The organism is Nocardioides piscis, assembly GCF_011300215.1.
In the GTDB taxonomy this organism is placed as follows: domain Bacteria; phylum Actinomycetota; class Actinomycetes; order Propionibacteriales; family Nocardioidaceae; genus Nocardioides; species Nocardioides piscis.
In genome coordinates this window covers 3477210-3533148 of the sequence record NZ_CP049866.1, presented here as the reverse complement: position 1 = coordinate 3533148, position 55939 = coordinate 3477210, and the positions used below count along the sequence as shown (strand labels likewise).

59 protein-coding genes and 2 pseudogenes (2 of these 61 only partly in view) are annotated in these 55939 nt (G+C 69.7%); 35 read left to right on the top strand and 26 right to left on the bottom strand.

Going from position 1 to position 55939, the window contains the following annotated elements:
• Positions 1–555: pseudogene (locus G7071_RS17370) on the top strand (proline--tRNA ligase); it begins 1241 nt to the left of the window's first position.
• A gap of 234 nt (positions 556–789) precedes the next feature.
• Here the strand turns inward: G7071_RS17370 and G7071_RS17365 are convergent.
• Both G7071_RS17365 and G7071_RS17360 read right to left on the bottom strand, forming a co-directional pair.
• Positions 790–1221 carry a ferritin-like domain-containing protein gene (locus G7071_RS17365; RefSeq protein ID WP_166320629.1) on the bottom strand — a complete coding sequence of 144 codons (432 nt, stop codon included), beginning with the start codon at positions 1219–1221 and terminating at the stop codon, positions 790–792.
• Positions 1218–1694 (bottom strand): hypothetical protein, encoded by a 477-nt coding sequence (locus G7071_RS17360; RefSeq protein WP_166320628.1) that lies wholly within the window; start codon positions 1692–1694, stop codon positions 1218–1220. Before G7071_RS17360 ends, G7071_RS17365 begins: the two co-directional genes overlap by 4 nt.
• Positions 1695–1779: 85 nt before the next feature.
• Here G7071_RS17360 and rimP point away from each other — a divergent pair, with 85 nt between their 5' ends.
• From rimP to G7071_RS17315, 9 genes are all read left to right on the top strand, one after another.
• Positions 1780–2274, top strand: a complete 495-nt coding sequence (rimP, locus tag G7071_RS17355) for a ribosome maturation factor RimP (protein ID WP_166320627.1) — start codon at positions 1780–1782, stop codon at positions 2272–2274.
• A complete protein-coding gene (nusA, locus tag G7071_RS17350; protein ID WP_166320626.1) occupies positions 2274–3251 on the top strand; it encodes a transcription termination factor NusA in 978 nt (325 codons plus the stop codon). The genes rimP and nusA overlap by 1 nt, the downstream gene beginning before the upstream one ends.
• 56 nt (positions 3252–3307) lie before the next feature.
• Positions 3308–3604 (top strand): YlxR family protein, encoded by a 297-nt coding sequence (locus tag G7071_RS17345; RefSeq protein WP_215727629.1) that lies wholly within the window; start codon positions 3308–3310, stop codon positions 3602–3604.
• Between the two features lie 165 nt (positions 3605–3769).
• On the top strand, positions 3770–6580 hold the full coding sequence (infB, locus tag G7071_RS17340; protein ID WP_166320625.1) for a translation initiation factor IF-2: 2811 nt from the start codon (positions 3770–3772) through the stop codon (positions 6578–6580).
• Between the two features lie 130 nt (positions 6581–6710).
• Entirely contained in the window at positions 6711–7190 is a 480-nt protein-coding gene (gene rbfA, locus G7071_RS17335) for a 30S ribosome-binding factor RbfA (RefSeq protein ID WP_166320624.1), read from the top strand.
• Complete coding sequence (gene truB, locus G7071_RS17330) at positions 7183–8058, top strand: tRNA pseudouridine(55) synthase TruB (protein ID WP_166320623.1); 876 nt, start codon at positions 7183–7185, stop codon at positions 8056–8058. The genes rbfA and truB overlap by 8 nt, the downstream gene beginning before the upstream one ends.
• 149 nt (positions 8059–8207) lie before the next feature.
• Positions 8208–9062, top strand: a complete 855-nt coding sequence (locus G7071_RS17325) for a hypothetical protein (protein WP_166320622.1) — start codon at positions 8208–8210, stop codon at positions 9060–9062.
• 85 nt (positions 9063–9147) lie between these two features.
• On the top strand, positions 9148–10083 hold the full coding sequence (locus tag G7071_RS17320) for a bifunctional riboflavin kinase/FAD synthetase (RefSeq protein ID WP_166320621.1): 936 nt from the start codon (positions 9148–9150) through the stop codon (positions 10081–10083).
• A complete protein-coding gene (locus tag G7071_RS17315) occupies positions 10080–11015 on the top strand; it encodes a hypothetical protein (protein ID WP_166320620.1) in 936 nt (311 codons plus the stop codon). The genes G7071_RS17320 and G7071_RS17315 overlap by 4 nt, the downstream gene beginning before the upstream one ends.
• A 9-nt stretch (positions 11016–11024) precedes the next feature.
• On the opposite strand, the gene G7071_RS17310 is transcribed toward G7071_RS17315, so the two are convergent.
• The 4 genes from G7071_RS17310 to G7071_RS17295 are packed head-to-tail and all read right to left on the bottom strand — an operon-like array spanning position 11025 to position 15086.
• Positions 11025–11267, bottom strand: coding sequence for an HPr family phosphocarrier protein (locus G7071_RS17310; RefSeq protein ID WP_166320619.1), 243 nt, complete (start codon positions 11265–11267; stop codon positions 11025–11027).
• 32 nt (positions 11268–11299) lie between these two features.
• Entirely contained in the window at positions 11300–13372 is a 2073-nt protein-coding gene (locus G7071_RS17305) for a PTS fructose transporter subunit IIABC (RefSeq protein ID WP_166320618.1), read from the bottom strand.
• Positions 13369–14322 (bottom strand): 1-phosphofructokinase family hexose kinase, encoded by a 954-nt coding sequence (locus tag G7071_RS17300; RefSeq protein ID WP_166320617.1) that lies wholly within the window; start codon positions 14320–14322, stop codon positions 13369–13371. The genes G7071_RS17305 and G7071_RS17300 overlap by 4 nt, the downstream gene beginning before the upstream one ends.
• Complete coding sequence (locus G7071_RS17295; RefSeq protein ID WP_166320616.1) at positions 14319–15086, bottom strand: DeoR/GlpR family DNA-binding transcription regulator; 768 nt, start codon at positions 15084–15086, stop codon at positions 14319–14321. The genes G7071_RS17300 and G7071_RS17295 overlap by 4 nt, the downstream gene beginning before the upstream one ends.
• Before the next feature lie 105 nt (positions 15087–15191).
• Here G7071_RS17295 and ptsP point away from each other — a divergent pair, with 105 nt between their 5' ends.
• Positions 15192–16889 carry a phosphoenolpyruvate--protein phosphotransferase gene (gene ptsP, locus G7071_RS17290; RefSeq protein WP_166320615.1) on the top strand — a complete coding sequence of 566 codons (1698 nt, stop codon included), beginning with the start codon at positions 15192–15194 and terminating at the stop codon, positions 16887–16889.
• A 9-nt stretch (positions 16890–16898) separates the two neighbouring features.
• Here ptsP and G7071_RS17285 read toward each other — a convergent pair whose 3' ends face one another.
• The gene (locus G7071_RS17285; protein ID WP_166320614.1) at positions 16899–19007 is read right to left on the bottom strand and encodes a molybdopterin-dependent oxidoreductase; all 2109 of its coding nucleotides are present in this window, start codon (positions 19005–19007) and stop codon (positions 16899–16901) included.
• Between the two features lie 81 nt (positions 19008–19088).
• Here G7071_RS17285 and G7071_RS17280 point away from each other — a divergent pair, with 81 nt between their 5' ends.
• From G7071_RS17280 to G7071_RS17250, 7 genes are all read left to right on the top strand, one after another.
• Positions 19089–19415 (top strand): PadR family transcriptional regulator, encoded by a 327-nt coding sequence (locus tag G7071_RS17280; RefSeq protein ID WP_166320613.1) that lies wholly within the window; start codon positions 19089–19091, stop codon positions 19413–19415.
• A complete protein-coding gene (locus tag G7071_RS17275; RefSeq protein ID WP_166320612.1) occupies positions 19412–20215 on the top strand; it encodes a hypothetical protein in 804 nt (267 codons plus the stop codon). The genes G7071_RS17280 and G7071_RS17275 overlap by 4 nt, the downstream gene beginning before the upstream one ends.
• Before the next feature lie 187 nt (positions 20216–20402).
• Entirely contained in the window at positions 20403–20666 is a 264-nt protein-coding gene (locus tag G7071_RS17270) for a DUF6458 family protein (RefSeq protein WP_166320611.1), read from the top strand.
• A gap of 193 nt (positions 20667–20859) precedes the next feature.
• On the top strand, positions 20860–21135 hold the full coding sequence (gene rpsO, locus G7071_RS17265; RefSeq protein WP_166320610.1) for a 30S ribosomal protein S15: 276 nt from the start codon (positions 20860–20862) through the stop codon (positions 21133–21135).
• A gap of 233 nt (positions 21136–21368) precedes the next feature.
• Positions 21369–23606: a polyribonucleotide nucleotidyltransferase gene (locus tag G7071_RS17260; RefSeq protein ID WP_166320609.1), complete on the top strand. Its 2238-nt coding sequence runs from the start codon at positions 21369–21371 to the stop codon at positions 23604–23606.
• Positions 23603–24988, top strand: coding sequence for a M16 family metallopeptidase (locus tag G7071_RS17255; RefSeq protein ID WP_166320608.1), 1386 nt, complete (start codon positions 23603–23605; stop codon positions 24986–24988). The genes G7071_RS17260 and G7071_RS17255 overlap by 4 nt, the downstream gene beginning before the upstream one ends.
• A gap of 415 nt (positions 24989–25403) precedes the next feature.
• Positions 25404–26246 (top strand): hypothetical protein, encoded by an 843-nt coding sequence (locus G7071_RS17250; protein WP_166320607.1) that lies wholly within the window; start codon positions 25404–25406, stop codon positions 26244–26246.
• A 92-nt stretch (positions 26247–26338) separates the two neighbouring features.
• Here G7071_RS17250 and G7071_RS17245 read toward each other — a convergent pair whose 3' ends face one another.
• Positions 26339–26854, bottom strand: a complete 516-nt coding sequence (locus G7071_RS17245) for a class I SAM-dependent methyltransferase (RefSeq protein ID WP_166320606.1) — start codon at positions 26852–26854, stop codon at positions 26339–26341.
• 90 nt (positions 26855–26944) lie between these two features.
• Here G7071_RS17245 and dapB point away from each other — a divergent pair.
• Positions 26945–27693, top strand: a pseudogene (dapB, locus tag G7071_RS17240) (4-hydroxy-tetrahydrodipicolinate reductase).
• Between the two features lie 100 nt (positions 27694–27793).
• Here the strand turns inward: dapB and G7071_RS17235 are convergent.
• From G7071_RS17235 to G7071_RS17220, 4 genes are read right to left on the bottom strand one after another with little or no spacing between them, the layout of a single operon-like run.
• On the bottom strand, positions 27794–28090 hold the full coding sequence (locus G7071_RS17235; protein ID WP_166320605.1) for an AzlD domain-containing protein: 297 nt from the start codon (positions 28088–28090) through the stop codon (positions 27794–27796).
• Positions 28090–28782, bottom strand: coding sequence for an AzlC family ABC transporter permease (locus G7071_RS17230; protein ID WP_166320604.1), 693 nt, complete (start codon positions 28780–28782; stop codon positions 28090–28092). Before G7071_RS17230 ends, G7071_RS17235 begins: the two co-directional genes overlap by 1 nt.
• Positions 28779–29330 (bottom strand): GNAT family N-acetyltransferase, encoded by a 552-nt coding sequence (locus G7071_RS17225; protein ID WP_166320603.1) that lies wholly within the window; start codon positions 29328–29330, stop codon positions 28779–28781. The genes G7071_RS17230 and G7071_RS17225 overlap by 4 nt, the downstream gene beginning before the upstream one ends.
• 7 nt (positions 29331–29337) lie before the next feature.
• A complete protein-coding gene (locus tag G7071_RS17220; protein ID WP_166320602.1) occupies positions 29338–29922 on the bottom strand; it encodes a DUF3043 domain-containing protein in 585 nt (194 codons plus the stop codon).
• Between the two features lie 126 nt (positions 29923–30048).
• Between G7071_RS17220 and G7071_RS17215 the strand changes: the two genes are divergently transcribed.
• The 4 genes from G7071_RS17215 to pspAB are packed head-to-tail and all read left to right on the top strand — an operon-like array spanning position 30049 to position 32611.
• A complete protein-coding gene (locus tag G7071_RS17215; RefSeq protein ID WP_166320601.1) occupies positions 30049–30834 on the top strand; it encodes a PspA/IM30 family protein in 786 nt (261 codons plus the stop codon).
• A complete protein-coding gene (gene pspAA, locus G7071_RS17210) occupies positions 30831–31118 on the top strand; it encodes a PspA-associated protein PspAA (RefSeq protein ID WP_166320600.1) in 288 nt (95 codons plus the stop codon). The genes G7071_RS17215 and pspAA overlap by 4 nt, the downstream gene beginning before the upstream one ends.
• Positions 31118–32026 carry a zinc metalloprotease HtpX gene (htpX, locus tag G7071_RS17205; RefSeq protein ID WP_166320599.1) on the top strand — a complete coding sequence of 303 codons (909 nt, stop codon included), beginning with the start codon at positions 31118–31120 and terminating at the stop codon, positions 32024–32026. Before pspAA ends, htpX begins: the two co-directional genes overlap by 1 nt.
• A 15-nt stretch (positions 32027–32041) precedes the next feature.
• Positions 32042–32611, top strand: a complete 570-nt coding sequence (gene pspAB, locus G7071_RS17200) for a PspA-associated protein PspAB (protein ID WP_166320598.1) — start codon at positions 32042–32044, stop codon at positions 32609–32611.
• Positions 32612–32626: 15 nt separating this feature from the next.
• On the opposite strand, the gene nadA is transcribed toward pspAB, so the two are convergent.
• On the bottom strand, positions 32627–33811 hold the full coding sequence (gene nadA / locus G7071_RS17195; protein ID WP_166320597.1) for a quinolinate synthase NadA: 1185 nt from the start codon (positions 33809–33811) through the stop codon (positions 32627–32629).
• Between the two features lie 103 nt (positions 33812–33914).
• On the opposite strand from nadA, the gene G7071_RS17190 reads away from it, so the two are divergent.
• Positions 33915–35141 carry a glucose-1-phosphate adenylyltransferase family protein gene (locus G7071_RS17190; RefSeq protein WP_166320596.1) on the top strand — a complete coding sequence of 409 codons (1227 nt, stop codon included), beginning with the start codon at positions 33915–33917 and terminating at the stop codon, positions 35139–35141.
• On the opposite strand, the gene G7071_RS17185 is transcribed toward G7071_RS17190, so the two are convergent.
• Entirely contained in the window at positions 35138–36022 is an 885-nt protein-coding gene (locus G7071_RS17185; RefSeq protein ID WP_166320595.1) for a GNAT family N-acetyltransferase, read from the bottom strand. The genes G7071_RS17190 and G7071_RS17185 overlap by 4 nt on opposite strands.
• 41 nt (positions 36023–36063) lie before the next feature.
• Here G7071_RS17185 and G7071_RS17180 point away from each other — a divergent pair, with 41 nt between their 5' ends.
• Positions 36064–37146, top strand: a complete 1083-nt coding sequence (locus G7071_RS17180; RefSeq protein WP_166320594.1) for a glycerate kinase family protein — start codon at positions 36064–36066, stop codon at positions 37144–37146.
• Positions 37147–37230: 84 nt separating this feature from the next.
• Positions 37231–37593, top strand: coding sequence for an iron-sulfur cluster insertion protein ErpA (erpA, locus tag G7071_RS17175; protein WP_166320593.1), 363 nt, complete (start codon positions 37231–37233; stop codon positions 37591–37593).
• Positions 37594–37723: 130 nt separating this feature from the next.
• On the opposite strand, the gene G7071_RS17170 is transcribed toward erpA, so the two are convergent.
• Positions 37724–37966, bottom strand: coding sequence for a hypothetical protein (locus G7071_RS17170; protein WP_166320592.1), 243 nt, complete (start codon positions 37964–37966; stop codon positions 37724–37726).
• A gap of 62 nt (positions 37967–38028) precedes the next feature.
• On the opposite strand from G7071_RS17170, the gene G7071_RS17165 reads away from it, so the two are divergent.
• Positions 38029–39015, top strand: a complete 987-nt coding sequence (locus G7071_RS17165) for a carbohydrate kinase family protein (RefSeq protein WP_246210130.1) — start codon at positions 38029–38031, stop codon at positions 39013–39015.
• 9 nt (positions 39016–39024) lie between these two features.
• Here G7071_RS17165 and G7071_RS17160 read toward each other — a convergent pair whose 3' ends face one another.
• Positions 39025–39261, bottom strand: coding sequence for a sulfurtransferase TusA family protein (locus G7071_RS17160; RefSeq protein ID WP_166320591.1), 237 nt, complete (start codon positions 39259–39261; stop codon positions 39025–39027).
• Entirely contained in the window at positions 39258–40400 is a 1143-nt protein-coding gene (locus G7071_RS17155; RefSeq protein ID WP_246210127.1) for a cysteine desulfurase family protein, read from the bottom strand. The genes G7071_RS17160 and G7071_RS17155 overlap by 4 nt, the downstream gene beginning before the upstream one ends.
• 151 nt (positions 40401–40551) lie before the next feature.
• Between G7071_RS17155 and ctaC the strand changes: the two genes are divergently transcribed.
• From ctaC to G7071_RS17135, 4 genes are read left to right on the top strand one after another with little or no spacing between them, the layout of a single operon-like run.
• On the top strand, positions 40552–41475 hold the full coding sequence (gene ctaC, locus G7071_RS17150) for an aa3-type cytochrome oxidase subunit II (RefSeq protein ID WP_246210121.1): 924 nt from the start codon (positions 40552–40554) through the stop codon (positions 41473–41475).
• On the top strand, positions 41472–43298 hold the full coding sequence (gene ctaD / locus G7071_RS17145) for an aa3-type cytochrome oxidase subunit I (RefSeq protein WP_425489401.1): 1827 nt from the start codon (positions 41472–41474) through the stop codon (positions 43296–43298). Before ctaC ends, ctaD begins: the two co-directional genes overlap by 4 nt.
• The gene (locus G7071_RS17140) at positions 43295–43693 is read left to right on the top strand and encodes a cytochrome c oxidase subunit 4 (RefSeq protein WP_166320590.1); all 399 of its coding nucleotides are present in this window, start codon (positions 43295–43297) and stop codon (positions 43691–43693) included. Before ctaD ends, G7071_RS17140 begins: the two co-directional genes overlap by 4 nt.
• A gap of 32 nt (positions 43694–43725) precedes the next feature.
• Positions 43726–44886: a L,D-transpeptidase gene (locus G7071_RS17135; protein ID WP_246210119.1), complete on the top strand. Its 1161-nt coding sequence runs from the start codon at positions 43726–43728 to the stop codon at positions 44884–44886.
• A 71-nt stretch (positions 44887–44957) separates the two neighbouring features.
• On the opposite strand, the gene G7071_RS17130 is transcribed toward G7071_RS17135, so the two are convergent.
• From G7071_RS17130 to ctaE, 5 genes are all read right to left on the bottom strand, one after another.
• On the bottom strand, positions 44958–45656 hold the full coding sequence (locus G7071_RS17130; RefSeq protein ID WP_166320589.1) for a hypothetical protein: 699 nt from the start codon (positions 45654–45656) through the stop codon (positions 44958–44960).
• Positions 45657–46016: 360 nt separating this feature from the next.
• A complete protein-coding gene (gene qcrB, locus G7071_RS17125) occupies positions 46017–47768 on the bottom strand; it encodes a cytochrome bc1 complex cytochrome b subunit (protein WP_166320588.1) in 1752 nt (583 codons plus the stop codon).
• Positions 47765–48859: a cytochrome bc1 complex Rieske iron-sulfur subunit gene (qcrA, locus tag G7071_RS17120; protein WP_166320587.1), complete on the bottom strand. Its 1095-nt coding sequence runs from the start codon at positions 48857–48859 to the stop codon at positions 47765–47767. The genes qcrB and qcrA overlap by 4 nt, the downstream gene beginning before the upstream one ends.
• Complete coding sequence (gene qcrC / locus G7071_RS17115; RefSeq protein WP_246210118.1) at positions 48856–49743, bottom strand: cytochrome bc1 complex diheme cytochrome c subunit; 888 nt, start codon at positions 49741–49743, stop codon at positions 48856–48858. The genes qcrA and qcrC overlap by 4 nt, the downstream gene beginning before the upstream one ends.
• A gap of 30 nt (positions 49744–49773) precedes the next feature.
• Positions 49774–50352: an aa3-type cytochrome oxidase subunit III gene (gene ctaE / locus G7071_RS17110; protein ID WP_484549354.1), complete on the bottom strand. Its 579-nt coding sequence runs from the start codon at positions 50350–50352 to the stop codon at positions 49774–49776.
• 136 nt (positions 50353–50488) lie between these two features.
• On the opposite strand from ctaE, the gene G7071_RS17105 reads away from it, so the two are divergent.
• From G7071_RS17105 to trpD, 3 genes are read left to right on the top strand one after another with little or no spacing between them, the layout of a single operon-like run.
• Complete coding sequence (locus G7071_RS17105) at positions 50489–51415, top strand: cytochrome c oxidase assembly protein (RefSeq protein WP_166320585.1); 927 nt, start codon at positions 50489–50491, stop codon at positions 51413–51415.
• 21 nt (positions 51416–51436) lie between these two features.
• Complete coding sequence (locus G7071_RS17100) at positions 51437–51853, top strand: Rv3143 family two-component system response regulator (protein WP_166321265.1); 417 nt, start codon at positions 51437–51439, stop codon at positions 51851–51853.
• A 59-nt stretch (positions 51854–51912) separates the two neighbouring features.
• Positions 51913–52938: an anthranilate phosphoribosyltransferase gene (gene trpD / locus G7071_RS17095; RefSeq protein ID WP_166320584.1), complete on the top strand. Its 1026-nt coding sequence runs from the start codon at positions 51913–51915 to the stop codon at positions 52936–52938.
• A 7-nt stretch (positions 52939–52945) separates the two neighbouring features.
• Here the strand turns inward: trpD and G7071_RS17090 are convergent, their stop codons facing one another.
• Genes G7071_RS17090 through G7071_RS17085 form a run of 3 tightly spaced genes read right to left on the bottom strand, consistent with a single transcriptional unit; the run spans position 52946 to position 54959 of the window.
• A complete protein-coding gene (locus tag G7071_RS17090; RefSeq protein WP_166320583.1) occupies positions 52946–54331 on the bottom strand; it encodes a hypothetical protein in 1386 nt (461 codons plus the stop codon).
• Positions 54328–54555, bottom strand: a complete 228-nt coding sequence (locus G7071_RS19475) for a hypothetical protein (protein WP_246210115.1) — start codon at positions 54553–54555, stop codon at positions 54328–54330. Before G7071_RS19475 ends, G7071_RS17090 begins: the two co-directional genes overlap by 4 nt.
• Positions 54501–54959 carry a hypothetical protein gene (locus G7071_RS17085; RefSeq protein ID WP_246210114.1) on the bottom strand — a complete coding sequence of 153 codons (459 nt, stop codon included), beginning with the start codon at positions 54957–54959 and terminating at the stop codon, positions 54501–54503. The genes G7071_RS19475 and G7071_RS17085 overlap by 55 nt, the downstream gene beginning before the upstream one ends.
• A gap of 150 nt (positions 54960–55109) precedes the next feature.
• Between G7071_RS17085 and G7071_RS17080 the strand changes: the two genes are divergently transcribed.
• Entirely contained in the window at positions 55110–55388 is a 279-nt protein-coding gene (locus tag G7071_RS17080; protein ID WP_166320582.1) for an Lrp/AsnC family transcriptional regulator, read from the top strand.
• A 19-nt stretch (positions 55389–55407) separates the two neighbouring features.
• Here G7071_RS17080 and G7071_RS17075 read toward each other — a convergent pair whose 3' ends face one another.
• Positions 55408–55939: the 3' end of a DEDD exonuclease domain-containing protein gene (locus G7071_RS17075; protein ID WP_166320581.1), read on the bottom strand. Its footprint extends 1247 nt past the window's final position; only the last 532 of its 1779 coding nucleotides appear in the window; its start codon lies beyond the right edge, outside the window; the stop codon is at positions 55408–55410.

The following is a 55939-nucleotide window of genomic DNA, read 5'->3' as shown; positions in this document are numbered from 1 at the left end:
GAGGTCTGGGCCGGCGACGCGTGCCCCAGCTGTGACGACGGTGTCCTCGAGACGGCGCGTGGCATCGAGATGGGCCACATCTTCCAGCTCGGTCGCAAGTATGCGGAGGCGCTCGACCTCAAGGTGCTCGACGAGAACGGCAAGCTCGTCACCGTCACGATGGGCTCCTACGGCATCGGACCCTCGCGTGCGGTGGCAGCCATCGCGGAGGGCACCCTCGACGACCTGGGCCTCGCCTGGCCCCGCGAGGTGGCGCCTGTCGACGTCCACATCGTCGCTGCCGGCAAGGACCCGGCGATCTTCGAGGCAGCGTCTGCGTTGGCCGAGGAGCTGTCCGGGCAAGGCATCGACGTGCTCTACGACGACCGGGCCGGAAAGGTCTCGCCCGGGGTGAAGTTCAAGGACGCGGAGCTCATCGGCGTGCCGACGATCGTGACCGTGGGTCGGGGACTCGCCGAGGGGACGGTCGAGGTGCGAGACCGCGCCAGCGACGAGCGGGTCGAGGTCCCCGTGGCCGAGGCCGCAGGCCACGTCGTGCGGACCCTACGCGGCTGAGCACTTTTGCAGGTTTTCGCAGCGCACAAACACGCAGCAGCCATGCCCTAGAGCCGGGCCGGTCTCGTACTGCACAATCATGCACGTGCCCACCACCCCACACTTGGTGGCCACTCGGGTGATGCTGACCAGCCCCGCCGAACGGTCCGCACCATCATCACAGGGGGAGATCTCGGGCCTTCCTCATGTGGTGTTGATGCGGACCGTTCTCCATTTCCTCATCGGTGCGCCGGGCTAGCGACCTAGTTCAGGTGCCCCCGGGAAGAGCTCGGGCCTGCCGCCCAGCAGCACGCGCGCCTGGGCGGCCTCGGTGAGCGCCACGATGGCCCAGCCCCGCTCGCTGCCCGCGGTGTTGGCCACCAGGGCGGCATAGGTCTGGGCACACATCTGCTCGGTGCGCAGCGCCTGACGGCGCACGGCATCCGCCCCGGCCAGCGGATCGGGCAGGTCATAGAACGCCTCGGCCGCGACCGGGGTCGCACCGCGGTCCGAGATGAGCAGGCGCAGCTGGTCGCGCCTGGCGCGGTGGGTCCGATAGAGCAGGGAGATCGTGGCGAACAGCTCGGGTTGGGCTGACTGCGACGTGTGGGCGCCTGCGTCGCCATACGCGAAGATCGCGGCGTGCTCGCCGGCGAGCGTGGCCTGCAGGGAAGCCAGCGTGGTCATGCCACCACCCGCTGGTGCACGGCAGCCGACATGCTCGCGAGCGCACGGGCGAGGTCTCCGCTGCTGGCTCTGCCGGCCGCGTCGCCCAGGTCGGCGGCCAGGCGACGCTCAGCGGCCAGCACGCGCCGGCGCGCGGCGGCTGCCTTGGCCGGGGGGACAGGCGCCACGACACCATCGTCGCTGCCGTCCGCTCCCAGGACCGCGAGGTGGGCCGCGTGCATCTCCAGCCAGGGGCCGATCTGGACGGCCAGCCCCGGATGCTCGGCGCCGGCTCGCTCCAGCGTTGCCACCATGAGCAGGATGGACTCGCGGGCCGACGTGACGACCTCGGCGTCCGGCAAGGGCGCGGTCGTGGGGCTCTCGACGGGCGGCCGCAGGCCCCGGTCCGACTCGCACGCCCCGAGCGCCAAGGACCCGACGACGACCGCTGCCATCGCATGACGCCGAGGGAGGGTGAGTCGCGGGGGGAGCACGACCGCGACCCTAGTGGCTGGGGGTCAGCCCGCCATCGCGGTGCGGCTATCGTGGTCCAAACAACAGCACAAGGAGGTCGCACCCGTGAGCAGCGCCAAGCAGGACGCCACCAGGGATCGCATCGAGGCGGAGATCGCCGGCCCCTTGAACGTCATGGGACTCGACGTCGAAGCCGTCGAGGTGACCCCCGCAGGGAAGCGCCGTGTGCTCCGCGTCGCCGTCGACAAGGACGGTGGAGTGACCCTCGACGACGTCGCCGACGCGACCCGGGAGGTCTCGCGGGTCCTCGACGAGTCCGACGTCATGGGCGAGCTGCCCTACACCCTCGAGGTCACCTCCCGTGGTGTCGATCGACCGCTCACCCTCCCGCGCCACTGGCGCCGCAATGCCGACCGTCTCGTCAAGGCCACCTTGGTCGAGGGCGGCGAGGTCGTGGGGCGGATCCTGTCCTCGATCGAGGACGCAGTCACCCTCGAGGTGGACGAGACCTCGCGTGAGGTGCCCTATGCCGACATCGCCCGGGCGACCGTGCAGATCGAGTTCAACCGCAAGAAGCGCAACGACAGCGAGGACGTCTGATGGACATCGACCTGAGCATCCTGAGGATGCTGGAACGTGAGAAGGAGATCTCCTTCGCGGTCCTGGTGGAGGCGATCGAGCAGGCCCTGCTCACCGCCTATCACAAGACGCCCGGCGCCAGCCCGCACGCGCGCGTCGAGCTCGACCGCAAGTCGGGTCACGTCACGGTGATGGCCCGGGACGTCGACGAGGACGGCACCGCGAGCGAGGAGTACGAGGACACGCCTGACGGCTTCGGCCGGATCGCTGCGACGACGGCCAAGCAGATCATGCTGCAGCGCCTGCGTGACGCCGAGGACGACATCCGCTTCGGCGAGTTCTCCGGCAAGGAGGGCGACATCATCTCGGGGATCATCCAGCAGGGCCGCAACCCTGACGACGTGATGGTCGACCTCGGCAAGCTCGAAGCGATCCTGCCCCTAGGGGAGCGGGTGCCGGGCGAGGAATACAAGCACGGTGAGCGCATCAAGTGCCTGGTGATCTCGGTCCGCAAGGGCATGCGTGGCCCGCAGATCACGCTCTCGCGCAGCCACCCCACCCTGGTCAAGAAGCTGTTCGCCCTCGAGGTCCCCGAGATCGCCGACGGCACGGTCGAGATCGCGGCCATCGCTCGCGAGGCCGGACACCGCAGCAAGATCGCGGTCCACACCTCGGTGCAGGGCGTCAACCCCAAGGGCGCCTGCATCGGGCCGATGGGTCAGCGCGTCCGCAACGTCATGGCCGAGCTCAACGGCGAGAAGATCGACATCGTCGACTGGTCCGAGGACCCGGCCGAGCTCGTCGCCCACGCCCTGTCGCCGGCCCGGGTGAGTGCCGTGGAGATCGTCGACCTGGCCACCAGGTCCTGCCGGGTGGTCGTCCCCGACTACCAGCTCTCCCTGGCGATCGGCAAGGAAGGGCAGAACGCCCGGCTCGCGGCTCGGCTCACGGGTTGGCGAATCGACATCCGGTCCGACGAAGCCCCCAGCGAGGACTGAAACCCCCCTTCTGCAGGGCATTCGGGGAATCGGGCGCTGTCGGGATAGAGTTCTCGGTGGTGGATTCCTCGATCGTCATTCCGACCCATGTGCCCATACGCACGTGTGTCGGTTGTCGCAACAGGGCCATCAAGAGCGAGTTGTTGCGAGTCGTCGTCGGCTCGGACGCCCATGGCCAGCCGGCTGTGTGCCCCGATCCACGCGGCACGGCACCGGGTCGTGGGGCGCACCTGCACCCCGCATCTGAGTGTTATGACCTCGCGGTTCGCCGGCGGGCGTTCTCCCGGGCCTTGCGGCTCACGGAGGCCCTGGCCAGCGCACCGGTGCGGGACTACCTCGACTCGCTCGACTGACAAGACAAGACAAGCAGCGCAACAGACCAAGCAACATCGACCAGAAGCTGGAGCACGCGGCTCATGAGCACTCGATGAGTACTTTCCGATGAGTTTGCACCACCAATAGCGTCTCCGTTCGCCCTCCTTCTGGGCTGACGGAACCAGAAGGAGCGTAGTTTTCACGTGGCAAAGACCCGAGTCCATGAACTCGCCAAGGAGTTCGGCGTCGAGAGCAAGTTCGTTCTCGAGAAGCTCAAGGAGATGGGTGAGTTCGTCAAGTCGGCTTCGTCGACCGTCGAGCCTCCCGTCGAGATGCGGTTCAAGAAGCAGTACGGCGAGGAGCTGAAGTCCGCCTCGGCGGCCGCCCCCGCTGCCGAGGCGCCTGCCGAGGCCGCCAAGCCGGCTTCTGGCAAGCCTGGCCCCAAGCCCGGCCCGCGGGCTGCCGCCAAGTCCGTCGACGAGCCAGCCCCCGTCGCCGAGGCGCCCGCCGTCGAGACCCCCGCCGAGGTGGCGCCCGCGGCGCAGGAGCCCCCGGCCGCACCCGAGCCGCCGACCGCGCCCGAGCCGGAGGCCCCGGCCGCGGGGACGCCCAAGCCCCCGTCGCCCGCACCTCGCCCGGCTGCTCGTCCCGGCGCCCCGCGTCCGGGCAACAACCCGTTCGCGTCCAGCCAGGGGATGGGTCGTCGACCGGCGCCCCCCTCCGGTTCCGAGGACCCCGCCGCTGCTGCTGCCGCCGCTGGCGAGCAGCGCCCGCCACGGCCGCCGGCTGCCCGCGAGGGCGGCGCGCCGGCACGTCCGGGCATGCCTCGTCCCAACCCCGCCATGATGCCCAAGTCGCCTGCTGCCTTCGGCGGCGGCGCGGGTGGTCGCGGCGGCCCCGGTGGTGGCCCCGGTCGCGGTGGTCCCGGCGGTGCTCCGGGTCGCGGTGGTCCCGGCGGTGCTCCCGGTCGCGGTGCTCCCGGTCGCGGTGGTCCCGGCGGCGCACCCGGTGGTGCTCCCGGTCGTCCGGGTGGGTTCGGCCCGCCGGCCAGCGGCCGTCCCGGCCAGCGTCCCGGCCAGCGTGGCCAGACCCAGGGTGCCTTCGGTCGCCCCGGCGGCCCCTCGCGTCGTGGTCGCAAGAGCAAGCGCGCCCGTCGCCAGGAGTTCGAGGCCATGGAGGCCCCGACGATCGGCGGCATGCGCGTCCGCAAGGGCAACGGCGAGACCGTTCGCCTGGCGCGCGGCGCCTCGCTGACCGACTTCGCCGAGAAGATCAACGTCGACGCAGCCGCGTTGGTGCAGATGCTCTTCTCGCTCGGCGAGATGGTCACCGCGACCCAGTCCGTCGGTGACGAGACGTTCGAGCTCATCGGTGAGGAGCTCAACTACGTCGTGCAGATCGTCTCGCCCGAGGACGAGGACCGTGAGCTGCTCGAGACGTTCGACCTCGAGTTCGGTGCCGACGAGGGCGACGAGGGTGACCTCGTCGTACGTCCTCCTGTCGTCACCGTCATGGGTCACGTCGACCACGGAAAGACCAAGCTCCTCGACGCGCTGCGCAACGCCAACGTCGTGGACAAGGAAGCCGGTGGCATCACCCAGCACATCGGTGCCTACCAGGTCCACACCGAGGTCGACGGCACCGACCGTCGCATCACCCTGATCGACACCCCCGGTCACGAGGCGTTCACCGCCATGCGTGCCCGTGGTGCCCAGGCCACCGACATCGCGATCCTGGTGGTCGCGGCCGACGACGGTGTCATGCCGCAGACGGTCGAGGCGCTCAACCACGCCAAGGCTGCCGGCGTGCCGGTCGTGGTGGCGGTCAACAAGATCGACAAGCCCGACGCCGACTCCACCAAGGTCCGCGGCCAGCTGACCGAGTACGGCCTCATCCCCGAGGAGTACGGCGGCGACGCGATGTTCGTCGACGTCTCGGCCAAGGCGGGGCTCAACCTCGACAAGCTGCTCGAGGCCGTCGTCCTGACCGCGGACGCCTCGCTCGACCTGCGAGCCAACCCCAACCAGGACGCCCAGGGGCTCGTGGTCGAAGCACACCTCGACCGTGGCCGCGGCCCCGTCGCAACGGTGCTGGTCCAGCGCGGAACCCTGCGGGTCGGCGACTCGATCGTGGCCGGTCCGGCTCACGGTCGCGTCCGGGCCATGCTCGACGAGCACGGCAACGACATCACCGAGGCAGACCCGTCGCGTCCCGCGATGGTGCTCGGTCTCTCGGCGGTGCCTGGCGCGGGCCAGAACTTCATCGTCGTCGAGGACGACCGGATGGCTCGCCAGATCGCCGAGAAGCGTGAGGCGCGCGAGCGTGCGGCCATGCAGGCCAAGCGTCGCGTGCGTCGCAGCCTCGAGGACTTCATGGCCTCCATGGAGAAGGGCGAGAGCCAGGAGCTCAACCTCATCCTCAAGGGCGACGTGTCCGGTTCGGTCGAGGCGCTCGAGGACGCGCTCGCCAAGATCGACGTGGGCGAGGAAGTCTCGCTGCGCGTCATCGACCGCGGTGTCGGTGCGATCACCGAGACCAACGTCGACCTGGCGGCTGCCTCCGACGCCATCATCATCGGCTTCAACGTCCGGCCGCAGGGCAAGGCGGGCCAGATGGCAGACAAGGAAGGTGTCGAGATTCGCTACTACTCGATCATCTACCAGGCCATCGAGGAGATCGAGGCGGCCCTCAAGGGCATGCTCAAGCCGGTCTACGAGGAGTCGACCCTGGGTCAGGCGGAGATCCGCGAGATCTTCCGCTCGTCCAAGGCCGGCAACATCGCGGGCTGCATGGTCATCGGTGGACTCATCCGCCGCAACGCCAAGGTTCGCGTGCTGCGCGACGGTGCTGTGGTGGCTGACAACATCGACCTGTCCTCGCTGCGCCGCGAGAAGGACGACGCGTCCGAGGTCCGGGAAGGCTTCGAGTGCGGTCTCGTGCTCAAGAACTTCCAGGACATCAAGGTCGGCGACATCGTCGAGTCCTTCGAGATGCGCGAGATCGCCCGGAGCTGATCGATTCACGAGTGTCGGTTCCCCCGCCTGTGCGGGGGAGCCGACACTTCTCGAGTGTTGCGACACTCATCAAGGCGATCCCCCGCACGAGCGGGGGAACAAATGCAGGGCTGTTTGAAAGAGTGGACCCATGACCAACCCCCGCGTCCGCAAGATCGCCGACCGGATCCATGTGATCGTCGCCGAGATGCTCGAGCGACGGATCAAGGACCCGCGCCTGGGCTTCGTCACCATCACCGACGTCCGGGTGACCGGCGACAGCCAGCAGGCCTCGATCTTCTACACCGTGCTCGGGGGCGAGGAGGAGCGCGAGAGCTCCGCCGCCGCGCTCGAGTCGGCCAAGGGCGTGATCCGCTCCGAGGTCGCCAAGCAGCTGGGGATGCGCATCGTCCCGTCCCTGACCTTCATCCCCGACGCCCTGCCGGAGAGCGCACGCGCCCTCGAAGAGGTGCTCGCCCGCGCCAAGGCACAGGACGAGGCCGTGGCTGCCCTGCGGGGCGAGACCTATGCCGGCGAGCCCGACCCCTACAAGAAGCCCCGCGAGGTCGTCGACGAGGACCTGGACGACGAGCAGGGCGACCGTGACGAGGACGACCTCGACGATGACTGACCGCGCCGGCCTCGTCGTCGTCGACAAGGCCGCCGGGATGACCTCGCACGACGTCGTCGCACGTGTTCGCCGCATCGCCGGCACCCGCAAGGTCGGCCATGCCGGCACCCTCGACCCGATGGCGACCGGGGTGCTGGTCCTGGGCATCAACCGCGCCACGCGCCTTCTCGGCCACCTGATGCTGACCGAGAAGGGCTACGACGCCACCGTGCGGCTCGGCGTCTCCACGACCACCGACGACGCGGAGGGCGAGGTCATCGCCACGACGCCGGCGTCACATCACCAGCCCGGGGTGGTGGAGGCCGGGTTCGCCGAGCAGGTCGGCGACATCATGCAGGTGCCGACGGCAGTCTCCGCCATCAAGGTGGACGGCAAGCGTGCCTACCAGCGCGTGCGCGACGGCGAGCAGGTCGAGCTCAAGCCACGACCGGTCCGGATCCACTCGTTGGCGGTCCTCGACCAGCGGGTCGTGGGGGACTTCCTCGACGTCGACATCTCGGTCCGGTGCTCGAGCGGCACCTACATCCGCGCGATCGCGCGCGACGTCGGCGCCGCCCTGGGGGTCGGCGGCCATCTCACCGCACTTCGTCGTACGGCGGTGGGTGGGTTCGACCTCGACACTGCACGCACCCTCGAGCAGCACGCCGATGACCTCTCCCTCGTCGACATCGCCGACGCTGCGCGGATGACGTTCCCGTCGGTCGACCTCGACTCGGAACAGTCGTCCCACGTCCGCTTCGGTCGCCGGCTCGACCTGGTGCTCCCCGGTCCCGGCGAGCATGCCCTGTTCGCCCCCGACGGCGAGTTCCTGGCGCTCTATGCCAGCACCCCGGACGGTGCGCGCCCGGTCGCCGTCTTCGTCGGCTGAGGCCGCGCCGACACCCTGGCTGGGGCCGGGCGGACCGCGCTGAAGGGTCTAGACCACTTTCAACTACCCGTTGGCAGGAGCGGTGGTGAGGCGCAATGTGTCCAGATGGGGTGGAGCGAACCATCCCGTCACACACAACGGGAGAACACATGAGACAGAGCAGGATCGGCGCGGCCATCGCCAGCGCCGCACTCGTCGCGTCCGTTGGAGGCGCCGCGGTCACAGCCGAGGCGGCCTCGACGAGCAGTGCCGCCGCGGGGCCGGTGGCCGTCAGCATCAGCTCGACGCGCATGATCACGATGCCCGCCACTGTCCAGCCGGGGGTCAACGAGTTCGTCGTCACCAGTGCCAAGCCGTCCGGCTTCCAGGTCATGACGCTGGCCGAGGGCTACACCAAGGAAGAGGCCGAGGCGGACGTCAAGAAGGGTCTCGACGGCGGCAAGATGAGCGCCCTGAGGCGGTTCGAGGCCAACTCCACGTTCATCGGTGGCGTGGCCAGCCTCCCGGACAAGCCGACCCGGTTCTGGGTCGACCTGGCGCCGGGTGACTACGTGGCGCTGGACACGCGGGCCAAGACCGACGTCGACAAGTGGATCAGCTTCACGGCGGTCGGTGAGGAGACCGGCGCTGCCGTGCCCGCCGCCGCCACGATCAAGGCTGTCCGGGCCACGAAGTGGTCCAACAAGCCCAAGTCGATCTCGAACAAGGGCATCCTGACCTTCAAGAACCGGGCCAGCGAGAACCACTTCGTGATCCTGGCGAAGATGCGCAAGGGCGCCACGCTCAAGCAGGTCAAGATGTTCCTGCAGACAGAGGAGGGTCGGCCGCCGGTCGACTTCCGACACACGGTCGACTCGGCCGTGATCGATCCCGGCCAGACGGTCTCCTTCGAGTACAAGCTGCCCCGGGGCAACTACGCGATGCTGTGCTTCTGGCCCGACGCCAGCATGGGCGGGATGCCACACGCGTTCATGGGCATGGTCCGCACGATCAAGCTCAAGTAGGCCACGAGCTCGCACACCGGGCCCGCCACCGCCAGGTGGGCCCGGTGTTGCGTCGTCCACGCAGCCGCCTGAGTACGCTTCGCCCGTGCAGACCTGGGCCTCCTTGGACGACGTGCCGGCCGACCTCGGCCCGACGGTCGTCACGATCGGCAACTTCGACGGCGTCCACCTCGGACACCGGCACGTGCTGTCCCAGGCGCGGGAGACGGCGGCGGCCGTGGGGGTGGAGACCGTCGTGGTGGTGACGTTCGACCCGCACCCGATCGCGGTGCTCCGGCCCGAGCACGCTCCGCCGGCCCTGACCGACATGGCCGCGCGCGCCCGCCTGCTCGAGGAGGCCGGCGTCGACGCCGTGCTCGTGATGAGGTTCGACCTCGAGATCGCGTCCTGGTCGCCCCAGGACTTCATCGATCGGGTCATCGTCGACGCGCTGGGCGCACGCGCCGTGGTGGTGGGAGCCAACTTCCGTTTCGGCAACCGGGCGGCCGGGGACGTGCCGCTGCTGCGCGAGGTGGGAGCCGAGCGAGGCTTCGTGGTGGAGGGGATCGCCCTGGACGGCGGGCCCGAGGTGTGGAGCTCGACCTACATCAGGGGGCGACTCGCCGTCGGCGACGTGGCCGGCGCTGCCGACGCGCTGGGGCGCCACTTCTCGCTCCGCGGGGTCGTCGTCAAGGGTGACCAACGGGGCCGCGAGCTTGGCTATCCGACCGCCAACGTCCCGGCACCGGCCAGCGCGGCAGTGCCCGAGGACGGGGTCTATGCGGGGCGGCTGACCCGCCTCGACACGGGGGAGACGTTCCCCGCCGCGATCTCGGTCGGCACCAACCCGACGTTCGACGGTGAGCGGGCGCGCCGGGTGGAGTCCTACGTCCTGGACCGCGACGACCTCGACCTCTACGGCGTCGAGGTCGAGGTCACCTTTGTCGAGCGCCTGCGCGGCATGGTGAAGTTCGAGGGCATCGAGGCCCTGGTCGAGACCATGCACGACGACGTGCGCCGCGCGCGCGAGATCCTGGCGTGACCCGGCCCCTGCCGAGCACGGCCGCGGACGCCGAGACGTGGTTCCGCGCGCACGGGCTGCCCTACTTCGTCGAGTCCATCCGTGAGCAGGTACGCCGACGACTGGCCCGCGGGCGCCTGGTGCTCGTCGCCGCGGTCGGCCTGCTCGTCGCGGTCCCCGCGGGGGTGGGCGTCGGCTGGTGGGAGCACGCCAGCACGGAGGGCAGGAACAACGGGGTGTCGTCGGGCATCGCTGTCGGCGTCAGCGTCCTGCTGCTGGTGGCCGGCCTCTATGCGGGTCGTGCCCTGAGCGTGTGGCTGATCGCACGCTGGGCCCTGCGACGCACCCTGTCGAGCCTGCGGCTGCTCTTCCCGCTCGCCACCCGGGCCCTGCCGATGCTGCTGTTGTTCATCACGTTCCTCTTCATCAACACCGAGGTCTGGATGGTGGCGTCCGCCCTGGACGGCGGGCTCCTGTGGGCCGCCGTCATGCTGTTCGCCGTCATGGCGATCGGGTTCTTGGTCGTGCGGCTGCTGGAGGAGGTCGATCGCCTCGACGACGAGGTCGGCCGTGAGGAGCTCGGTGATCGCGCCGACGTCGGCGGTCTGCAGCGGGCCAACCTCGTGCTGGTGCTGCTGATCACCCAGGCACTCCAGGTGCTGCTGCTGGCGCTGGCCGTCTTCGGGTTCTTCATCGTCTTCGGAGCCGTCGCCATGGACGAGCTGGTCCTGGAGAAGTGGATCGAGGGCCAGTTGACCTATCCCTGGGGCATCAGGCCGATCAGCCAGGAGCTGGTGCAGGTCTCCACGTTCCTCGCAGCGTTCAGCGGGCTCTACTTCGCCGTCTTCGCGGTCACGGACGAGACCTATCGTCGTGAGTTCTTCTCCGACGTGCTCGGCGAGCTGGAGCAGGCGCTCAAGGTTCGAGTGGGCTACCTGCTCCAGCGCGACTGAGTCACCGGCTCAGGCGTCGAGGTCCTGCTCGACCAGCGCGGCGATCGCGTCGACGGCTGCCGGGTCGTCACCTGCGACCTCGACCGTGTCGCCGTTGCCGGCGCCCAGGGTCATGATCATCAACGAGGAGCTGGCGTCGACCCCGTTGATGGTCACCTCGGAGCCGAGCTCACCAGCAGCTTCGGCGATGATCGCGGCGGGTCGGGCGTGGAGGCCGATGGCGGAGCCGACGACGACGGACTTGGTGGGCATGGGTGCTCCTTGATTCGGGTTGGGTGGACTGGTCAGACGGTGGCGAGGTCGGCGTCCTGGCGACCGATGCTCTTGGCGACGACGACCAGGGTCGCGGCGACGAGCGTCCCGGCCAGGAGGGCGATGATGAAGCTGAGGATCCCGTCCACGGCGAACAGCACGAAGATTCCGCCGTGGGGCGCTCGCAGCCCGACATCGAGTCCCATCGACATGGCACCGGTGACAGCGCTTCCTGCCATGATCGAGGGGATCACGCGCAGCGGGTCGGCGGCAGCGAAGGGGATCGCACCCTCGGTGATGAAGGACGCTCCGAGCAGCCAGGCCGCCTTGCCGTTCTCACGCTCGGGCACGGTGAACAGGCCCGGGCGTACGGCGGTGGCGAGCGCGAGCGCGAGCGGCGGGACCATCCCGGCGAGCATCACCGCGGCCATGATCTTCAGCTCGGGCGCCTCGTTGGTCAGGGCCGCGCCTCCGACACCGGCGGCGGCGAAGCTGTAGGCGACCTTGTTGAGGGGACCGCCCATGTCGAAGGCCATCATCAGGCCGAGCACGATGCCCAGCAGGACGGCCGAGCCGCCACTCATCGAGCTCAGCCCGTCGGTGAGCGCCGTCATGAGCGACGCGATGGGGCGACCCAGCACGACGAGCATCAGCAGGCCCACGACGAGCGTGGTGAGCAGCGGGATCACCAGCACCGGCATCAGGCCGCGTGCCCACGTCGGCACCTTCCAGCCGGCGATCCAGTGGGCGACGACGCCAGCGAGGACACCGCCGACGATCGCGCCGAGGAATCCGCTCTGCGGCAGTCCGAAGCCGGCGACGTCGGTGACGAGCCCGCCCATGACGAAGCCGGGGGCGATGCCGGGGCGGTCGGCGATCGCGTAGGCGATGTAGCCCGCCAGCGCGGGGACGAAGAAGGCGAACGCGAACTTGCCGAGGACGAAGAGCGCCGCGCCGAGGTAGGCCAGCACGCTTGAGTCGAACGGCACGTGGCCCAGGCTCGGCTCGGAGTAGGCGGAGAGGTCGGGTGGGCTGAAGAGGGTGCTGTCGGCGAGCACGGCACCGGCGTGGTTAGCGATCTCGTAGCCACCGAGCAGGAAGCCGAGCGCGATCAGCAGACCGCCCGCGGCCACGAACGGGATCATGTAGGAGACCCCGGTCATGAGCACCCGACGCGTCCGCGCAGCCCATGACTCCGTCCCGGCGTGCGAAGCGCCCGCCTCGGCGGCGTGGCCCTCGACCCGGGGTGCGCTCGGGTCGTCGGCATAGCGCAGCGCCTCGGCGATCATCGCGTCGGCGTCGTCTATCGGCCGCTTCACACCTGAGGACACCATCGGCTTGCCGGCGAAGCGCCCGCGGTCACGCACTCCGACGTCGACCGCGAAGATCACTGCAGCGGCCTTGGCGATCGTCTCGGGTGACAGGGGCGTCGCGCCGGCCGAGCCCTGGGTCTCCACGGCGATCGGCACGCCCGCCTTCGCGGCCGCGGCCTCCAGTGCCTCTGCTGCCATGTAGGTGTGGGCGATGCCGGTCGGGCAGGCGGTGACCGCCACCAGCTGCCTGGGTTCGGCGGGGCTGGGCGCGTCGGAGGTTGCGGCCGTGGGGGAGGGGGCTGCCGGTGCGGTCGCCGCGGGTGCGGGGGTCGGCTTCGCTGGTTCGTCGAGCGCCTGCGCGATCAGCTCGACGACCTCGTCCGGTGTCGCCGCCGCGCGGAGGGAGTCGGTGAAGGCAGGCTTGACCAGCGACCGGGCCAGCTTGGTGAGCAGCTGGAGGTGCGTGGCGTCGCCACCCGCCGGGGCGGCGATCAGGAAGGCGAGGTCGGCGGGCCCGTCCTTGGCGCCGAAGTCGACGGGCGGGTCGAGGCGGGCGAAGGCCAGGGTGGGCTCGGAGACACCGGTCGTCCGGCAGTGCGGGATCGCGATGCCGCCGGGGAGCCCGGTGCTGGAGGTCTCCTCCCGCGCGAACGCGTCCGCGACGAGCTGTTCGCGGTCCTGGGCGCGTCCGGCTTCGTCGACCACGTCGGCGAGGGCGTGGATCACGTCGGACTTGTCGGCGCCCCAGCTGGCGTCCAGTCGGACCAGGTGGGTGGTGATGATGTCGGTCATGCGCTGCCTCCCAGGACAGTGACGGTGACGAGGTCGGTGCGGAGGTGCGCCGGCTCGGGGATGGTGGTGCCGGGCAGCCCGGCAGCGGCGCTGCCGTAGGCGACGGCGAGGGCGAGACGGTCCGGGGCGCTGAGCCCGCGGATGTCTCCCAGCAGATAGCCGAAGAGGCTCGAGTCGCCCGCAGCGACGGTGCTGACGACAGTGGTGGGCGGAGGCGTGGCGTGCCAGGCGCCGTCGGCCGTGACGAGCACGGCCCCGTTGCCGCCGAGCGTCGCCAGCACGGCGCCGACACCACGACGGACGAGCGTGCGTGCGGCCTCAGCGGCTTGGGCAGGGTTGGCCTCGAGCTGGACCGCGTCGGCGCCCGTGAAGGACGCGAGCTCGTCGCCGTTGGGCTTCATCAGGTCGGGCGCCGAGTCGGGGAGCGCATCCACCAGCGCTCGGAGCGGAGCGTCGCTGGTGTCGACCGCGACCTTGGCGCCGGTGGCGTGCAGGCGACGTACGAGCTCGGCATAGAACTCCGGCGGCGCCCCAGCCGGGAGTGAGCCCGCCAGCACGGTCCAGCTGGCCCCCGGTGCGCGCGCGAGGAGGGTGCTGGCCATCGCCTCGAGGTGGACGGCCTCGACGCTGGCGCCGGGGGAGTTGAGCTTGGTGGTGGTCCCGTCGGGTTCGGTGATGGTGATGTTGACCCGCACGTCGCCCGCCGGTCGCACCGGGCGGCAGTCGATGCCTGCCGCGAGCAGCTCGATCACGAAGGGGTCGTCCTTGGCCGCGGGGAGGACAGCGACGGTCGGCTCGCCGGCGCTGACCGAGGCGCGCGAGATGTTGACGCCCTTGCCGCCGCCCTGGGAGGTCACCGAGACGACTCGCTGGACCTGGCCACGCGTGAGCTCGCCCGCGAGCGTGATCGTGCGATCGATGCTCGGGTTGGGTGTGAGGGTGAGGATCACGCGACCACCACCTCGACGCCGGCCTCGGCCAGGGCCGAGGACTCGTGCTCGGAGATGCCCGCGTCGGTGACCACCACGTCGACCTCGCCGAGCGCCGCGAAGCGCAGGGACGACTCGACCCCGATCTTGGTGGAGTCCGCCAGGACCACTGTCCGGCGCCCGGCGCTCACGATCGCTCGCTTGACGGCCGCCTCGTCCCGGTCCGGGGTCGTCAGGCCGCGCCCGGCGCTGAGTCCGTTGGTCGCCAGGAACGAGACGTCGGCGCGGATGTCGGACAGGGCTGCGACGGTGTCGGCGCCGACGGCGGCGTGCGTCGTCGGACGCACCCGGCCCGGGAGCAGGACCAGCTCGATGTGCGGCAGGCCCGCGAGCCGGGCCGCGATCGGCACGGCGTGGGTGACGACGGTCAGCCGGTGGTCGCGCGGGAGCAGGGCGGCGAGGCGGGCAGTCGTGGAGCCTGCGTCGACGACGATCATCGACCCGGAGGGAGGCAGCAGGGCGACTGCCGCAGCAGCGATCGCGTCCTTCGCGTCCGTGTTGGCCAGGTCTCGCTCGGAGATGCCGGACTCGATGACGGCCAGGGCGCTGACCGGGACCGCGCCGCCGTGCACTCGCCGGATCAGGCCCATCCGTTCCAGGGCCGAGAGGTCTCGGCGCACGGTCTCGGTGGTGACCTCGAGGTCTTCCGCCAGCTCGGCGACGGAGACGCGTGCCTGTTGGTTGATCAGCCGGGCCATCGCCTGCTGTCTTTCCGCTGCATACACCGGCTGTCCTTCGGGGAGTCTGTGGCACCCATCACGTTCTTTGTATGTGTTGTTTTATCTTTGAATGTGTTGATTGTCAACCCTGGGGTGGCCTAACGTGTGGTCATGACCACATCGGACTCGTCCCTCACCCCGCCCACGGGTCTGCACGGCACTCCGGTCGTGCCGGGTGTCTCCGCCGGCCCCGCGCTGCTGGTCCGCACCGAGGTCTCGCCCGAGGCGGTCGCTCGCTTCGGCGACGGCGGCTTCCCCGACGTCGAGTCGGCGATGAGCGCCTATGACGAGGCGGTGTCGATGGTCGCCGACTCGTTCGCCCGCAAGGCCGCCAGCGCGACGGGCCCGGCGGCCGAGGTGCTCACCGCCAGCAGTGCGCTCACCCGGGACAAGGGGCTGCGGGGGGTGGTCGGCAAGAACCTCGCGTCCGGCTCCGGGCTGGTGGAGGCGGTCGCTGCTGCGGTCGAGCAGTTCGTCTCCATCTTCACCAACATGGGCGGCCTGATGGCCGAGCGTGTGACAGACCTCAAGGACATCGAGCGACGGATCACCGCCCATCTCGTCGGTGAGCCGGAGCCGGGTGTCCCCACGCCCAGCGAGCCGTCGGTGCTCATCGCCACCGATCTTGCTCCCAGCGACACGTCCGGCCTCGACCCGGCCGTCATCCTGGCGCTGGTCACCGAGCGTGGCGGCGCGACCAGCCACACGGCCATCATCGCCCGCCAGCTCGGCATTCCCTGCGTGGTGGGCGTCGACGGCGTGATGCAGCTCGACGCCGGGACGTTCCTGCTGGTCGACGGCGAGGCTGGTTCGGTCGAGATCGGGGTGGACCGGGAGGTCGCCGACGCGCGGGTGGCTGCCAGCCGCGCGGCGCGTGAGGCCGTGGCTGCCTGGACGGGGCCGGCCATGACCTCTGACGGCACCCCCGTCAAGCTCCTGGCCAACGTCGCCGACGGACCCAGCGCCATCCAGGCCAGCGCGGAGCCGGTGCGGGGTGTCGGGCTCTTCCGCACCGAGCTCTGCTTCCTCAACGCCACCGAGGAGCCGACGGCCGAGGAGCAGGCGGAGATCTACACCCACGTGCTGGGTGCCTTCGGCGACGGCAGGAGCGTCGTCGTCCGGACGCTCGATGCCGGGTCGGACAAGCCGATCGCCTTCGCGACCACGCCTGGCGAGGAGAACCCCGCCCTCGGCGTGCGCGGTCTCCGACTCTCCATCGGCAATCCCGGTCTGATGGACCGCCAGCTCGATGGCATCAGGCTCGCCTCGGAGCGGACCGGCACCGAGACGTGGGTGATGGCGCCGATGGTCGCCACCGTGGCCGAGGCAGCCGAGTTCGCGGAGAAGGTCCGCGCACGGGGCCTCAAGCCCGGGGTGATGGTCGAGGTCCCGAGTGCTGCACTCCTCGCTCATCGCATGCTCGAGGTCGTCGACTTCCTCTCGATCGGCACCAACGACCTCACGCAATACACAATGGCGGCCGACCGGATGGCCACCGACCTCGCGCACCTGACCGACCCCTGGCAACCGGCCGTGCTGCAGCTGATCGCGATCACTGCCGAGGCGGGCGTGCAGGCCGGCAAGCCCGTCGGGGTGTGTGGCGAGGCCGCCGCGGACCCGCTGCTCGCCTGCGCCCTCGTCGGCATGCGGATCACGTCGCTGTCGATGGCGGCGAGTGCCGTGCGGGCGGTCGGTGCCCAGCTCTCACGACTCTCGATGGACACCTGCGAGGCCGCTGCCGAGGCGGCCCTGGGTGCGAGCGACCCCATGGCTGCCAGGGCCGCGGTGCGCACCCTCCTCGCGGGCTGAGCCGCCGCGTCAGGCAGAGACGGTGACGGGTACGCCGCTGAGTGCTGCGTTGCCCGACACGTCGAGCCGCTCCGGGTCGGTGAGGTCGTTGATCGACACACCGGGGACGGCAGCAGCCTTCGTCATCCCGGGGTTGCGGGCGTGGCCGTAGCCATGGGGGAGGCTGACCACGCCCGGCATCATGTCGTCGGTCGCGGCGACCTCGACGCGCACCCTGCCGACCCTCGAGGAGACCGTGACGACGTCGCCGTCGGTCAGCGAACGCTCCACCAGGTCCGCCGGGTGCATGAGGAGCTGGTGCCGGGCCCTGCCCCGCGTCAGCCGCTCGGTGTTGTGCATCCACGAGTTGCAGTCCTGCTTGTGCCGACGACCGATGAGGAGCAGCTCCGTCTCGGCGGGTGCCTCGACAGCCGTCAGCCGTTCGAGGTCGGCCAGCACCAGGGACGGTGCCAGGACCAGGCGGTGGCCACGGGTCTGCAGCCGGTCCGGCAGCAGTCCGGGCTGGAGGGGACCGAGGTCGAGGCCGGACGGGTTCGACCTGAGCTTTCGCAGCGTCGCGCCGGTGCGGCCGCGCGCGAGCAGCAGCCCGATCAGGCGGGTCGGGCTCAGCGACAGGCGCCCGCGCAACATCGCTCGCGCCTTGAGTCCCGGCTTCTTGTCCAGCTTGCCGATCGTGGCAACGGCGACGTCGCGATAGATCTGCCAGTCGTGCCGCGCCCCGGCCTCCTTGTCGAAGACCGCAGGGGTGAAGCGGGCCGTGTTGCGCACCGCCAGGGTCTGGAAGACCAGGTCGTAGTGGTCGCGCTCGAGGGCTCCGGTGGGCGGGAGGATCACGTCGGCGTGGCGGGTGGTCTCGTTGACATAGATGTCCACCGACGCCATGAAGTCCAGGCCGGCCAGCGCCTCGTCGAGCCGGGCGCCGTCGGGCGTGGACAGCACCGGGTTGCCCGACAGGGTGAGCATCGTCTTGATCTGTCCTCGGCCGGGGGTCGTGATCTCCTCGCGCAACGCGGAGACAGGCAGCTCGCCGGCCGTCTCCGGCAACCCGCGGACCCGCGACTGCCAGGCGTTGTGGTGGCCGCGGCCGATCAGGCCGGTGCCGACTGCGTCGATCGCCGGCGAGGTGAACATGGCGCCGCCGACCGAGTCGAGGTTGCCGGTGACGATGTTGAGCAGGTTGACCGCCCACTGACACACCGAGCCGAACTCGTGCGTCGAGACACCCACCCGGCCATAGGCCACGCCTCCCTCGGCGGTGGCGAGCTCCAGGGCGACGCGCTCGATGACCGCAGCCGGGACGCCGCTCATCCGCTCCGCGAGGGCGGGAGTGAAGGGGGCGACGGCCGACTCGACATCGGCCAGCCCATCGGCATACGACGGGGCGGTGGCGAGCCCGTCGGCGAACAGCACGTTGAGCATCGCCAGCAGCACCCAGGCGTCGGTGCCGGGCCGGACGAAGTGGTGCTCGGAAGCGACCTTGGCGGTCTCGGTGCGCCGCGGGTCGAACACGACCATGCGTCCGCCGCGCTGCTTGAGCTCGCGCAGCCTGGCCGGGAAGTCGGGCACGGTCATCAGGGAGCCGTTGGAGGCCATCGGGTTGGCGCCGAAGACCAGGAAGTAGCTCGTCCGGTCGATGTCCGGGATCGGCAGCAGCAGCTGGTGGCCGAACATCAGCTGCGCGAGCAGCTGGTGGGGGAGCTGGTCGACGGAGGTGGCGCTGAAGGTGTTCTTGCTCCGCAGCGACTTCACGAGTGCCGTGCCGTGGGTCATCGAGCCCAGGCTGTGCACGTTGGGGTTGCCGAGATAGATGCCGACCGCATCGCGGCCGTGCCGGTTGATCGTGTCGGCCAGCGCGCCGGAGACGAGGTCGATCGCCTCGGTCCAGCCGATCTCGTGGAACTCCCCGGTCGCCCGGTCCCGGCGCACCGGCCGGCGCAACCGCTCGGGGTCTGCATGGATGTCGGCGATCGCGACGCCCTTGGGGCAGATGTGGCCGCGCGACAGCGGGTCGTCGGGATTGCCCCTCACACCCGTCACCGCGCCGTCCTCGATCGTGAGCACGAGGCCGCAGATCGCCTCGCACAGGTTGCAGACACCGATCTTCGTCTCAGCGGTCACGGTCCGGATCGTCGCACGTCGGACACGCCGAAGGAATGCCGCAGTCAACACTACTGCGCTATCCGCACTACTGTTCACAGCATGGACAACACCCAGCTCCTCAAGGGAGTGCTCGACCTCGCGGTGCTCGCGGTGGTCGACGACGAGGACGGCTACGGCTATGACGTCGTACGCCGACTGCGGGCGGGCGGCCTCGACGAGGTCGGCGACGCGTCGGTCTACGGCACGCTCCGGCGGCTGTATGCCGCGGGGTCGCTGACCTCCTACGTCGTGCCTTCCGAGAGCGGCCCGCACCGCAAGTACTACGGCATCACCCCCACCGGCCGCGCACAGCTGAAGACGCAGCGCGACGAGTGGAACCACTTCTCCACCACCGTCACCAACCTGCTGCAGGGGGCACGCACATGAGCGAGACCGTTCGGACCTCACCCGAGGTCGACTCCTTCGTCGCGGCCGTCCGCGCCCGCTTCACCGACCTCGACGCCGCCGAGCGCGAGGAGCTGCTCGGCGGGCTCGAGGCCGACACGAGCGACCTCGTCGCCGAGCGAGGGCCAGAGGCGCTGGCGGACCCTGACGCATACGCCGCCGAGCTGCGGGCGGCCGCGGGGCTTGCGGACTTCGCTCCACCTCGACGGGCCATGCCCACCCTGGGGCTGGGGGTGATCCTCGACGACCTGCACGCACTCTGGGACCGCACGCTCGACGGGCTGCCCGGCTCGCCGCGCGGCTTCGTCGAGTCCTTCCAGCCGTCGTGGTGGGTGCTGCGTGGATTCGTGGCCTGGATGGTCGTCCAGGACGTACGAGGCGGGAACCAGGTGTTTGTCACCGCTCCCTGGCTCGTCGTGCTCGGACTCCTCGTGGTGGCCAGCGTCCAGCTGGGTCGGGCAGGCTGGGGACTGTCGGTGCTCAAGTCCGCTGCAGCCGGTCGTCTCGCAGTCGCGGGACTCAATGTCTTCGCCCTGACGATGCTGCCGGGGGCGGTGGACCGGCTCAACTGGATGGTGGCTGAGAGTCGCGGCGCCGACCTCTACGGCTACGAGTGGTACGAGTCGCCGGCGGACACCACCAGGAGCAACGTGATCACCTATCAGGGTCGCGAGGTCTGCACGCTGCGGGTGGTGGACCGCGATGGCGATCGCGTCACGGGGCTGCGGGTCCTGGACGCCACCGCCGAGCGCCTGCTCCCGATGGACAACCCCGACTGCTGACGGAGCCCTTGCTCGGGTGGCGACGAAATATGTCCGTCCCGACGCAACCGAACGGCGGCCCCTCACGTCTGTGAAGCGGCGGGGGTGAATGACCTCGGCCGGGTGGATCTGGTGTCACGGGGGTGCAGCAGATCCGCCCGGTCGGGCTAGGGTGCCTTCACCAATCCCCGAACATCGGAGAAAAACCATGGGTTACGGAGGACCGATCGGCCTCATCGTCTTGGGCCTGATCCTGACGCTCGCCCTGCGGACGCAGTCAATTGGACCGCTCGACGTGTGGATGCTGGGCCTGATCCTCGCTGGTGCCGGGCTCGTGTGGCTGCTGCTCGTGGTCATGCAGCAGAACACCAAGCGGCGCGCCACCACCACGGCGACGACCACCAACGCCGACGGGCGCCAGGCCCAGACGCAGCGGACCACCGAGCAGGACCCGCCGCCGCCGGCCGTCTGATCGCCATACCTCGCGCTCAGCTCGAGCGCGCCGGTCGCCCGGGTCCCAGCATTTTGGGGCCCGGGCGCTGCCGTTGTTAGTCTTCTCCGGTTGCCCACCCCGGTGGGAATCGCCGTCATAACGGCCGCGGATCCAGAGAGCCCCGGGCATCCTGCCCCGAGCGCCGCGCAACGAGACCGGAAGGAGTCCTCGTATGTCGATCGGTACCGACGCGGAGACCAAGAAGAAGATCATCGCCGAATACGCCACGACCGAGGGTGACACCGGCTCGCCCGAGGTGCAGATCGCGCTGCTGAGCTTCCGCATCGCCCACCTCACCGACCACCTGAAGACGCACAAGCACGACCACCACAGCCGTCGTGGCCTGCTGCTCCTCGTGGGCCAGCGCCGTCGTCTGCTCAACTACCTGCAGAAGACCGAGATCGAGCGCTACCGCTCCATCGTCGAGCGCCTTGGTCTGCGTCGCTGACCTGGTGAGAGGCGGTTCCCGGACGGGAGCCGCCTCTTAAGCATTTCGACCTCCGACCGCTAGTGTCGGAGACGCGTCACAACTCAACACATCCATGATCCAGGAGCGACCCGCGCGCCCGGCTCGGTCCTCGGTAGTGGCCTTCAGGTGACAGATCACCTGCGGGCCTCGATCGAAGACCGGCACCAACTTGCGGCGTCGCGGATCGCTCCGCGAAGAGAAAGGGAAACCTCTTGAACGAGGGACCCATCATTTCCGCCGTCGAGACCGTTCTCGACAACGGCAAGTTCGGCAAGCGCACCATCAAGTTCGAGACCGGCCTGCTGGCCCGTCAGGCAGCCGGTGCAGTCACCGCCTACCTCGACGACGAGACCATGCTCCTGTCGGCCACGACCGCCGGCAAGCACCCCAAGGACCACTTCGACTTCTTCCCGCTCACGATCGACGTCGAGGAGCGGATGTATGCCGTGGGCCAGATCCCCGGCTCCTTCTTCCGCTCCGAGGGTCGTCCGGGCGAGGACGCGATCCTCACCTGCCGCCTGATCGACCGGCCGCTGCGCCCGACCTTCAAGAAGGGCCTGCGCAACGAGGTCCAGGTCGTCATCACGGTGATGGCACTCGACCCCAACATGCCCTACGACGTGCTGGCGATCAACGCCGCGTCGCTGTCGACCCAGCTCTCCGGCCTGCCGTTCTCCGGCCCCGTCGGCGGCGTCCGCGTGGCCCTGATCGAGGACCAGTGGGTCGCATTCCCCACACACGCCCAGCTCGACACCGCCGTCTTCGACATGGTCGTCGCCGGTCGGGTCACCGAGACCGGTGACGTCGCCATCATGATGGTCGAGGCCGAGGCCCCCGAGGGCACGATCGCGCTCGTCGAGGGTGGCGCGCAGGCGCCCACCGAAGAGGTCGTGGCCGGTGGCCTCGACGCCGCCAAGCCCTTCATCAAGCAGCTCGTCGAGGCACAGGCCGAGCTCGCCAAGGAAGCCTCGAAGCCGCTGCAGGAGTTCCCGGTCTTCCTCGACTACGAGGACGACGTCTACGCCGCGGTCGAGGCCGCAGCCAAGACCCAGACCGCCGAGGCGATGACCATCGGCGACAAGCAGGAGCGCGAGCTCAAGACCGACGAGATCAAGGCCGGGCTGCTCGAACAGCTCGCCGGGCAGTTCGAGGGTCGCGAGAAGGAGATCGGCGCGGCCTACCGCTCGCTGACCAAGAACCTCGTGCGCGAGCGCGTCCTGCGCGACAAGATCCGCATCGACGGTCGCGGCCTGGCCGACATCCGGCCGCTGCACGCCGAGGTCGGCGTGATCCCGCGGGTCCACGGCTCCGCCCTGTTCGAGCGTGGCGAGACCCAGATCCTGGGCGTCACCACCCTCAACATGCTCAAGCTCGAGCAGCAGCTCGACACCCTGAGCCCGGAGAAGTACCGCCGCTACATGCACAAGTACGTCTTCCCGCCGTTCTCGACCGGTGAGACGGGGCGCGTGGGCTCGCCCAAGCGTCGCGAGGTCGGCCACGGTGCGCTCGCGCGCCGCGCCATCCTGCCGGTGCTCCCCACCCGCGAGGAGTTCCCCTACGCCATCCGGCAGCTGTCCGAGGCCATGGGCTCCAACGGCTCGACGTCGATGGGCTCGGTCTGTGCCTCGACGCTCTCGCTGCTGCAGGCCGGTGTGCCCCTCAAGGCCGCCGTTGCTGGCATCGCGATGGGTCTGATCTCCGGTGAGGTCGACGGCAAGACCGAATACGTCGCCCTGACCGACATCCTCGGCGCCGAGGACGCCTTCGGCGACATGGACTTCAAGGTCGCCGGAACGCGCGAGTTCGTCACGGCGCTGCAGCTCGACACCAAGCTCGACGGCCTCCCGGCCGAGGTGCTCGCGTCGGCGCTCAACCAGGCGCGCGACGCTCGCATCGCGATCCTCGACGTGATGGCCGAGGCCATCGACACGCCCGAGGAGATGTCGCTGCACGCGCCGCGGATCATCACGATCAAGGTGCCCGTCGACAAGATCGGTGAGGTCATCGGCCCGAAGGGCAAGATCATCAACCAGATCCAGGACGACACGGGCGCGACGCTCTCGATCGAGGACGACGGCACGGTCTACATCGGTGCGACCAACGGGGAGGCGGCCCAGGCCGCCAAGGACGCGGTCAACGCCATCGCCAACCCGACGATGCCCGAGGTCGGCGAGCGCTACCTCGGCACGGTCGTCAAGACCACTGCCTTCGGTGCCTTCATCTCGCTCATGCCCGGCAAGGACGGCCTGCTGCACATCAGCAAGCTCCGCTCCCTGGCCGGCGGCAAGCGCGTCGACGCCGTCGAGGACGTCGTCTCCGTGGGCCAGAAGATCCAGGTCCAGATCGGCGAGATCGACGACCGCGGCAAGCTGTCGCTGATCCCGGTCGTGGAGGAGGGCTCGCAGGAGTCCGCCGACGCGGAGCCGGCCGAGGCGACTGACGCCGAGTGACCTCCAGCAGCATCCGGCCGACCGGCCAGCAGAGCCTCTCTGCTGGCCGGTCGGCCCTTTCCCAGCACGTCGGCTCCGGCCAGAAGGTCGGCTCCACCAAGACCCTGCAGACCGTCAAGGACGCCGATGGTCAGGTGACCTCACGCGTACGCCGAACGGTGCTGCCCGGCGGCCTGCGGGTCGTCACCGAGCAGATGACCGGCGCTCGCTCGGCCAGCATCGGCGTGTGGGTCAACGTCGGCTCCCGCGACGAGACTCCCGCCCTGCACGGCTGCTCGCACTTCCTCGAGCACCTGTTGTTCAAGGGGACCAAGGAGCGCACCGCGCTCGACATCTCGGTCGCCCTGGATGCCGTCGGGGGTGAGTTCAACGCCTTCACGGCCAAGGAATACACCTGCTTCCACGCTCGTGTGCTCGACGACGACCTGCCGCTGGCCGTCGACGTCATCGGCGACATGATCACCAGCTCGACGATCGCAGCCGCCGACGTCGAGGCCGAGCGCGACGTGATCCTCGACGAGATCGCGATGCACGACGACGACCCCGACGACGTCGTGCACAACCTCTTCGCCTCCCAGGCCTTCGGCGACACCCCGCTGGGTCGTCCGATCGCAGGCACCCACGACTCGATCACCGCGATGAGCCGCGACCAGATCGCGCGCTTCTACCGTCGTCACTACCGCGCGGAGAACATGGTGGTCGCGGTCGCGGGCAGCCTCGACCACACAGCGGTCGTGCGCGACGTACGCCGGGCCTTCGGCCGCCAGGGATTCCTCGACCGCGCCGTGACCCCGGTCCAGACCCGCAACACCACCAAGGCCCGGTCGGTGTCCACGGGGGAGTCGCGAACGAGCCGACCGTTCGAGCAGGTCAACCTCGTCCTGGGGATGAAGGGCCTGACCCGCACCGACGAGCGGCGCTATGCCCTCGGCGTCCTCAACACCGCCCTCGGGGGTGGGACGTCGTCGCGGCTCTTCCAGGAGGTGCGCGAACACCGCGGACTGGCCTACTCGGTCTATTCCTTCGCCTCCCACCATGCCGACGCCGGTCTCGTGGGGGTCTCGGTCGGTTGCCTGCCCGGCAAGCTCGACGACGTGCTCACCACCGTCCGCGCCGAGCTGGCCAAGGTGGCCGCCGAAGGGATCACCCTCGACGAGCTCGAGCGGGGCAAGGGCCAGCTCAAGGGCGGTCTCGTCCTCGGTCTCGAGGACTCCGGCTCCCGGATGTCGCGCCTGGGCAAGGTCGAGCTGGTCCACGACGAGCTGCTGACCATCGACGAGGTGATCTCGCGGATCGACGGCGTCACCCTCGAGGAGGTCCGCGACGTCGCGGCTGCGCTCTTCGCCCAGCCGGAGATCCTGGCCATCGTCGGCCCCGCCTGACGCTGCGGCGCCTGCAACGGCCTGGTCGCCACGGACTGTCGGCGCCCGACAGGTGCTGCCGGGCCTTGTATGAACTGGCGGCGCCCGACCACGAAATCTGGAGAACGCCCGTCGTGCGCCGCCAGTTGAGGAGTGTCCGGTCCGGATCGCGAAGTCAGATGGCGTACGCCGCCAGCTGATCGAGCGGTTGGAGGGGGAGCAGACCAGAACCCCTCCACACGTCGGTGGATCCAGGAGGCGTCCACAGACCGCAGCCAGCCGGCCCGCCCGGGCCAGCGCATCGAGCGACGCTGGCGCGATGACAGACCTCGCGCCCGATGCGGTCCGTGGATGCCCTCGACGGGTGTGCTTCCAATCAGTGACACGGGGCATTCATCGTCGACGACTGGACGGCGCCGGCCCTGAGGACGAGTGGTTGGCCGACGTGGGTGGCTGGCAGCTGCTCCTGACCAACCACGGGTGCTTCACGGCCCTGACCGGTGCGCGGATCCGGGGGTGGATGCTGCCACCACTGCCGCCGGAGACCCCGGTGTTCGTCGCGATGCAGCTGGACGACCCCCGTCCGTTGCGGGCCGGCATCCTGACCAGCAGGCATCCCTGCGCCATACCTCAGGACGTGATCTCGGGGTTGAGGTGTGCGATCGCGCCAGAGGTGATCTTGGCGTGCGCGCGCTGGTTGTCATGGGTCGACCTCGTCGTGCTCATCGACAGCGCGCTGCATGCGGGTGACGTGTCCGTGGAGGCGATCAGAAATGTCTGCACGCCACGTCGACGGGGGCGCCGCAAGCTGCTCGCGGCGCTCGAGTGGGTCGACGGCAGGTCCGAGTCGCCGTGGGAGACACTGCTCCGGCTCCTGCATGTCGTCGTCGGCATCGAGGTGGAGCCCCAGGTGGAGATCTGGGACGAGGCGGGCGAGTTCGTCGCTCGGGCTGACCTGTTGGTGACGGGGACGAGGTCACTGCACGAGTTCGACGGGGGACATCACCGGGCGCCGGATCAGCACCGAGATGATCTCCGCCGCGAGCGACGACTGGACGGCGTCGGTTACGTCCGCAGGGGCTACACCGCCTCCGACGTCGTCCAACGGCCCCTCGGTGTGCTTCGAGACGGTGACCGGGCAGTCGGTCGAGCGCACGACCCCGCGCGGATCCGGCCCTGGCTGGCGTCGCTGCAGAGCTCGCTGTACACCCCCGCGGGACGAGCTGCGTTCCTCGAGCGCGTCACGTTCCCCTCTGCAACTGGCGGGGGACAACAGTGAAAATCGGCCAACGCATGTCCGTCGCCGCCAGTTCATGCGGCGGCGGGCGACAGCACAGGCCCAGGCGCACACAGGCGTACGCTGACGGCGACTCAGCGGCGCCCGATGATCCCGATCACGGCCGGAGCCTTCTGCTCCACCACCGAGACGCGGAACCCCGACTTCACGAGCGCGTCCGAGGTCTTCTTGACGATGTTGGGGACAAGGTCGGGCCGGCTGGCGTCGTAGAAGAGGTAGACCGCTCCACCGGGGACGACTCGCTCGTGGAGCAGGGCCACCTCGTCGTCGCAGGGCCGCACCCAGAACAGGTTGACGTTGAAGGCGAAGACCTTGGTCAGGCGCTTGACCGGCACCCGGAGGGTCGCCAGGTCGATCTGGCGGACCACGAGGCGGCCCGCGTCGACATAGGCCTGGTTGCGACGCTTGGTGCGGTCCACGCCCGACTCGGAGCGGTCGATGGCGAACAGCTTGCCGGTCTCGAGCTTGGCGCAGATCAGCTCGGCCCCGGCGCCGGGGCCACACCCGATCTCCAGCACCTGGTCGTTGGGCTGGATGTCCATGAGCTCGACCGCCCAACGGATGCGCGGCGGGATCGTCTGCACTGGCATGGACCACAGCCTGCCACCTCCGGGGGTGGCCGTCAGGCACCGCCACCCGTCGAGAGACGCGATCGCAGTAGGTTTGCCCCCGTGAGCGAACTGGTCAAGGTCGGGGTGCTGGGCGCCAAGGGCAAGGTGGGCACGCAGATCTGCGCAGCCTTGGAGGCGGCCGACGGCTTCGAGCTGGTCGCCCGGATCGACGTCGGCGACGACCTCGAGCAGCTGCTCTCGACCGGCGTCGAGGCGGTCGTCGACTTCACCCACCCCGACGTGGTCATGGCCAACCTGCAGTTCTGCATCGAGCACGGGATCCATGCCGTGGTCGGCACGACCGGCTTCGACGACGACCGGCTCGCGCAGCTGACCGACTGGCTGGCCGCGGGTGATGGCCGGGTCGGGGTCCTGGTCGCCCCCAACTTCTCGCTGGGCGCGATCTTGATGATGCGCTTCGCGGCGCAGGCCGCTCCCTTCTTCGAGTCCGTCGAGGTGGTCGAGCTGCACCACCCCGACAAGGCCGACGCACCGTCCGGCACTGCTCGCCGAACCGCCCAGCTGATCGCCCAGGCTCGTCGGGAGGCAGGAAGCGCGCCGATGCCCGACGCCACCTCCTCCGGCCTTGACGGCGCCCGGGGGCCGACGTGGACGGGGTCCGGGTCCACGCGCTGAGGGCCCGCGGGCTCGTCGCCCACCAGGAGGTCGTCCTCGGTGGGCCGGGGGAGACCCTGACGATCCGCCACGACTCGATGGACCGGGCGTCGTTCGCCCCAGGCGTGCTCACCGGCCTTCGCGAGGTCGCCGACCATCCCGGTCTCACGGTCGGGCTGGAGCACTTCCTGCCGCTGGACTGAGGGGCCGGCTGCAGCACGCCGTGGCGCCCCCCCCACCCTCCCCCCCACCCTCCGTTCGCGCGCAGCCCGGGTCAGTCTGCAGCCTGGAGCGGCTGGAGGCTCAGAGCATCCGGACGAACGCGGCCACCGCCGCCGCGCCGATCACGACCACGAGGAACGGCGCACGCAGCAGCAGTGCCGCCAACGCGAAGGTCAGGCCGGCCGTGCGGGCGTCGACCGTCAACGAGGCGCCCGAGGACCAGGTCTGGACGGCGATGAGCGCCGCCAGCAACGCGACCGGGATGACGTCAGCGATCCGTGCGACCACCGGGTGCGCAAGCACCCGTTCCGGCAGCGACAGGCCCGCGAGCTTGAGGGCGTAGCAGCCCACCGCCGCCACCCCGATCGCCAGCCACATCAGCGGCCACCGCCCGGCTTCGCCAGCACCCCTGCGAGCAGTGCCACGCCGGCCGCGGCCAGCACGGGCACACCGGCGGCGGTGACGGGCACCAGGCCCAGCGCCACGGCGGCGGCCAGGACAGCCACGACCTGTGCACGACGCTCGACGAGGCGTGGCCACAGCAGCGCCAGGAACGCAGCCCCAACGGCCGCGTCCAGGCCGTAGGCGCGGGGGTCGCCCATCGCCGTACCAGCCAGGGCGCCAGCGAGGGTCGCGGCGTTCCACAGGACGAAGACGGCCAACCCGGTGGTGAGGAAGCCGAGCCGGGCTGCCGGGACGCTGCCGCGGTTGAGGGCCATCGCGGTCGACTCGTCGATCAGGATCTGGGCCGCCGCCGCCCGTCGCAGGCCCTGCCACTGCAGCAGCGGCGCGAGACGCAGGCCGTAGAGCGCGTTGCGGGTGCCCAGGAGGACTGCAGCCATCGCCCCGCTGAGCGGGGCGCCGCCGGCCGCCACGACGCCCACGAGCGCGAACTGCGAGGCGCCGGTGAACACCAGCAGCGACAGTGCGCAGGCCTGCAACACGCTCAACCCTCCGCCGACCGCAACTGCGCCGAACGAGATGCCATAGGCCCCGGTGGCCACTCCGACGGCGATGCCGTCGCGGACGATGCCCGCGCGTATGGCGCTGGGCAGCCCTGCGCCGCTCATGCTCCGATCGCGGTGTGCAGCCTGATCTGCTTGACGCGCGTCGCCCCGGTGCCGTCGAGGTCGAGCTCGCGATGTGCGCCGTCGGGTGCCCAGCCGGCCTCGGTGAGGAAACGACGCTGGTCGTCGTCGCTGGCCACGACCCAGGTCACCGCTCGGCGAAACCGGTCTGCGACCAGGGTGTCGACGGCCGCCTGGAGCAGCCGTGAGCCGTGGCCCTTGCGACGCTCGACCGGGTCGAGAGTGAGCTCGCTGAGCTCCCCGTCGACGACAGGGTCGGCGTCGGGGTCCGCTGCGGCACCGGTGAGCACGAACCCGGTGACCCGGTTGCGCTCGAGGGCCACCAGCACCCGGCTACGGGCGTCCTCCGGCTTGACCAAAGACGCTCGCCAGGCCGCCGCGACCGGCTCGGGGTCGCTCGGCAGCGTGTCAGCGGGGAGGACGTCGGCATACAGGACCTGCCACGCCCGCACCTGGACGGCCGCGATCGCCTCGGCGTCGTCGGCCCAGGCCACGCGGACCGAGACGTCGGCAGTCGGGGGAGTCGTCATCGGGCCCTCAGCGGTAGTGCTCTGGGAGGGTCTGCCCGATCTTGACCTGTGCCTTGGGCAGGCGCATGAACTTCATCTGCAGCGCCCGCATGATGGCGTAGTAGGTCGTGCCCTTGGTCGGCTCGTCGGGGAAGCGGCGGGCCAGCTCCCGCCGCAGTCGGAACCGCATCAGGAACAGGTCGAACGCAACCAGGAGGACCGTGCCGAGCAGGACGCTGTTGCCGATGCCGACGAGGTAGGGGCTGCCGGAGTAGCCCAGGAGCAGGGTCACGATCAGCAGCGGGACCATCAGCTCGACGAAGGAGAAGCGCGAGTCGACGAAGTCCCGGATGAAGCGGCGGACCGGCCCCTTGTCGCGGGGGAGGAGGTAGCGCTCGTCGCCGGCCTTCATCCCTGCACGCACGGTCTTGCTCGACTCGGACTTCCCGGCGCGCTGAGCTGCGAGCTGCTCGCGCCGGCTCCGCGGCGCCTTTGCCCGTGCCCGGGCCGCGGCCTGGGCCTCCTTGCGGGTCGGCGTCGGCCGGCCCTTGCCTCCCGGCTTGTCCACGACGGGGGCGGGCGGGGCACTGGGGGACTTGAACCGAGCGAACACTTGCTGCCTCTGCGTTGGATGAGCGAGCCACTGACTGGTGCTCAGCCTACCGGCGCCTGTCACTGCTTTGTGTTTGGTCCTAGGGTGAAGGCAGCGACCCCGAGCGTGACTGAGGAGAATGCGTCCATGAGTGTGATGAAGCGCCTGAGCCTGATCTTCCATTCGAAGGCCAACAAGGCTCTCGACCGCGCCGAGGACCCACGCGAGACCCTCGACTACAGCTATCAGCGTCAGCTCGAGCTGTTGAGCAAGGTACGCCGAGGCGTCGCCGACGTCGCCACCAGCCGCAAGCGCGTGGAGCTGCAGGTCAAGCAGCTCGAGCAGCAGGCGGCCAAGCTGCAGGGACAGGCCGAGAAGGCGATTGCCGCCGACCGCGAGGACCTCGCTCGCGAGGCCCTGACGCGCAAGTCCGGCATCACCCAGCAGATCCAGGACCTCCAGGGCCAGCACGCCAACCTGCAGGCCGAGGAGGAGAAGCTCGTCCTCTCCCAGCAGCGGCTCCAGACCAAGGTCGAGGCGTTCCGCACCCGCAAGGAGACGATCAAGGCCAACTACACCGCGGCCGAGGCGCAGACCCGCATCGGCGAGGCGATGTCCGGCATCGGCGAGGAGATGGGCGACGTCGGTCTGGCCATCCAGCGCGCCGAGGACAAGACGGCCCAGATGCAGGCACGCGCAGGAGCCATCGACGAGCTGATCGCCTCGGGCGCGCTCGACGACGCCTCCTCGATCAACGCCGGTGACGACATCGCCCGAGAGCTCGACGCCCTCAGCTCCACCTCCGACGTCGAGAGCGAGCTCGCGCGGCTCAAGGGCGCCAGCAAGCCGCACGAGCTCGAGCAGGGTGACGACATCCTCGCCCCCGAGCAGCAGTCCGCGCAGCGCGAGACCGACAACGGGGGCCGGGCATGATCGTCCGGATCCTCGGCGAGGGGCAGTACGACCTCGACGACCACGCGCTCGACGCGCTCAACGGCCTCGACACCCAGATCGAGCTCGCCATCGAGCACGGCGACGAAGAGATGTTCCGCACGGCCCTCGACGGCCTCCTGGCGAGCGTCCGCTCCAGCGGCACCCACCACGAGCTCGACAGCCTCGACGAGTCCGACCTGATCCTGCCGCCGGGTGACGCCACCCTCGACGAGGTGCGGCAGATGCTCGGCGACGAGGGACTCATCCCCGGCCGAGCTGAGTAGTGGCGCGGTCCCGCTTCATCAAGGACACCGGTCTGACGGTCCGGATGACGTCCGTCATGTTCCTGCTCGGGGCCCTGTTCGTCGCCCTCGTCGTCACACTGATGTATTTCTTCAGTGGCTATGCCCCGATCATCGCCGTCGTCGCGATCGGCTTTGCGTTCTACCAGTGGTGGTCCTCGGACAAGATGGCGATGCGCGCCATGCGGGCCCGCGAGGTGACGCCCGAGGAGGCGCCCGAGCTGCACGGCATGATCGACCGGCTGTGCGCCCTGGCCGACATGCCCAAGCCGCGCGTCGGTGTCGCGGACATGGCGCTGCCCAACGCCTTCGCTACCGGGCGATCGCCTGACAGGTCGGTGGTGTGCGTGACCACCGGGATCCTCGACGTCCTGGATGCCGAGGAGCTCGAGGCGGTGCTGGCCCACGAGCTGAGCCACGTCGCACACCGCGACGTACTCGTGATGACCCTGGCCTCCTCGGCCGGCATCCTGGCCGGGATGCTGACCCGTGGCGCCCAGTTCGGCGGTATCTCGCGTGCCGGCCGTGGCAACAACGGCGCCCTCCCCGCACTGCTGGTCGCGCTGGTGGTGAGCCTGGTCGTCTATGCCGTCAGCTTTGTGCTGCTCCGGCTGCTCTCGCGCTACCGCGAGCTGTGTGCCGACCGCTCCGCGGCCTACCTGACGATGAAGCCGCAGGCCCTGGCGTCGGCGCTGACCAAGATCTCCGGGGGTGTCGGCGCGATCCCGCAGAAGGACCTGCGCGCCAACAGCGCCGTCAACTCCCTCTTCATCGTGCCCGCCGTGGCGGGTGTCTCGCTCAAGACGCTCACCGCCACCCACCCGTCGCTCGAGCAGCGACTCGGCCAGCTGGCCCGCATCCAGGCCGAGCTCGGCCGACCGATCTCCTAGGACGAGGGGGCGAGGATGGGTTGGCTCGACGCCGTGACCGGCCGTCGCAAGCGCGTCGGCAACGACCTCGACGCGCTCTTCGGAGTCCCCGGTGCGGCGCTCACCCTCCAGACCGCGGCCGGATGGACGCCGACCGGACAGGGCTCGGTCTGCTACCGCGCAGCCGCGGGCGCGGCCTTCGCGCAGACCCAGGCCGACATCACCGCGCTGATCCAGGACGACCCGCAGGCGCCCGACGTGGAGGTGACGCGCGATCCGTTCGGCTTCACCTGGCTGGTCGTGCAGGGCGATCCTGACGATCTCTCCGGCCTCTGCACCGACCTGCACGCTGTCAACAGCAGTCTCGAGGCGCAGGGCTTCGCCGATGGGCTGCTGTGCTCGATGGTGACCTTCGTCGGGCACGGTCGCACCGTGGGGCTGGTCTACCTCTACAAGCGCGGCACCTTCTACGCCTTCGCGCCGACCGGGCCCCACCAGCGCGACAACCTGACCGAGATCGCGATCCGAGACCAGCTCGCCGGCGAGCTGCCGATGGAGCCGGACCTGCAGAAGTGGCTGGCCCTGTGGGACGCCCCCGGCCTGTGAACCGGCTCGCCGGTCTCAGTCCCGGTGGGACTTGCCCGGCAGGTCGAGCATCCGCTGGAGCGCGACCAGGGCGTGGGCCTCGGTCTCGTCGTCGACGTCGATCTGGTTGACCACCTCGCCACGGACCAGCGACTCCATCGCCCAGACGAAGTGGGGCAGGTCGATGCGGTTCATCGTCGAGCAGTAGCAGACGTTGCGGTCGAGGAAGACGATGTTCTTGTCCGGGTGGGCGTCGGCGAGCCGCTGGACGAGGTTGAGCTCGGTCCCGATCGCCCAGGTCGACCCGGGCTCGGCCGCCTCGATGGTCTTGATGATGAACTCGGTCGAGCCGACCAGGTCGGCCTTGAGGACGACCTCGTGGGTGCACTCGGGGTGGACCAGGATGTGGATCCCCTCGTGCTTGGCACGGAGCTCGTCGATCACGTCGGTGGTGAAGCGCCCGTGGACCGAGCAGTGCCCCTTCCACAGGATCATCTTCGCGCCCTGCAGCTGCTCGACGCTCAGCCCGCCACCCGGCAGGAGCGGGTTCCACACGACGCAGTCGTCGAGCGTCATCCCCATCTTCAGCACGGCGGTGTTGCGGCCGAGGTGCTGGTCGGGGAAGAAGAGGACCTTGCCGCCACCCTCGACGTCCGCCTTCTGGTCGAACGCCCACTCCAGGGCCACGTCGGCGTTGGACGAGGTGCAGACCACGCCGCCGTTGCGGCCGCAGAAGGCCTTGATGTCGGCCGAGGAGTTCATGTAGGTGACCGGCACGATGTTGTCCTGCAGGCCGGCGGCAGCCATCGCGTCCCAGGCGTCCTCGACCTGGCTCAGTCGCGCCATGTCGGCCATCGAGCACCCGGCCGACAGGTCGGGCAGGATCACGGCCTGGTCGTCGGAGGTCAGGATGTCGGCCGACTCGGCCATGAAGTGCACGCCGCAGAAGACGATGAACTCGGCGGCCGGCCGGGCTGCCGCGTCTCGGGCGAGCTTGAACGAGTCGCCGGTGACATCGGCGAACTGGATGACCTCGTCGCGCTGGTAGTGGTGACCCAGCACGAAGACCCGTTCGCCGAGCGCCTCCTTGGCGGCGATCGCGCGGGCGACGAGGTCGGGGTCGGAGGCGGCCGGGAGGTCTCCGAGACACTCGACGCCACGCTCGGCCGTGAGGTCACGGCCCTTGCCGAGGGGGAGGAGCGGCAGGTCGACGAGGCTCATGACCCCATCCTAGGTCGACGGCAATGGTCGGTTGCAGGTGCGTGCGAAGGTGTGGGGGCAACGCCCGGCGACGGCCGGCGCCCCGGCACGAGGAGGTTCGACGATGGTTCGACGCGGTGAGGTGCTGGCGGTGGTCCAGGCCGGGGGACAGGGCGGACGGATGGACGTCCTGACCCGCGAGCGCGCCAAGCCCGCACTGCCCTACGGCGGTGTGCACCGACTCGTCGACTTCGCCCTGTCCGGGCTCGTCCATGCAGACCTGTCCGACGTCTGGGTGTCCCTCGAATACCAGGTGACCTCGATCGACGAATACCTCTCCGGTGGACGCCCGTGGTCCCTGGACCGCAACCGTGGAGGCTTCCGGCGGATCGTGCCCCAGACGGGCACCGGCCCGGCGACCGAGAGCGGCTTCGCCCACGGCAACGGCGACCTGCTGCTGAGGATGGCCGCAGACCTCGACGCCTTCGGTGCCCCCACGCTGGTGGTCTGCAGCGCCGACCACGTCTTCAACATGGACCTGGCGCCCGTGATCGAGGACCACGTCGCGCAGGGGCGCGTCGCCACGGTCCTCACCAGCGAGGTGAGCAAGAAGGACGCCGCCGACAACGTCGTGGTCCTGGCTCGGCGCGACGGGACGATCACGCAGGTCGAGCACAAGCCGTCGCGGCCCTCCTCGGGCACGGTGGCCACGGAGGTCTTCATCTATGACACCGCCGTCCTCCTCGACACGCTGCGCACCCTGCGAGGTGAGCTGGCGGGGGACCAGGAGGGCGACGACAGCGGTCTGGGCGACTTCGCGGAGCACCTGCTCCCGCGGTTGATCGAGACCGGGAAGGCCGCCGCCGTACCCATGACCGGTTATTGGCGTGATGTCGGCCAACCCGGCCTCTACCTCCAGTCCCACCGCGACCTGCTGGCCGGTCGGGTGGACGTGTTCGACCACGTTGAGCGCCCCGTCATCGCGCACTGGCCCGATCGTTCGGCTGCCAGGGTCCGCGCCTCGGCGTCGCTGCACGACTCGTTGATCTCGCCCGGGTGTGACATCGCGGGTGAGGTCGTGGGCAGCGTGCTCGGGCCCGGAGTGGTCGTCGAGAAGGGGGCAGTGGTCCGCGACAGCGTGGTCATGGACGACTGCGTCGTGCGTGCAGGCGCCGTGGTGCACACATCGGTGCTCGACGAACGGTGCGAGGTGCTGCCCGGTGCCCGGGTCGGCGCTGCCCCGACCGCTCGCATCGCGCGTGACGACGACCTCGTGCTCGTGGGTCGCGACTCCCGGGTCGCTGGTGCACTCGCGGCAGGCGCTCGGCTCGAGCCCGGCACGGAGTCCTAGAGCAACGAGCCGTGGTGGAGATAGGGCGACGGCGGTCTCATCCCGCGCAGGCACAGATATCCGCTCTGGTGCACGGACAGCCGCGCCTCGAGGGCCACGTCGAGTGCCCATTGGTTGACGGCCGTGACGTGCCGGATGGCCACTGTCGTGCCCGGCGCTGACGAGGCGATCGCCTCCCAGGTGACCTTCTGCGCCGTACGCCGACTGGTGGCCGCCACCAGGACCGGTGACCCGACGTCGTCGACGTAGGCGTAGCCGGCACTGTTGCTCCGCTCGCTCACGATCAGCCGGTGTTGCTCGAGGAGCACCTCGTGGTCCGACAGGTGGGCCGAGCCCCGGGTCTGCCGGTCGATGGAGTTGAGCAGGTCGACGTCACCGGCCGAGCCCTCGCGCACCCCGCCGACGTCCGGGATCGCCGCCCGGTCGACGACGCCGCTGGCGAACATCTGCGGGTGGAGGGTGAAGCCGGCCAGGCGATATCGGCGTGCGGCGGCGGGGTCGGCGCTGGCCGCCAGCATCCCGCGCAGGCACCCGCGACCGTGGCTCATGGCGGCGGCGAGCAGCTGGGTGCCGACCCCCTGGCCCTGGTGGTCGGGGCGTACGGCGAACGACGCCAGGATCCACATCAGCTCCCGTTCGCGGGAGATGGCGCCGCCGATGACCTCCCCGTCGGCCTCGGCCACCCAGCAGCCCCCGGGATCGGTGGCCACGGTGTGCTGTGTGCGTCGGACCCATCCCTGGTTGCGCGACTCCGAGCGAGGGCTGGGGTCGGGCCAGCCACGCTGATAGGTCCTCGCGTCCACCTCGTAGTAGCTCTGGGTGGTGATCGAGGCGAGGTCCGAGACGTCGTCGGGACGCGCCGGCCGGATCAGCGTGGTCATGGCTACATCCTTGTCGGGGATGCGTCGGCCATGATGACGACATGCGCGTCCTGATCGCTCCAGACAAGTTCGCCGGCACCCTGACGGCCGTCGAGGCGGCTGAGGCGATCGCCACCGGCTGGGCGCGCCGAGCCCCCGACGACTCGCTCGACCTCGCACCGATGGCCGACGGGGGACCGGGGTTCGTCGACGTCCTCCACGCAGCCCTGGGTGGGGAGCTGCTCGGGGTCACGGTGGAGGCGCCGCACGGGGAGCGGGTGCCCGCGGCGATCCTGTTCGTCGAGGACGTCGCCTACGTCGAGACCGCCCAGGCCGTCGGGTTGCACCTCATCGACGGTGGCGCCGAGTTCGGCTCGAGCAACGGGGTCGGCGAGCTGATCCTCGCCGCGGTCGAGTCAGGGGCCCGGAAGGTCGTCGTGGGGCTGGGCGGCTCCGGCACCAACGACGGCGGCGCGGGCGTGCTGGCCGCGCTGGGAGCGACGTCCGACGGGATCCTCGACAGCGGGGCGGTCGCGCTCGACACGGTGACGCAGGTCGACCTGACTCCCGCTCGCGCCCGGCTCGCGGGCGTCGAGCTGGTGGCGGCGACCGACGTCGACAACCCGCTGACGGGACTCTTCGGGGCCACCAAGACGTTCGGGCCGCAGAAGGGGATCGAGGAGTCGCGCATCGCGGAGGTGGACGGGTGGCTCGAGACCTTCGCCGCAGCCACCGATCGGCGTACGTCCCTGGAGAAGGGCGCCGGAGCCGCCGGTGGCATCGGGTTCGCGCTGCTTGCGCTCGGTGCCACCCGCAGGCCGGGGATCGCGCTCGTCGCCGAGCACGTCCGGCTCGCCGCGCGCGCCCGGCAGGCAGACCTGGTGATCACCGGAGAGGGTGCCTTCGACTTCTCCAGCCGCTCGGGGAAGGTCCCCTACGGTGTCGCCGAGATCGCGGCCGACGCCCTGCGCCCCTGCGTGGCCCTCGCCGGTCAGGTGCTCGTCGGCTCTCGCGAGATGCGCGCCCTGGGCATCGAGTCGGCCTACTCCCTGGTCGACCTGGTGGGGGAGCAGCGGGCCTTCGACGACCCGGCCGGGTCGCTCGCCGACCTAGCGGAGCGCACCGCTCGGACCTGGTCGCGCTGAGGAGGACCGATCCGGTCGGGGAATATCCCTGCGTGTGCGACCATTGAGGAAGGCAACCGCCCATCGACCTTTTGGGAGCACCACATGACCGAGCAGCTCGAGACCAGCACCGACCGCCGCACCGACCAGATCAACCTGAGCGACGTCGCCGCGACCAAGGTCAAGAGCCTCCTCGAGCAGGAGGGTCGTGACGACCTGGCCCTGCGCATCTCCGTGCAGCCCGGCGGCTGCTCGGGCCTGCGCTACCAGCTCTTCTTCGACGAGCGCACCCTTGACGGCGACGTCACCACCGACTTCGACGGCGTCACCGTGGTCGTCGACCGGATGAGCGTCCCCTACCTCAACGGCGCGATGATCGACTTCGTCGACTCGATCGAGAAGCAGGGCTTCACGATCGACAACCCCAACGCCAGTGGCTCCTGCGCCTGCGGCGACTCGTTCAACTGATCGAGGCAGCGGCTCACGCAGCCGTCGGAGGGCGACCCCCGGTCGCGACTCTCCGCCACGCCTGACCAGACACGACGAAGGCCCCGTCCATCATGGACGGGGCCTTCGTCGTGAGCTCGACTGTGGGAGGTCAGTCGAGGTGCAGGTGGAGCGCGCCGGCGAGCCGGGCGGTTGCCTCGTCGACCTTGATCTCACGCTTGGTGACCTCGGCCGGGTAGTCCTCGAAGTGGATGCTGGGGGGCGTGCTCACGGCCGCTCGCGCGACCCGCTCGAGACGCAGGTTGGACCCGACGGCACGGCAGTCGGCGGCCAGCTCGGAGGCGGTGGGGAGCTCGTCGTGGGTGAGGTGCGATGCAGGGGTGAAGGGGGTCATGCGGTCGACGTTATTGGCTACTGACAGGTATCCCGAGCTGTACCGCCGGGTAGTGTGCGCGGGTGCCTCTCCTGATTGCCGCCTCCATCGCGACCGACCACCTGATGTCCTTCCCCGGCAAGTTCGCCGACAGCCTGGTCGTGGACCAGCTCGACAAGCTCTCGGTGTCGTTCCTGGTCGATGACCTGGAGGTCCGGCGGGGCGGGTGCGCCGCCAACATCTGCTTCGGTCTCGGCAACCTGGGGCTCAACCCCGTCCTGGTGGGCGCGGTGGGTGAGGACTTCGCCGACTACCGGGCCTGGCTCGAGCGCCACAACGTCGACTGCGACTCGGTCCATGTCTCGGAGACTCGCCACACCGCCCGCTTCGTCTGCACCAACGACAGCTCGCACGCACAGATCGCCAGCTTCTATCCCGGTGCCATGAGCGAGTCCCGCGAGATCGAGCTCAAGCCGATCGTCGACCGCGTGGGCGCACCCGACTACGTGCTCATCGGCCCCGACGACCCGCAGGGGATGCTGCGTCACACCGACGAGTGTCGCCAGCGCGGCTATCGCTTCGTCGCCGACCCTTCCCAGCAGCTGGCCTTCGGCGACGGCGAGCTGATCCGTTCGCTCATCGACGGCGCCGAGATCCTCTTCTCCAACGAGTACGAAGCCTCGCTGATCACGCAGAAGACCGGTTGGTCACGTGAGGACGTGCTCTCCCGCGTCGGCACCTGGGTCGTGACGATGGGCCCCGCGGGCGTGCGCGTCGACAGCAACAGTGCGGAGTCGTTCACGGTGCCGGCCGTGCCGGAGATCGAGAAGATCGAGCCGACCGGTGTCGGTGACGCCTTCCGTGCGGGTTTCCTCGCAGCCCTCGGCTGGGGCCTGGGCCACGAGCGGGCAGCCCAGCTGGGCTGCCTGTTGGCCGTCTACGTCGTCGAGCAGGTCGGCACCCAGGAATACGTCCTGTCGCGGGCTGCCTTCCTCGAGCGGTTCACCTCGACGTACGGCGCCGACGCCACCGCGGACATCGAGCCGCACCTCAAGACGCTGCACCCCTGAGGCGCGCCGTCAGCTGACGCGACGCACCAGGAACCGCGGCGCCCCGTCGGCAGCGCTGTCGGCGCCGACGTAGTCCTGGCCACGCAGACGGCACCACGCCGGGACGTCGACGCGGGCGGCGACGTCGTGAGCGACGACGCCCACGACCTGGCCGATCGCCACGTCCCCGATGTGTCGCGCCAGCTCGATGATCGGCATCGGGCACAGCAGGTCGCGGCAGTCCAGCTCGAGGTCCGGCTCGGTCACTGCCCCACCCTCGCCCTGAGGTGGGCGACAACGCCGGGCAGCGCGTCGCAGAAGGCGTCGACCTGAGCCCGGTCGGCGTCGCGCTGCAGGGCGAGCCGGACGTTGCCGTGCGTGAGCACGCCCATCGCTGCCAGCACGTGGCTCGGGGCCAGCGTGGACGAGGTGCAGGCCGAGCCGCTCGCGATCCCGAAGCCGCGTCGGTCGAGCTCGAGCACCAGCGCCTCACCGTCGACATAGAGGCAGGAGAAGGTCACCAGGTGGGGCAGTCGGGCCTCCGGGTCGCCCACGACCTCCACATCGGGCACCTCGGCAGCGACGCGGGCGCGGACCACGTCGATCAGCTCGCGGTGGCGGGCGTTGACCTCGTCGCGCTCCGCCACCACCGCCTGCAGTGCTGCCGCGGCGGCCAGGATGGCCGGCACGTTCTCGAAGCCGACCGTGCGCTCGTCGACACGGTCGTCGACGGGGAACGGGTTGCGCCAGCGAGCGCCCTTGCGCACCAGCATCACACCCACACCGGCCGGGCCGCCCCACTTGTGGGCCGAACCGGCTGCGGCCGCCCAGCCTCCGGGCAGGGGGAGGCGTCCCATCGAGGCGCAGGCATCGGTGAAGACAGGGACGTCGTCGGGGAGCTCGAGCCCGCCGACCGGCTGCAGGGTGCCCACCTCGTGGTTGGCCGTCTGGACCGCGACGACGCCGACCTCCGGGGCGATCGCCTCCTGCTCCAGGTCGCTGCCGAGGACACGGCCCAACCGGTCGCACGGCACGTCGACCCCGCGGGCACCCCACCGGATCGCGTGCAGCACTGCCGAGTGCTCGACCGCCGTGTGGACCACGACGTCTCCTCGGCGCGACCCCTTCACCAGTCCCAGGAGCCCGCGGTGCACGGCGTCGGTCCCGCTCGCGGTGAAGGAGACCTCGTCAGGACGTACGCCGAGCGCAGCCGCCGTGGCCTCGCGAGCGTTGTCCAGGAGCAGCCGAGCGTCCCGGGCCGAGCCGTGGAGCCGGCGTGGATCGGCGTACCCGCGCTCGAGGGCCGCCAAGAAGGTGTCCCGCGCGGCTGGATGCAGCGGCGTCGACGACGCGGCGTCGAGATCGGCTGCTCGCCCGGAGCCCGAGCCGGTCGCAGGGTTGGTCACCAGCCGAACGTAGACCATCGAAGCCGCAGCGCAGCCCGAGCCCGCCCGCACCCGCATTGTGCTGCCCGACACCCGACCCGCCACCGCGTCGGACGGTGAATGACGATAGTGTTCGCTGTTGTCGAGACTGGACACACAGAGAGGCTCGTCAGTGGGTCTGCAACTCCCCGATCGTGCAGCCGCGCCCGTGCGCCGGCTTGCGAAGGGTGCGCTCCTTGGTGCGACGCTGCTCTTCCTGAGCGCATGCGACGCAACCGACAAGGATCAGATCGCGCGCCTGGCCATGCCCGAGCCCGCAACGGCGCAAGCCCCCTACACCTTTGAGCTGTGGAAGTGGGCCTGGGTCGCCGCGATGGTCACCGGCGTCATCGTCTGGGGCCTGATCTTCTGGGCGGTGGTGAAGTATCGCCGGCGCAGTGACGACGAGATCCCCGTGCAGACGCGCTACAACCTGCCCCTGGAGATCTTCTACACGATCGCCCCGATCATGATGGTGATCGTCTTCTTCTACTGGACCGTCCAGGTCCAGAACGAGGTGATCGCCCTCGAGCCCGAGCCCGACGTGACCATCGAGGTCGTCGGACAGCAGTGGTCGTGGACCTTCAACCACGGCGTCGGCTCGCCCACCGGGTCGCCGACACCGGACACGGTGAAGGAGGACTACCGCTACGACGAATACGTCTACACCGTGGGTGAGAGCACCAACCCGCCCACGCTGGTCCTGCCGGTCGACCGCTCGGTGCAGTTCAACCTGCACTCGCCCGACGTGATCCACTCGTTCGGCGTCGACTCCTTCCTGATGAAGATGGACGTCATCCCCGGTCGGGTCAACGCCTTCCAGGTGACACCCACCCGCATCGGTGACTACGCCGGCAAGTGCTTCGAGCTCTGCGGTGTCGACCACTCGCGGATGCTCTTCGACGTCAAGGTGGTCAGCCAGGCTGACTACGACTCCTACCTCGCCGAGCTCGCCGAGATGGGCAACGAGGCCGACACGCCGCTGCTCGGTGGCGCCGAGGCCCGCACCCAGGCCGGACTGGCCGAGGACGACGACCAGGAAGGGAGCCAGGAGTGACCGCCACCGCGACCCCCGGCACCACGACGGCCCCCAGGACCGGCAAGACCCTGGGCCAGCAGCTGGTCCGGATCATGACGACCACCGACCACAAGCTGATCGGGAAGATGTACCTGATCACCTCGTTCGCGTGGTTCATGGTCGGCGGCCTGATGGCCATGCTGATCCGCTCCGAGCTGGCCTTCCCGGGCAACCAGGTCGTCAACGACGAGCTCTACAACCAGCTGTTCACCATGCACGGCACGATCATGCTGCTGCTGTTCGCGACGCCGTTGTTCTTCGGCTTCGCCAACGTGATCATGCCGCTCCAGATCGGTTCTCCGGACGTCGCGTTCCCGCGGCTCAACATGTTCAGCTACTGGCTCTTCCTCTTCGGTGGCCTGATCGCTGCGTCCGGCTTCCTGACCCCGGGCGGGGCAGCTGACTTCGGCTGGTTCGCCTACACACCGCTCTCCGACTCGGTGCGCTCACCGGGCGCGGGTGGCGACCTGTGGATCATGGGTCTGTGGATGGCCGGTCTCGGCACGATCCTCGGTGCGGTCAACTTCATCACCACGATCATCTGCATGCGCGCCCCCGGCATGACGATGTTCCGGATGCCGATCTTCGTGTGGAACACGCTGATCACGTCGCTGCTGGTGCTGATCGCGTTCCCGATCCTGGCCGGGGCGCTGCTGTCCCTCGAGGCCGACCGGATCCTGGGTGCCCACGTCTTCGACACGAGCCACGGCGGCCCGATCCTGTGGCAGCACCTCTTCTGGTTCTTCGGTCACCCCGAGGTCTACATCATCGCCCTGCCGTTCTTCGGCATCGTCTCGGAGATCCTGCCGGTCTTCAGCCGCAAGCCGCTCTTCGGCTACGTCGGCCTCGTCGGTGCCACGCTCGGCATCGCGATCCTCTCGGTCGCGGTGTGGGCCCACCACATGTTCGTCACCGGGGCGGTGGACCTGCCGTTCTTCTCCGGCATGACCTTCTTGATCGCGGTGCCCACCGGAGTGAAGTTCTTCAACTGGATCGGCACGATGTGGGGCGGATCTCTGTCCTTCGACACCCCGATGCTCTGGTCGATCGGCTTCCTCACCACCTTCCTCTTCGGCGGCCTGACCGGTGTCATCCTCGCCAGCCCGCCCCTGGACTTCCACGTGTCCGACTCCTACTTCGTGGTCGCCCACTTCCACTACGTCGTCTTCGGCACCGTGGTGTTCGCGATGTTCGCCGGCTTCTACTTCTGGTGGCCGAAGATGACGGGCCGGATGCTCGACGAGCGCCTCGGCAAGCTGCACTTCTGGCTGCTGTTCGTCGGCTTCCACACGACCTTCCTGGTCCAGCACTGGCTGGGTGTCGAGGGCATGCCGCGGCGCTACGCCGACTACCTCGTGGCCGACGGGTTCACCTCGCTCAACCAGGTGTCCACGATCGGTGCGTTCCTCCTCGGTGCCTCGACCCTGCCGTTCCTCTACAACGTCTTCGTCTCCCGCAACGCTCCGCTCGTCGGGGTCGACGACCCGTGGGGCTGGGGCCGTTCGCTGGAGTGGGCCACGAGCTCCCCGCCGCCGCGCCACAACTTCGTGTCCATCCCGCGAATCCGCTCTGAGTCGCCGGCCTTCGACCTGCACCACCCGGAGATCGCCATGCTCGAGCTCAGCGAGAACGACGCGGAGCGCCGCGGCGAGCCGGCCGATGCCCCCGCCGTCGAGGGCCGTCAGGCGATGCTGCAGGACCGGATCGAGGGCGACCTCGTGGACGGCAACCCCGAGAGCCACGCGGATCGCGCCGCTCAGCAGGGCGATGAGCCCACCAACCCCGATGGGAGCGTGCGATGAAGCAGGAAACCTGGATGTTCGTGGTGTGCACGGCCTTCTTCGTGCTCGTCACCCCGGCCTACTGGTTCATCACCGGCGACTGGACCGGCACCTCGGCGCTCACGATGACCGCCCTGCTGACGCTCATGGTCGCTCTCTACCTCGGCGTCCACGCTGCCCGGATGGACCCGCGCCCCGAGGACCGCAAGGACGGCGAGATCGCCGATGGTGCCGGTGAGCTGGGCTTCTTCCCGCCCTACTCCTGGTGGCCGCTGTGGTGCGCCCTGACGCTGTCGACCTGCGTGTTCGCCGTCGCCATGCAGACCTGGTGGCTGTTCATCATCGGCGGCGCCATCGGCATAGTGACCCTCAGCGGCTGGATCTTCGAGTACTACCGCGGAGAGCACGCCCACTGAGGTCGCTCCCGCATCGTCACCACCGCGTCCTCGTGGCTCTTGCCACGGGGACGTTGGTGATGTCGCTCGTCTCGTGCCAGGTCGACCACGAGAATCGTGGTCCGGAGGCCCGCCAGGGTGTGTCCTCAGGCCGTCCTGACCCGGTCCGGCTGACGGCCAACGTGGGTGACCTCGCCGCCGTACCCGTCGCGAAGGCGCTGGAGATCTCGGCGCCCGGCGGCGGTCTGCAGCGCCTTGCGGTGGCGACCAGGGGTGGTCACCGGCTGCGTGGTGTCCTCGAGGGCGACGTATGGCGCCTGACCTCCCGACTCGAGCCCGGCACCGACTACGTCGCCCGCGCCACGGCCGTGCGCAGCGACGGAGAGCGCGTGGAGCGGGTGCTCGAGTTCCGCACCCAGGACCTCTCGCTGGACCAGCAGACCTATGCGTCCGTGGCTCCACTGGCAGGCGAGACCGTCGGGGTCGGCATGCCGGTCATCGTCTCCTTCGACCTGCCGGTCACCGACAGGGCCGCGTTCGAGCGACACATGCGTGTGTCGAGCACCCCGTCCCAACCCGGGTCGTGGCACTGGCTGAGCGACAACGAGGCCCACTGGCGCCCCAAGACGTATTGGCAGGCCGGGACCGAGGTGTCGGTCGACATCGACGTCAACTCGGTGCCGGCCGGCAACGGTGTGTTCGGCCAGGAGAGTCGCTCGGTCGACTTCCGGGTGGGCGCTGCCAATGTCTACAAGGTCGACGCCCGGAGCCACCGGATGCAGGTCTTCTCCGGCGGCGAGCTGCTGCGAACGATCCCGATCACCACGGGCAAGGCTGGTTTCATCACCCGGTCCGGCGTCAAGGTGGTCATGGAGAAGTTCGCCGAGAAGCGGATGAACTCCGAGACGGTCGGCATCGCCAGTGACGACCCGGAGGCCTACGACATCGACGACGTCCAGTGGGCGATGCGTCTGACCCACAGCGGCGAGTTCATCCACGCCGCCCCGTGGTCGGTGGGCTCCCAGGGCAGCGCCAACGTCTCGCACGGCTGCACCGGACTGTCCACCCAGGACGCGGCGTGGCTCTACGCCATGTCCAAGCGGGGTGACGTCGTCGAATACACGGGCACCGACCGCTGGATGACGCTCGAGAACGGGTATGGCGACTGGAACGTCTCCTTCGACGACTACCGGAACGGCTCCGCCTTGAGCTGACCCGGCAGATGATGTGCCGGGTGGCCGCCTTGGGTCGGAGTCGACCCGGCAGATGATGTGCCGGGTGGCTCTCAGACCGCGACTTCTCCGAACGCACGGGCCAGGAGATCGCCGAAGTCGGCGCCGTCGCCGAAGAGGTTCTTGCGTCGGACCTCGATGATCGTCCAACGTCGAGGGCCGCGAAGCCAGCTCAGCCGTTCGAGGTCACGGTCGGCGTGCTCGTCGTTGTGGAATTCTTCGCCGAGATACTCGGCACCGACGCGGTGCTCGCGGTTGCCGACGTCAATGAAGTACGAGCCCCGCGGTGCGGCCTCCTCCACCTGGGGGATCGGCGTGGGGAATCCGAGGTCGAGCCAGCGGAGCCGGACGATGGACTCGGGTGGTGACTGTGCCCGATCGTCCGCGAGCGGAGCCAGTTCCCGGAGCTGTACGACGCCGCGGTAGCCCCTGAAACGTGGGAGCTCGGCGAGGAGTCGCTGTCGGGACAACCCACCGAGGCGAAGAAGGGAGTCGAGGGCGGCGATCGCCTGGTCGCGGTGGAGCAGCCGGCCGAGGTCGCAGGCCGTGCGCAGGGGAGTAGTGACCCGGAGCCCGTCGATGGTGACGACGTCGGTGCTTGTCAGGGTCCGCTCCCCGCTGGCAACCAGCCCGTTGCGCAAGCGACGCCCGGGTGGGCAGAACACGCACACCTTGGGCACGGACAGGTGATCGTTGGGCGCCAGGATCCGCGGCGCCCCGTGCAGCCAGCCTGCTGTGCGATCAGTGACCACCGCATCAGACGGTACGACGAGGCGTAGACAGGCCACGCGCAGGTCCAAGCTGTCCGCCAGGTCGCTGCGATGGAAGACGTCGCGGATCGGGTGCGCGAGGAGTCCGGCAGCCGTCCAGCTGCGAAGGGTGTGCGCGCTGATTCCGCGATCGCGAGCGTTGGACAGCGTGAAAGGTGTCTGTGGGACTCGGTCGTCCAGGGGAGGTTGATGCCGGAGCATCCCCAGAGAGTGCCGGGTCTGGTCGGCCGGCGGCCACCCAGCGCCATACGCCTGTGGAGAAGTCGGCTCTTGTGCCTGGTCGACCCCGTAGAAAGCAGTTGATCCGGCACAAGATGTGCCGGGTCAACCAGGTGCCGTGAATCAGTGTCCGCGCAGCGGTGCCTCGTCGACCGTGTGGTCGCTGTGGCCGTCGAACTGGTGGCCGTCAGCCGGGTGGTCGAGGCCAGCCTCGAGCGCGTGCTGGTGATCGGCGTGGTGGTGCGCCTCCTCCAGCTCGGCAGCAGTCGGCTTCTGGACGTTGTGCTGGAACATCCAGGCCGAGAGCTTGGCCCGCAGGCGCTGGGACCGCGAGCCGGGGGCGACGACGCCGTTGGCGTCGGTGTGGCTGACCGGGGGAGCGATCTCGTCGCGGGCACGTGCCGTGAGGGTGTAGGCGCTGGTGTCGCCGATCGGCAGGTGCCGCTCGGTGTAGCCGCCCTCGGGGGAGCGCATGATGATCCCGGTCTCGTAGCCGTGGAGCAGCTTCTCGTTGTCGTGACGCTGCAGCGAGATGCACCAGCGACGCGTGATGAAGAAGGCGATCACCGGGCCGAGGAAGACCATGAGCCTCATGAAGTAGGTGATCTGGTTGATGCTCAGGTCGAAGGTGATGGCAATCAGGTCGTTGCCGCCTGCGGCCCAGGCCAGGCCGTAGAAGGTCATCAGCGCAACCATGACGGCCGTGCGGGTCGGGGCGTTGCGCGGCCGCTGGAGCAGGTGGTGGTCGCGCTTGTCACCGGTGATCCAGGCCTCGAGGAACGGCAGCAGCATCACGATGGTCAGCATCAGCGGCGGCACGAGCAGGATCGGGACCATCACGTTCCACGAGATCGTGTAGCCGAAGATCACCGACTCCCAGCCCGGCATGATCCGCAGGAGACCGTCGGGCCAACCCATGTACCAGTCGGGCTGCGATCCGGCCGTCACCTTGGTCGGGTCGTAGGGCCCGAACTTCCACACCGGGTTGATCGTCATCAGACCGCCCATGAGCGCGGTGACGCCGAACACGATGAAGAAGAAGCCGCCCGCCTTCGCGGCGTACACCGGCAGCATCGGGAAGCCGACGACGTTCTGCTCGGTCCGTCCGGGCCCGGGCCACTGGGTGTGCTTGTGGTAGACGAGCAGGAGCATGTGCGCCGCGATCAGCGCCAGCAGCAGACCGGGGATCAGCAGGACGTGCGCGATGTAGAGACGCGGGATGATCGCGCCGCCGGGGAACTCGCCACCGAACAGGAAGAGCGACATGTAGCTGCCGACGACCGGCGTGGCCTTGAGGAAGCCGTCGGTGGCCCGGACGCCGGTGCCGGAGAGCAGGTCGTCGGGCAGGGAGTAGCCGGTGAAGCCCTCGAGGGTGCCGAGCAGCAGCAGCAGGCAGCCGATCACCCAGTTGAGCTCGCGCGGCTTGCGGTAGGCGCCGGTGAAGGCGACGCGCAGCAGGTGGACCATCATCGAGGCGATGAAGAGCATGGCCGCCCAGTGGTGCATCTGCCGCATCAGCAGACCGCCGCGGACGTCGAAGGAGATGTCGAGCGTGGTCGCCATCGCCTGCGACATCTCGATGCCACGCAGCTGGTCGTAGGAGCCCTCGTAGTGGACCTCGGCCATGCTCGGCGTGAACCACAGCGTCAAGAAGACGCCCGTGAGCAGCAGGACCACGAAGCTCCACAGGGCGATCTCGCCCAACATGAAGGACCAGTGGTCAGGGAAGACCTTGCGGAGGTTCTTGCGCGCGGCGCCCGCCAGGCCGAGTCGATCGTCGGCCCAGCCGGCGACGCCGCCCAGCTTCGACGGCTTCGAGGTGGTGGCAGGGGTGGTGCGGTTGGAACGCGCCACCTTGCTCGTGTCGATGCTCACTGCTTCTCACGCTCCCAGTAGCTGGCCCCGACGGGCTCAGTGAAGTCGCTCTGCGCGATGAGGTAGCCCTCCTCGTCAACCGCCAGGGGCAGCTGGGGGAGGGGACGGTGTGCCGGTCCGAACACGACCTTGGCCGAGTCGGCCAGGTCGAACGTGGACTGGTGGCAAGGGCAGAGCACGTGGTGCGTGGTCCGCTCGTAGAGGGAGATCGGACATCCCACGTGGGTGCAGATCTTGGAGTAGCAGATGACGCCGTCGACGGTCCAGTTCTCCCGGCCCTCGCCGTGCTTGATCTCGCGCGGCTCCATCTTGACGATGATGATCGCGCCCTTGGCCTTGAGGACCTGCAGCGGCACGCCCTCGATCTCGGGGTAGCCGTTCTCCTCGGTCGGGAACTGCGCCTCAGGGGCGGCGTTGACGAGGTCGCCGATCTCGAGCTCGGAAGCCTTGATCGGGGTCCCGACGACGTCGCGCACCAGGCGCATGCCCTTCTTCCAGATGGTGTGCTGTAGTCCGGTGCCGTTCTCGGCGTTGGCGACCTGGGCGTTGGTGGGTCCGAGGTCTCGCAGCAGGACCACGGCAGGCAGCCCGAGCAGGCCGACGGCGCCGAGCAAGCTGTTTCGGACCAGGGGCCGGCGGCCGATGCCGGACTCGTCTGCGCCCAGTGAGAGGGCCTCCAGGGTGGCCTCGCGGTCCTCCTGGCTCGAGGCGGCGGCGTGGCGCATCTCCACGATCTCGTGGTCGCTCATGAGCTTGCGGGCCCACTGGATGATGCCGACGCCGATGAAGAGCAGGGCGCCGCCCAACGCTGTGCCCAGCGCTGCCGTGGACGCACCGAGACCCAGGAAGGTGTCCCAGTTGTCCCCGACCTCGAGGGCGAAGTAGGCGACCACGAAGAGCACCGCGCACACCATGGAGAGGACGAACATCCCCGCGATCTGGCGCTCGGCGCGCTTCTCGGCCGCCGGGTCGACGTCGGTGGGACGCCACTGGTGGGCCGGCAGGCCGGGGTTGGCGATCGGCTCCTCCGGCACGGCCAGGGTGCGGTCGTGCGCGGGCGAGACCGCGTCGTCGTTGCCGGGCTCGATCATGCCTGAGCACCTTCCTCGGTCTGCGGGGTCCTGGTGGTGCGGGTGGTGTGCGCGGCGATCCACACGGCGAAGCCGACGAGGCCGCCGATGCCCAGGATCCAGGCGAAGAGGCCCTCGGAGACGGGGCCGAGGCCGCCGAGCCCGAAGCCGCCGTACTCCGGGCTCTCCTCGATGCTGCGGAGGTAGGCGATGACGTCGCGCTTCTCCTCCGGCGAGAGGTTGCCGTTGCTGAAGTTGGGCATGGCCTGCGGGCCGGTCAACATGGCTTCGTAGATGTACTTGCTCTCCACGCCCTTGAGGCTCGGGGCGTAGCCGCCGCGGGGCATGGCTCCGCCGGAGCCGTTGAAGTTGTGGCAGGCGGTGCAGTTGGTCAAGAAGATCTGTCCACCGCGGACGATCGCTTCTTCCCGCTCCTCCTCCGACAGCCCGTCGATGGAGTAGTCCTCCTCGGTCGGGATGGCCGGGCCGGGAGCGAGGCTGGCGACATAGGCAGCCAGCGCTGCGATCTCCTCGTCTGAGTAGACGACGTCCTTGCGGGGGGCCTGCTGCTCGGGGCGAGCCATCGGCATCCGCCCGGTGCCGACCTGGAAGTCGACGGCGGCAGCTCCGACACCGATGAGGGAGGGGCCCTTGGCGTAGCCCTCGCGGACGGTCTCGACGCCTTCGCCGTTCTGCCCGTGGCAGGAGGCGCAGCCGACGAGGAAGAGCTCGCGGCCCTGGGCGACGAGCTCCTCGTCGCTCTGGGCCTGCTCGGCCTGGGCGGGGGCGAGGACGGTGTAGATGCCACCGGTGAGGAGCAGGCCGAGCATGAGCACGACCAGCCCTGCGACGGGGCCGCGGCGGTGCCGGGAGATCCGACCTGCGGAGCGGTTCAACAAGCGCACTGTGAAGTCCTAGGTGTCCGGGTCGGGGGCTTACTTGATGAGGTAGATCGTGGCGAACAGCCCGATCCACACGACGTCGACGAAGTGCCAGTAGTAGGACACGACGATGGCGCTCACAGCCTGCTCATGGGTGAAGCGGCGGGCGAGGTAGGTGCGGCCGAGGACGAAGAGGAAGGCGATCAGGCCACCGGTCACGTGGATGCCGTGGAAGCCGGTCGTGAGGTAGAACATCGTGCCGTAGGCAGAGCTCGGGATCGTCACGCCCTCGTGCATGAGCTCGGCGTATTCGAGCGCCTGGCCGCCGATGAAGATCGCACCCATGACGTAGGTCAGGATGAACCACTCGCGCAGCCCCCAGCCGGCGACCTTCAGTATCGAGCCCTTGCGACCGACCTGGCCGCGCTCGGCGGCGAACACGCCCAGCTGGCAGGTCACCGAGGAGAGCACGAGGATGACGGTGTTGGCCGTCGCGAAGGGCACGTTGAGCAGCTGGGTCTCCTGCGCCCACAGCTCCGGGCTCACCGCGCGGATCGTGAAGTAGGAGGCGAACAGGGCCGCGAAGAACATCAGCTCGCTCGAGAGCCAGATGATGGTCCCCACGCTGACCATGCTCGGCCGGTCATGGTGCCCGTGCAGCCGGGATGTCGGAATCGTCGCTGTTGCTGTCGCCACGCGCTCATTATGTCGGTAGCCGACGACGAGGCCACCCCGACCCCCTGACTTTGGGCGTCATATTGTTCACATCGTGCTGATCGTGGGCGGGACGAGCGAGCTGGACCTGCCGAGGTTCACCCTCGGGCGGGTGTTCACCGACTGGGGAATCGACCCGGTGCCCTTCGTCCTGACGGTCTGGGTCGCCGGCCTCTACCTCCTCGGGGTGGTCGTGCTCCGTCGTCGCGGCGACGCCTGGCCGCTCGGACGGACCCTGGCGTTCGTCGTCGCCGGGATGGGGTCGTTCACCTTCGCGACCGCGTCGGGCATCGGGCGCTACGACACCACGCTGCTGAGCGTCCACATGGTCCAGCACATGATCTTGTCGATGCTCGTGCCGCTCTCCCTGGCCCTGGGTGCCCCTGTGACCCTCGCCCTGAGGACGCTGCCTGCCACTCCACGGCGCTGGCTCCTCGCCGTACTCCACTCACGGGTGGCCCGGGTGCTGTCGTTCCCGCCGCTGGCCTTCGGCCTCTATGTCATCTCGCCGTGGGCGCTCTACTTCTCCGGGTGGTACGACGCCTCGCTGGCCTCCGACTACGTCCACGAGATGATGCACATCCACCTCGTCGCCATCGGGACCCTGTTCTTCTGGCCGCTGATGGGCATCGATCCGCTGCCCGGCAGGGTGGGCTATCCGTTCCGGGTGCTGCTCACGGTGATGACGTTGCCGTTCCACGCCTTCCTCGGGGTGACGATCATGGGCCAGACGACGTTGCTCGGGGAGTCGCACTACCTCGCGCTGCGAGACGGACCGATGGGCAGCTGGCTGCCCGACCCGCTGGACGACCAGCACCTCGCCGGCGGGATACTGTGGGGAGCCGGTGACCTGATCGGGCTGGTCTTCTTCGTCGTCCTCTTCGCCCAGTGGGTGCGATCGTCGAGGACGGAGGCTGCGCGGGAGGATCGGCGCCTCGACCTGATGGAGGCGCGTAGCGCACGCGCCGACCGCGAGGGATAGCATCGCGCCGTGAGCCACGACATGACTTCCCAGCCCGCGCCGCTGAAGGTCCTCGTCTACAGCGACGACATCGACACCCGGCAGCAGGTCATCCTGGCCCTGGGACGCCGTCCCCACCCCGACCTCCCCGAGGTCGAATACGTCGAGGTGGCGACCGAGCCGGTCGTCATCGCCAACATGGACGCCGGCCACATCGACCTGGCGATCCTCGACGGCGAGGCCGTGCCGGCCGGCGGCATGGGCATCGCCAAGCAGCTCAAGGACGAGATCCACCAGTGCCCTCCGGTGATGGTGCTCATCGGTCGTCCGCAGGACGCCTGGCTGGCGACCTGGTCGCGGGCCGAGGCCACGGTGGCACACCCGATCGACCCGGTGCTGCTGGCCGAGTCGGTCGTCTCGCTGCTGCGGGCGAGGGTGCCGGCGGTCCCGACCTCCTGAGGGTTGCTCCGGGCGAGACCGGGCCCGAGGCTCGAGCGTGGTCTGCAAGACTCCCGCGCATGACGACCTGGGCCGATGTCCTGTCCGCACTGGTGGCTCGCGCCGACCTGTCTGCGGACCAGACCCAGTGGGCGATGGAGCAGATCCTCGCGGGTGAGGCGACCCCGGCCCAGATCGCCGGCTTCGCCGTCGCCCTCCGGGCCAAGGGCGAGACGGTGGCCGAGGTGACCGCCCTCGCCGACGCGATGCTGGCGGCCGGCAACGCCATCTCGGTCCCCGGACGGATCCTGGACGTCGTCGGCACCGGCGGCGACCGGTCGATGTCGGTGAACATCTCGACGATGGCAGCGATCGTCGCAGCCGGAGCCGGCGCTCGGGTGGTCAAGCACGGCAGCCGGTCGGCCTCGTCCACGTCAGGTTCCGCGGACGTGCTCGAGCACCTCGGGATCAGGCTCGACCTCCCGGTGGAGCGGGTCGCGCAGGTGGCGACCGAGGCGGGCATCACCTTCTGCTTCGCTGCCGCTTTCCACCCGGCCATGCGCCACGCAGCCGTTCCGCGGCGCGAGATGGGCATCGCCACCTCGTTCAACCTGCTCGGCCCGCTCACCAACCCGGCGCGACCCGCCGCACAGGCGATCGGCTGTGCGGATCCGGCCGCGGCACCGGTGATGGCCGGCGTCTTCGCCGGTCGTGGCGTCGACGCCTGGGTCTTCCGTGGTGACGACGGGCTCGACGAGCTGACCACCACCACGACCTCGACGCTCTGGGCAGTGCATGGCGGAGAGGTACGGCGGACACAGATCGACGCCCGGGCGCTGGGCATCACCCCGGCGACCACCGAGGACCTGCGCGGTGGGGACGCCGCTCACAACGCCGACGTCGTCCGCCGGGTCGTGGCGGGGGAGCAGGGCCCTGTGCGCGACGCAGTCGTCCTCAACGCCGGGGCCGCGCTCGCTGTGCACGACGATCCGGCCGGCGACCCGATGGAATCACTGGCCGTCGGCATCGCCAAGGCGGCAGAGGCCGTCGACTCCGGTGCCGCGGCCGCCACGCTCGAGCGCTGGGTGAGCGCCTCGTCGCGCTGACGCGTCGTCAGTCGGTCGTGGGCGCCAGGAGGGCGAACTCGTCGTCGGCCTCGACCACCCGCCACCCGGGGTCGTTGGTCAAGGCATAGCCCAGGGAAGTGTCCGGATCGACCAGGGCCAGGTCGGCGTCGAGAGACCGGACCTCGTCGTCCCAGCCGGGATTGAGGCGCAGGATGTCGGTGTTGCGTCGCAGCTCGTCGTTGGTGAACACGTCGCCATACCCGTGCATGACGAGCGCCAGCTGCGGGTGCCGCCACAGGAAGTAGGCACCGGTGTCCCAGTCGTTGAGGACCTTCGTGCCCGCGGGCTGGGCGTCCAGGCGCCTGTCCAGCCAGGCCGGAGCCACGTCGGCCTCGGCCCGTGACTGCACGACGGGGACCAGGATGACGGCGCAGGCAGCCAGGACCAGGGCGAGCGCGGCCGCCTCCCGGCGCTCGATCCCGGGCGCTCGGGGGACGAACTGCTGCAGGGCGCCAGCGAGCAGGGGCGCCAGCATCACGGCGGCCACCGTCGTGGTGCGGGCCGAGGAGACAGCCAGCGCGGCCGCCATCCCGATGACGAGGACCTCGCCCCACGGGAGGGGGCGGCGCTTGAGCGCGACGAGCAGGACGATGGCGAACATGCCCAAGAGCGCGATGGCGTAGGGCTCCCCGAAGTCCGGCGGACCCCACTCGGCGAAGTATTCGGCGCGCGACCCGACCGCGAACAGCGACCCGTAGACGCGCAGGCCCAGCGGCGTGGCGAGGACGATCACCGACGAGAGCACGGGGATCAGGACCAGCCGCAGGATCCGGTCACGATCGGCACGACCGTCCAGCAGGATGCCGACGATCGCGACCACGCCGATCACGCCCGCCAGGGGCCACATCCCGTGGAGAGGCGCCCAGACCCACGCCACGAGGACCAGCCACCAGCGGGGCTCGAGGTCGCGCATCGTGCGCAGCCACGCAACGGTGACGACCAGGACGAACAGATAGCTGAACACCTGCGGTCGCGCGGAGAGTCCCGGGCTTGCCGCGGAGCAGACGAGGATGGTGGCGAAGGCTGCGGGCAGAGGCGCGCTGACGAGGCGGCAGCACACGAAGGTGGCCAGCGCCAGGCACAGCACGAGGAAGCCGGCCGCCCACATCACGCCGGCAAGACCGGCAAGGTCCTCCACCCCTGCCATCGCCAGCTGGGCGAGCCACTGCGTGGAGACCCAGTCGGCGGTGTCGAACGGGCCCAGGTTGCCGGGGTCCGCGATCGACCAGCCGTCGAGGAGCTCGCGGCCCATCCTCAGGTGGAAGTAGCCGTCACCCGAGAGAGGGGGTCTGGACTGGTTGCGCACGAGTGCGCCGAGCAGCACAGCCAGGCTGACGATGGGCAGCACCCGGCGGACCAGGGTGGTGATCACGGGCGTACCTCGAGGACCCAGGAGTCGCCGTCGCGCTCGAAGCCCACCCGGTCGTAGTAGGGCGAGAGCATCCCGGGAGGAGTGACGACCCGCCGATATCCCAGGTCGGCGAGCAGTCCGCTCTGGCGCCACACGAACTCGCCGGGGGAGAAGTCCCTGAAGCGGGGCGTCACGTAGTCGAGCAGCACCTGGGCCGTCTCGCCGGCCGCCTCCAGCAGGACCACGCCGACCGTCTCGTCCCCCGCTGCACGAGGAAGGCCGCCTGCGCCTCGTCCCACGGGTCGTGGACGAAGTCGGGGTTGAAGCGCAGGATGTCCGCGCCGTGGACCCGCAGCACGTGGCGGAGGTATTCGTCGTCACTGCGCACGCGCAGCACCTCGAACACGGCGTCGTCGTGCCGCTCCCTCAGCGCCTGGGCGATGAACCAGACGTTGATCGCGCTGAGCACGATGTTCATGCCGACCATCGGCCACACCTCGAGCGCGGCGTTGAAGACCGTGAGGATCAAGCAGGCCGCCAGGTTGAGGATGCGCAGGCGGAGCAGCCGCGACTGGAGCAGCGAGTACACCAGGAGTGCACTGCCGCCCCAACCGAGGAGGTCGAGCCAGTGGTCGCCGAGCCAGGTCACGGGCGGAGACTACTGGTGCGCCGGGCTGACCAGGGTCACCGAGCCGGCGACGCCCGTCCACGGCTGAACTTGCGAGCCGCCAGTCATGGACGCAGTAGCAACACCCCGACGACCTACGCGTCCAGGACAGCGAGCGGTACGGTCGGGCCCATGATCACCGCCATCGTCTTCGTGAAGGCCGACGTCGCCCGGATCCCCGAGGTCGCCGAGGCGATCGCGGCGCTGGACGGCGTCAGCGAGGTCTATTCCGTGACCGGCCAGATCGACCTGATCGCGATGATCCGGGTCAGCAAGCACGAGGACGTCGCTGAGGTCGTGGCCGACTCGCTCAACAAGGTCGAGGGGGTCAGCTCGACCGAGACGCACATCGCCTTCCGCACGTTCTCGCGCCACGACCTGGAGTCGGCCTTCGCCCTGGGCCTCGACTGATCGCCAGCAGCGACCGGCGCTAACGGACGGGACTGGCGACGGGCGGGGCGAGGCGTTGCTCGTCGAAGGGGACGAGTGAAACTCTCGAGTGGGTGACCGCGTCGTGGATCGCCAGGTGACGCGTCGCCCCACCCACGGGGCAGACCCAGTCGCCCTCGACGTCGACGAGCCTGATCCCCGGGGACTCCAGCCAACGCAACAGCTTCTCCGTCTCCGCAGCAGTGGCCGCCGGCACCGGCCCGGGTGCGTCGGACACGGTCTCGGCGCCCGCGCGCAGCTGGTCGACGTAGTGGTGCGCATCGCCACCGGGGGGGATGACGCCGGCTGCCGCCAACCGGCCGTGACGCACGACGTGCACCGCCCACCGGCCGTCATCCTCGCGCCGCGCAGCCACCACTTCGGGGCAGCGGCTGAGAGCGGACAGACGCTGGGTCCGGGCAGCGGCACGGACGAAGGTGGCCAGCCGATCGCGGTGGACGCCGGCCTCCTCGAACCGTTCGAGGTCGGCCAGAGCCGTCATCCGCCGCGAGATGGCGTCCACCACGTCATCG

Excerpts from the sequence above, each read along its gene's own strand:
- G7071_RS17365 (WP_166320629.1), bottom strand. The coding sequence starts at position 1,221 with ATGACCACGCTGGCTTCCCTGCAGGCCACGCTCGCCGGCGAGCACGCC.
- nusA (WP_166320626.1), top strand. The coding sequence starts at position 2,274 with ATGGACATCGACCTGAGCATCCTGAGGATGCTGGAACGTGAGAAGGAG.
- rbfA (WP_166320624.1), top strand. The coding sequence starts at position 6,711 with ATGACCAACCCCCGCGTCCGCAAGATCGCCGACCGGATCCATGTGATC.
- truB (WP_166320623.1), top strand. The coding sequence starts at position 7,183 with ATGACTGACCGCGCCGGCCTCGTCGTCGTCGACAAGGCCGCCGGGATG.
- G7071_RS17325 (WP_166320622.1), top strand. The coding sequence starts at position 8,208 with ATGAGACAGAGCAGGATCGGCGCGGCCATCGCCAGCGCCGCACTCGTC.
- G7071_RS17310 (WP_166320619.1), bottom strand. The coding sequence starts at position 11,267 with ATGCCCACCAAGTCCGTCGTCGTCGGCTCCGCCATCGGCCTCCACGCC.
- G7071_RS17305 (WP_166320618.1), bottom strand. The coding sequence starts at position 13,372 with ATGACCGACATCATCACCACCCACCTGGTCCGACTGGACGCCAGCTGG.
- ptsP (WP_166320615.1), top strand. The coding sequence starts at position 15,192 with ATGACCACATCGGACTCGTCCCTCACCCCGCCCACGGGTCTGCACGGC.
- G7071_RS17280 (WP_166320613.1), top strand. The coding sequence starts at position 19,089 with ATGGACAACACCCAGCTCCTCAAGGGAGTGCTCGACCTCGCGGTGCTC.
- G7071_RS17275 (WP_166320612.1), top strand. The coding sequence starts at position 19,412 with ATGAGCGAGACCGTTCGGACCTCACCCGAGGTCGACTCCTTCGTCGCG.
- G7071_RS17270 (WP_166320611.1), top strand. The coding sequence starts at position 20,403 with ATGGGTTACGGAGGACCGATCGGCCTCATCGTCTTGGGCCTGATCCTG.
- rpsO (WP_166320610.1), top strand. The coding sequence starts at position 20,860 with ATGTCGATCGGTACCGACGCGGAGACCAAGAAGAAGATCATCGCCGAA.
- G7071_RS17245 (WP_166320606.1), bottom strand. The coding sequence starts at position 26,854 with ATGCCAGTGCAGACGATCCCGCCGCGCATCCGTTGGGCGGTCGAGCTC.
- G7071_RS17235 (WP_166320605.1), bottom strand. The coding sequence starts at position 28,090 with ATGTGGCTGGCGATCGGGGTGGCGGCGGTGGGCTGCTACGCCCTCAAG.
- G7071_RS17230 (WP_166320604.1), bottom strand. The coding sequence starts at position 28,782 with ATGAGCGGCGCAGGGCTGCCCAGCGCCATACGCGCGGGCATCGTCCGC.
- G7071_RS17225 (WP_166320603.1), bottom strand. The coding sequence starts at position 29,330 with ATGACGACTCCCCCGACTGCCGACGTCTCGGTCCGCGTGGCCTGGGCC.
- G7071_RS17215 (WP_166320601.1), top strand. The coding sequence starts at position 30,049 with ATGAGTGTGATGAAGCGCCTGAGCCTGATCTTCCATTCGAAGGCCAAC.
- pspAA (WP_166320600.1), top strand. The coding sequence starts at position 30,831 with ATGATCGTCCGGATCCTCGGCGAGGGGCAGTACGACCTCGACGACCAC.
- pspAB (WP_166320598.1), top strand. The coding sequence starts at position 32,042 with ATGGGTTGGCTCGACGCCGTGACCGGCCGTCGCAAGCGCGTCGGCAAC.
- nadA (WP_166320597.1), bottom strand. The coding sequence starts at position 33,811 with ATGAGCCTCGTCGACCTGCCGCTCCTCCCCCTCGGCAAGGGCCGTGAC.
- G7071_RS17190 (WP_166320596.1), top strand. The coding sequence starts at position 33,915 with ATGGTTCGACGCGGTGAGGTGCTGGCGGTGGTCCAGGCCGGGGGACAG.
- G7071_RS17185 (WP_166320595.1), bottom strand. The coding sequence starts at position 36,022 with ATGACCACGCTGATCCGGCCGGCGCGTCCCGACGACGTCTCGGACCTC.
- G7071_RS17180 (WP_166320594.1), top strand. The coding sequence starts at position 36,064 with ATGCGCGTCCTGATCGCTCCAGACAAGTTCGCCGGCACCCTGACGGCC.
- erpA (WP_166320593.1), top strand. The coding sequence starts at position 37,231 with ATGACCGAGCAGCTCGAGACCAGCACCGACCGCCGCACCGACCAGATC.
- G7071_RS17170 (WP_166320592.1), bottom strand. The coding sequence starts at position 37,966 with ATGACCCCCTTCACCCCTGCATCGCACCTCACCCACGACGAGCTCCCC.
- G7071_RS17140 (WP_166320590.1), top strand. The coding sequence starts at position 43,295 with ATGAAGCAGGAAACCTGGATGTTCGTGGTGTGCACGGCCTTCTTCGTG.
- qcrA (WP_166320587.1), bottom strand. The coding sequence starts at position 48,859 with ATGATCGAGCCCGGCAACGACGACGCGGTCTCGCCCGCGCACGACCGC.
- ctaE (WP_484549354.1), bottom strand. The coding sequence starts at position 50,352 with ATGGTCAGCGTGGGGACCATCATCTGGCTCTCGAGCGAGCTGATGTTC.
- G7071_RS17100 (WP_166321265.1), top strand. The coding sequence starts at position 51,437 with ATGACTTCCCAGCCCGCGCCGCTGAAGGTCCTCGTCTACAGCGACGAC.
- trpD (WP_166320584.1), top strand. The coding sequence starts at position 51,913 with ATGACGACCTGGGCCGATGTCCTGTCCGCACTGGTGGCTCGCGCCGAC.
- G7071_RS17080 (WP_166320582.1), top strand. The coding sequence starts at position 55,110 with ATGATCACCGCCATCGTCTTCGTGAAGGCCGACGTCGCCCGGATCCCC.